The 45,644-nt window shown below is 60.6% G+C and carries 38 protein-coding genes and 1 riboswitch; of the genes, 18 read left to right on the top strand and 20 right to left on the bottom strand.

Features of this window, described 5'->3' with window-relative positions; translation table 11 throughout:
* Nucleotides 1–880, bottom strand: an 880-nt coding sequence (gene bioA / locus PMI28_RS27000) for an adenosylmethionine--8-amino-7-oxononanoate transaminase (protein ID WP_007981674.1), incomplete at its 3' end; no start/stop codon positions are given.
* A 223-nt stretch (nt 881–1,103) separates the two neighbouring features.
* On the opposite strand from bioA, the gene PMI28_RS27005 reads away from it, so the two are divergent.
* From PMI28_RS27005 to PMI28_RS27015, 3 genes are all read left to right on the top strand, one after another.
* Nucleotides 1,104–2,864 carry a flavin monoamine oxidase family protein gene (locus PMI28_RS27005; RefSeq protein WP_007981672.1) on the top strand — a complete coding sequence of 587 codons (1,761 nt, stop codon included), beginning with the start codon at nt 1,104–1,106 and terminating at the stop codon, nt 2,862–2,864.
* A 265-nt stretch (nt 2,865–3,129) separates the two neighbouring features.
* The gene (locus PMI28_RS27010) at nt 3,130–3,681 is read left to right on the top strand and encodes a cytochrome b (protein WP_007981670.1); all 552 of its coding nucleotides are present in this window, start codon (nt 3,130–3,132) and stop codon (nt 3,679–3,681) included.
* A gap of 32 nt (nt 3,682–3,713) precedes the next feature.
* Nucleotides 3,714–4,307 carry a YceI family protein gene (locus PMI28_RS27015; protein ID WP_007981668.1) on the top strand — a complete coding sequence of 198 codons (594 nt, stop codon included), beginning with the start codon at nt 3,714–3,716 and terminating at the stop codon, nt 4,305–4,307.
* A gap of 232 nt (nt 4,308–4,539) precedes the next feature.
* Here the strand turns inward: PMI28_RS27015 and PMI28_RS27020 are convergent, their stop codons facing one another.
* The 4 genes from PMI28_RS27020 to ahcY form a co-directional block, all read right to left on the bottom strand.
* Nucleotides 4,540–6,414 (bottom strand): DEAD/DEAH box helicase, encoded by a 1,875-nt coding sequence (locus tag PMI28_RS27020; protein WP_007981666.1) that lies wholly within the window; start codon nt 6,412–6,414, stop codon nt 4,540–4,542.
* Nucleotides 6,415–6,636: 222 nt separating this feature from the next.
* Nucleotides 6,637–7,452, bottom strand: a complete 816-nt coding sequence (locus tag PMI28_RS27025; protein ID WP_007981664.1) for a substrate-binding periplasmic protein — start codon at nt 7,450–7,452, stop codon at nt 6,637–6,639.
* A 191-nt stretch (nt 7,453–7,643) separates the two neighbouring features.
* Nucleotides 7,644–8,489 carry a methylenetetrahydrofolate reductase [NAD(P)H] gene (metF, locus tag PMI28_RS27030; protein ID WP_007981661.1) on the bottom strand — a complete coding sequence of 282 codons (846 nt, stop codon included), beginning with the start codon at nt 8,487–8,489 and terminating at the stop codon, nt 7,644–7,646.
* A gap of 160 nt (nt 8,490–8,649) precedes the next feature.
* Nucleotides 8,650–10,059, bottom strand: coding sequence for an adenosylhomocysteinase (ahcY, locus tag PMI28_RS27035; RefSeq protein ID WP_007981660.1), 1,410 nt, complete (start codon nt 10,057–10,059; stop codon nt 8,650–8,652).
* A gap of 23 nt (nt 10,060–10,082) precedes the next feature.
* Nucleotides 10,083–10,182: riboswitch (S-adenosyl-L-homocysteine riboswitch) on the bottom strand.
* A gap of 198 nt (nt 10,183–10,380) precedes the next feature.
* Between ahcY and PMI28_RS27040 the strand changes: the two genes are divergently transcribed.
* Together PMI28_RS27040 and PMI28_RS27045 are read left to right on the top strand one after the other, a co-directional pair.
* Nucleotides 10,381–10,785, top strand: a complete 405-nt coding sequence (locus tag PMI28_RS27040; protein ID WP_007981658.1) for an acyl-CoA thioesterase — start codon at nt 10,381–10,383, stop codon at nt 10,783–10,785.
* Nucleotides 10,786–10,961: 176 nt separating this feature from the next.
* Entirely contained in the window at nt 10,962–11,858 is an 897-nt protein-coding gene (locus PMI28_RS27045) for a formate/nitrite transporter family protein (RefSeq protein WP_007981653.1), read from the top strand.
* Between the two features lie 3 nt (nt 11,859–11,861).
* On the opposite strand, the gene PMI28_RS27050 is transcribed toward PMI28_RS27045, so the two are convergent.
* The gene (locus PMI28_RS27050; protein ID WP_007981651.1) at nt 11,862–13,031 is read right to left on the bottom strand and encodes an MFS transporter; all 1,170 of its coding nucleotides are present in this window, start codon (nt 13,029–13,031) and stop codon (nt 11,862–11,864) included.
* A 317-nt stretch (nt 13,032–13,348) separates the two neighbouring features.
* Here PMI28_RS27050 and PMI28_RS27055 point away from each other — a divergent pair, with 317 nt between their 5' ends.
* Together PMI28_RS27055 and PMI28_RS27060 are read left to right on the top strand one after the other, a co-directional pair.
* Nucleotides 13,349–14,182, top strand: coding sequence for an EamA family transporter (locus tag PMI28_RS27055; protein WP_007981649.1), 834 nt, complete (start codon nt 13,349–13,351; stop codon nt 14,180–14,182).
* 50 nt (nt 14,183–14,232) lie between these two features.
* Complete coding sequence (locus PMI28_RS27060; protein ID WP_007981647.1) at nt 14,233–14,616, top strand: MAPEG family protein; 384 nt, start codon at nt 14,233–14,235, stop codon at nt 14,614–14,616.
* A 145-nt stretch (nt 14,617–14,761) separates the two neighbouring features.
* On the opposite strand, the gene mltA is transcribed toward PMI28_RS27060, so the two are convergent.
* Entirely contained in the window at nt 14,762–15,946 is a 1,185-nt protein-coding gene (gene mltA, locus PMI28_RS27065) for a murein transglycosylase A (RefSeq protein ID WP_007981645.1), read from the bottom strand.
* 127 nt (nt 15,947–16,073) lie between these two features.
* Here mltA and PMI28_RS27070 point away from each other — a divergent pair, with 127 nt between their 5' ends.
* The gene (locus PMI28_RS27070) at nt 16,074–16,523 is read left to right on the top strand and encodes a c-type cytochrome (RefSeq protein ID WP_007981644.1); all 450 of its coding nucleotides are present in this window, start codon (nt 16,074–16,076) and stop codon (nt 16,521–16,523) included.
* A gap of 158 nt (nt 16,524–16,681) precedes the next feature.
* Here PMI28_RS27070 and PMI28_RS27075 read toward each other — a convergent pair whose 3' ends face one another.
* The 4 genes from PMI28_RS27075 to PMI28_RS27090 all read right to left on the bottom strand — a co-directional run bounded on the left by PMI28_RS27075 (nt 16,682) and on the right by PMI28_RS27090 (nt 21,311).
* Nucleotides 16,682–17,077 carry a DUF1090 domain-containing protein gene (locus PMI28_RS27075; RefSeq protein WP_007981641.1) on the bottom strand — a complete coding sequence of 132 codons (396 nt, stop codon included), beginning with the start codon at nt 17,075–17,077 and terminating at the stop codon, nt 16,682–16,684.
* A gap of 96 nt (nt 17,078–17,173) precedes the next feature.
* Complete coding sequence (ligB, locus tag PMI28_RS27080) at nt 17,174–18,853, bottom strand: NAD-dependent DNA ligase LigB (protein WP_007981640.1); 1,680 nt, start codon at nt 18,851–18,853, stop codon at nt 17,174–17,176.
* Nucleotides 18,854–19,106: 253 nt separating this feature from the next.
* The gene (metK, locus tag PMI28_RS27085; protein WP_007981638.1) at nt 19,107–20,297 is read right to left on the bottom strand and encodes a methionine adenosyltransferase; all 1,191 of its coding nucleotides are present in this window, start codon (nt 20,295–20,297) and stop codon (nt 19,107–19,109) included.
* An 18-nt stretch (nt 20,298–20,315) separates the two neighbouring features.
* Entirely contained in the window at nt 20,316–21,311 is a 996-nt protein-coding gene (locus tag PMI28_RS27090; RefSeq protein ID WP_007981636.1) for an ArsR/SmtB family transcription factor, read from the bottom strand.
* Between the two features lie 273 nt (nt 21,312–21,584).
* Here PMI28_RS27090 and tkt point away from each other — a divergent pair, with 273 nt between their 5' ends.
* The 6 genes from tkt to fba all read left to right on the top strand — a co-directional run bounded on the left by tkt (nt 21,585) and on the right by fba (nt 27,985).
* Nucleotides 21,585–23,582, top strand: a complete 1,998-nt coding sequence (gene tkt, locus PMI28_RS27095; protein ID WP_007981634.1) for a transketolase — start codon at nt 21,585–21,587, stop codon at nt 23,580–23,582.
* A gap of 180 nt (nt 23,583–23,762) precedes the next feature.
* The gene (gene epd / locus PMI28_RS27100; protein ID WP_007981631.1) at nt 23,763–24,821 is read left to right on the top strand and encodes an erythrose-4-phosphate dehydrogenase; all 1,059 of its coding nucleotides are present in this window, start codon (nt 23,763–23,765) and stop codon (nt 24,819–24,821) included.
* Between the two features lie 26 nt (nt 24,822–24,847).
* Nucleotides 24,848–26,011: a phosphoglycerate kinase gene (locus tag PMI28_RS27105; RefSeq protein ID WP_007981629.1), complete on the top strand. Its 1,164-nt coding sequence runs from the start codon at nt 24,848–24,850 to the stop codon at nt 26,009–26,011.
* 35 nt (nt 26,012–26,046) lie between these two features.
* Nucleotides 26,047–26,268 (top strand): hypothetical protein, encoded by a 222-nt coding sequence (locus PMI28_RS27110; RefSeq protein WP_007975465.1) that lies wholly within the window; start codon nt 26,047–26,049, stop codon nt 26,266–26,268.
* 56 nt (nt 26,269–26,324) lie between these two features.
* Nucleotides 26,325–26,657, top strand: coding sequence for an MliC family protein (locus PMI28_RS27115; RefSeq protein WP_007981626.1), 333 nt, complete (start codon nt 26,325–26,327; stop codon nt 26,655–26,657).
* Nucleotides 26,658–26,920: 263 nt separating this feature from the next.
* Nucleotides 26,921–27,985 carry a class II fructose-bisphosphate aldolase gene (gene fba, locus PMI28_RS27120; RefSeq protein WP_007981624.1) on the top strand — a complete coding sequence of 355 codons (1,065 nt, stop codon included), beginning with the start codon at nt 26,921–26,923 and terminating at the stop codon, nt 27,983–27,985.
* Between the two features lie 193 nt (nt 27,986–28,178).
* Here fba and PMI28_RS27125 read toward each other — a convergent pair whose 3' ends face one another.
* Nucleotides 28,179–28,847, bottom strand: a complete 669-nt coding sequence (locus tag PMI28_RS27125; RefSeq protein WP_007981623.1) for a polysaccharide lyase family 7 protein — start codon at nt 28,845–28,847, stop codon at nt 28,179–28,181.
* A gap of 322 nt (nt 28,848–29,169) precedes the next feature.
* On the opposite strand from PMI28_RS27125, the gene PMI28_RS27130 reads away from it, so the two are divergent.
* Genes PMI28_RS27130 through PMI28_RS27140 form a run of 3 tightly spaced genes read left to right on the top strand, consistent with a single transcriptional unit; the run spans nt 29,170 to nt 32,161 of the window.
* A complete protein-coding gene (locus PMI28_RS27130) occupies nt 29,170–31,293 on the top strand; it encodes a putative bifunctional diguanylate cyclase/phosphodiesterase (protein WP_007981621.1) in 2,124 nt (707 codons plus the stop codon).
* Nucleotides 31,294–31,338: 45 nt separating this feature from the next.
* On the top strand, nt 31,339–31,827 hold the full coding sequence (locus PMI28_RS27135; RefSeq protein WP_007981619.1) for a YgjP-like metallopeptidase domain-containing protein: 489 nt from the start codon (nt 31,339–31,341) through the stop codon (nt 31,825–31,827).
* A gap of 37 nt (nt 31,828–31,864) precedes the next feature.
* Nucleotides 31,865–32,161, top strand: a complete 297-nt coding sequence (locus tag PMI28_RS27140; protein ID WP_007981616.1) for a winged helix-turn-helix domain-containing protein — start codon at nt 31,865–31,867, stop codon at nt 32,159–32,161.
* A 97-nt stretch (nt 32,162–32,258) separates the two neighbouring features.
* Here PMI28_RS27140 and PMI28_RS27145 read toward each other — a convergent pair whose 3' ends face one another.
* Entirely contained in the window at nt 32,259–32,711 is a 453-nt protein-coding gene (locus tag PMI28_RS27145) for a GNAT family N-acetyltransferase (protein WP_007981614.1), read from the bottom strand.
* A 257-nt stretch (nt 32,712–32,968) separates the two neighbouring features.
* Here PMI28_RS27145 and PMI28_RS27150 point away from each other — a divergent pair, with 257 nt between their 5' ends.
* The gene (locus PMI28_RS27150; RefSeq protein WP_007981612.1) at nt 32,969–33,706 is read left to right on the top strand and encodes a substrate-binding periplasmic protein; all 738 of its coding nucleotides are present in this window, start codon (nt 32,969–32,971) and stop codon (nt 33,704–33,706) included.
* Nucleotides 33,707–33,845: 139 nt separating this feature from the next.
* On the opposite strand, the gene yccS is transcribed toward PMI28_RS27150, so the two are convergent.
* The 7 genes from yccS to betA form a co-directional block, all read right to left on the bottom strand.
* On the bottom strand, nt 33,846–36,029 hold the full coding sequence (yccS, locus tag PMI28_RS27155; protein WP_007981609.1) for a YccS family putative transporter: 2,184 nt from the start codon (nt 36,027–36,029) through the stop codon (nt 33,846–33,848).
* A gap of 276 nt (nt 36,030–36,305) precedes the next feature.
* Nucleotides 36,306–37,484 (bottom strand): NAD(P)/FAD-dependent oxidoreductase, encoded by a 1,179-nt coding sequence (locus tag PMI28_RS27160; RefSeq protein WP_007981607.1) that lies wholly within the window; start codon nt 37,482–37,484, stop codon nt 36,306–36,308.
* A gap of 151 nt (nt 37,485–37,635) precedes the next feature.
* Complete coding sequence (gene dbpA, locus PMI28_RS27165; protein WP_230853210.1) at nt 37,636–38,973, bottom strand: ATP-dependent RNA helicase DbpA; 1,338 nt, start codon at nt 38,971–38,973, stop codon at nt 37,636–37,638.
* Between the two features lie 230 nt (nt 38,974–39,203).
* A complete protein-coding gene (gene mdtD, locus PMI28_RS27170; protein ID WP_007981602.1) occupies nt 39,204–40,631 on the bottom strand; it encodes a multidrug transporter subunit MdtD in 1,428 nt (475 codons plus the stop codon).
* 187 nt (nt 40,632–40,818) lie between these two features.
* A complete protein-coding gene (locus PMI28_RS27175) occupies nt 40,819–42,156 on the bottom strand; it encodes a TldD/PmbA family protein (protein ID WP_007981601.1) in 1,338 nt (445 codons plus the stop codon).
* Complete coding sequence (locus PMI28_RS27180; protein WP_007981599.1) at nt 42,156–43,598, bottom strand: TldD/PmbA family protein; 1,443 nt, start codon at nt 43,596–43,598, stop codon at nt 42,156–42,158. Before PMI28_RS27180 ends, PMI28_RS27175 begins: the two co-directional genes overlap by 1 nt.
* A gap of 276 nt (nt 43,599–43,874) precedes the next feature.
* The gene (betA, locus tag PMI28_RS27185; protein ID WP_007981597.1) at nt 43,875–45,575 is read right to left on the bottom strand and encodes a choline dehydrogenase; all 1,701 of its coding nucleotides are present in this window, start codon (nt 45,573–45,575) and stop codon (nt 43,875–43,877) included.
* Between the last annotated feature and the right edge of the window lie 69 nt (nt 45,576–45,644).

The raw sequence follows: 45,644 nt of genomic DNA, 5'->3' as shown, positions 1-45,644 counted from the left end.
CCAACGGCAGGTAACCGCCGGTCAGGGCTTTGGACAGGCACAGGAAGTCCGGGCGGATACCGGCCTGTTCGCAGGCGAACATCGTCCCGGTGCGGCCGAAGCCGACGGCGATTTCGTCGTGGATCAGGTGCACGCCGTAGCGGTCGCAGGCTTCACGCAGCAACTTGAGGTACACCGGGTGATACATGCGCATGCCGCCAGCACCCTGGATCAGCGGCTCGACAATCACGGCGGCGACGCTGTCATGGTTCTCGGCCAGGGTCTGTTCCATGGCTGCAAACATGTTGCGCGAATGCTCTTCCCAGCTCATGCCCTCGGGACGCAGGTAGCAGTCCGGGCTCGGCACCTTGATGGTGTCCATCAACAGCGCTTTGTAGGTCTCGGTGAACAGCGGCACGTCGCCCACCGACATCGCCGCCATGGTTTCGCCGTGGTAGCTGTTGGTCAGGGTGACGAAGCGTTTCTTGTTCGTCTGACCGCGATTGAGCCAGTAGTGAAAGCTCATTTTCAGCGCGACTTCGATGCAGGATGAGCCGTTATCGGCATAGAAACACCGGGTCAGGCCTTCCGGCGTCATCTTCACCAGACGTTCGGACAGTTCGATCACCGGTTGATGGCTGAAGCCGGCAAGGATCACATGTTCGAGCTGATCGACCTGGTCCTTGATGCGCTGGTTGATCCGCGGGTTGGCGTGCCCGAATACATTGACCCACCAGGAACTGACCGCATCGAGGTAGCGTTTGCCCTCGAAGTCTTCCAGCCACACGCCTTCACCGCGCTTGATCGGGATCAGCGGCAGTTGTTCGTGATCTTTCATCTGGGTGCAGGGATGCCACAACACGGCGAGATCGCGTTGCATCCACTGATTATTCAGGCCCATTTTCACTCTCCTGGAGGCGGTCCGTGAGACGCGCGGACAAACAATCGCGCAAGCCTATGCAATGCGTGTCACGGGAACAACCCATTGTGTCGAATGAGCTACTTTGTCCAGGCCGATAGACGTTGCTGGCGGGCGTCTGAAGGCTAACGTATCCTTCGCGGCTCTTGGGCCGTCTGGCTCGCAAAAACTGCTGTTTTCCTCGTGTAATTCCGGAGTTCGCTGAATGTCTGTCGGTTGGCTGCGCGCCTGTGCGCTGGTGATGTTGGGGCTGTTCAGCGTGTCTGCGCTGGCCAAGGATAAAACCGCGATCGTGGTTGGCGGCGGCCTGTCGGGCCTGACTGCCGCGTACGAGCTGCAGAACAAGGGCTGGCAGGTCACCCTGCTGGAAGCCAAGTCGAGCCTGGGCGGTCGTTCCGGCATGGCCACCAGCGAGTGGATCGGCAACGACAAGACCCAACCGGTGCTGAACAAGTACGTTTCGAACTTCAAGCTGAGCACCACGCCGGCGCCTGAATTCGTGCGCACCCCTGGCTACCTGATCGACGGCGTGTATTACAGCGCTGCCGATCTTGCCACCAAGGAGCCGGCCACTGCCGAAGCGCTCAAGCGTTACGAGAAAACCCTCGACGACCTGGCGCGTTCGATCGATGACCCGCAGAACCCGGCCGCCAACAACACCTTGCACGCGCTGGATCAGGTCAACGTGTCGAGCTGGCTCGACAAGCAGAACCTGCCGGCCACCGCGCGCCAGCTGATCAACCAGCAGATCCGTACCCGCTACGACGAGCCTTCGCGCTTGTCGCTGCTGTATTACGCGCAGCAGAGCCGCGTTTACCGTGGCGTTTCCGATCGTGACCTGCGTGCTTCGCGTCTGGTCGGTGGCAGCCCGGTGCTGGCGCAGGCTTTCGTCAAACAACTGAAGACCATCAAGACCAGTTCCCCGGTCTCGGCGATCATTCAGGACAAGGACGGCGTGACCGTCAAAGTCGACAGCGTCAGCTATCAGGCTGACTACGTGGTGCTGGCCGTACCCTTGCGCGCCCTGAACAAGATTCAGATGACCCCGGCGCTGGACGCCCAGCACCTGGCGGCGATCAAAGGCACCAACTACGGCTGGCGTGACCAGATCATGCTGAAGTTCAAGACGCCGGTGTGGGAAAGCAAGGCGCGCATGTCCGGCGAGGTCTACAGCAACACCGGCCTGGGTATGTTGTGGATCGAGCCTGCCCTGAAGGGCGGTGCCAACGTGGTGATCAACCTGTCCGGCGACAACGCGCGGGTGATGCAGGCGTTCGGCGACAAGCAGATGGTCGATCAGGTGTTGATCCGCCTGCACACGTTCTATCCACAGGCACGCGGTTCGTTCACCGGTTATGAAATCCGTCGCTACAGCACCGACCCGTCGACTGGCGGTGCCTACCTGGCCTTCGGTCCGGGCCAGATCAGCAAATTCTGGCGCCTGTGGGAACGTCCGGTCCAGCGTGTAACCTTCGCCGGCGAACACACTGACACCCTGTATCCGGGCACCCTGGAAGGTGCATTGCGTACCGGTCAGCGTGCAGCCAGCCAGGTTGAAGACCTGGCGGCCGGCAAGTCGTTTGAACCGGCGAAAGTGGTTCCGGCAGCTGCTGCAGCGGCGGGTGCTGGCGCGGTGGTGGCGAAGAAGGGCAACTTCTTCAGCAACCTGTTCGGCGGCTCGGATGACGAGAAGAAGCCGGAACCGGTCAAGGCACCTGAGCCTGTTGCACCGCCTGCTCCGGCGCCAGCCCCGGCCGCCGCGCCGGCACCGGTGGAAGCACCGAAGCCTGCGGCACCGGTAAAAGCCGAGCCAGCCAAGAAGGCTCCGGCCAAAGCCCCGGCGAAACCGGCAGCCAAGACCGAAGCGAAAAAAGCCCCGGCCAAGACACCGGCCAAGAAAGCCGAGCCGGTGAAGAAACCAGCGGCCAAACCCGCAGCGACCCCGGCAACGGATACCAAGGCGTAATAAGCCCTGGGACAAAAAAAACGCGGCGTAAATGCCGCGTTTTTTTATGCCTGGAGAAATCCGCATTCACAATCGAATAAACCATCTGCAGGAAGTGTTATTGAGTTGGGCTACATTTTTGTATACACATTGGCCTTTAATCTTTTCTTAACTCGCCTATTTCAGACTCTTGATCGTATTTCTCGATATTTCAAAGCGAAATTTTCGGCTTTAATTCGATGGATAACTCGATAGTCTTGGGCCAGCACTTACAGGGATCTAGGCAATGCAGCTACGTAACTCTACCTCCCGCTACGGCTGGGTCAGCATCTTCATGCACTGGGGCGTGGCACTGGCCGTATTCGGTTTATTCGCCCTCGGGCTGTGGATGGTCGGCCTCGGCTATTACGACCCATGGCGCAAGACCGGGCCGGATCTGCACAAGAGCATTGGTTTGATCTTGCTGGGCGTCATGGTGCTGAGGGTGTTGTGGCGTTTCATCAGCCCACCGCCACCTACTTTGCCCAGCTACAGCCGCATGACGCGTCTGGGCGCCAAGTTCGGCCATGCCTTTTTGTATCTCTGTCTGTTCGCTGTGATGATTGCCGGTTACCTGATTTCCACCGCAGAAGGTGCCGGGATTCCGGTGTTTGACTGGTTTGAAGTGCCTGCCCTGATTTCCGGACTACCGGACCAGGCAGATAACGCCGGTGCGATTCACCTCTACCTGGCGTGGGTGCTGGTAATTTTTTCCGTACTCCATGCGTTGGCAGCATTGAAGCACCACTTTATCGACCGTGATGTGACCCTCAAGCGAATGCTGGGTCGCAAAGCCTGAAGTTCAACCTCGACTCCCAAGGAAAACAAAGCATGTTGAAAAAGACTCTCGCCGCCCTGGCAATCGGTTCGGCCCTGCTGTCCGCTAATGTGATGGCTGCGGACTACGTTGTAGACACAACAGGCCAGCACGCCTTCGTCAACTTCAAGATCAGCCACCTGGGCTACAGCTACATCACCGGTACCTTCAAGACCATGGACGGCAAGTTCAGCTTCGACGCTGCCAAGCCTGAAGACAGCAAGATCGAGTTCAACGTGAACCCCGCCAGCGTCTTCACCAACAACGCTGAACGTGACAAGCACATCTCCAGCAAAGACTTCCTGAAAGTGGCTGATTTCCCCAAGGCCACGTTCGTGTCCACCGGCGTTAAAGCCACCGGTAAAAACGCTGCTGGCAAAGACACGGCCGACGTGACCGGCGACCTGACGATTGCTGGCGTAACCAAGCCAGTCGTGATCAAGGCCACTTTCCTGGGTGAAGGCAAGGATCCATGGGGCGGCTACCGTGCAGGCTTCGAGGGCACTACCAGCATCAAGCGTTCCGATTTCGGCAAGATGATGGACCTGGGTCCACAGTCTGACGCCGTCGATCTGTACGTCAGTTTTGAAGGTATCAAAGCGAAGTAACTTTCGCGCCAACATAAAAAACGCCCCTGATCGAAAGGTCCGGGGCGTTTTTTATTGCCGAACACAAACCCATTGTGGGAGCGGGCTTGCTCGCGAATACGGTGGGTCAGTTACCTTAGATGCTGAATGTACTACCGCTTTCGCGAGCAAGCCCGCTCCCACAGGGTTTTGTACTGATCAAAAAAATGCCCCGGACCTTTCAGTTCGGGGCATTTTTTATTGTGGCGATAACTCAGCGATTGCGGGTCAGCAACGCTGGTTTCTCACCACGAGGGCGGCTTGGCAGTTGATCCAGTTGCTCAGGTGTCGGGAAGCGGTCTGCCTTGGACTCCTTGTGCATGATCTTCGGTGCCGGGCCACGCGGGTTCTGCACGGCCGGTTCCGAACGAGGTTGATCGTCACGGGCCGGGCGGCGATTGCGCGAGTCTTCGCGGCGGGCCTGGCCGTCGCGCGGTGCGCCACTGCGTGGGCCGTTGCGCTTGGCCGGTGGAGTGCCGGTGGTGGCGCCGTCGCTGTTGCGCGGACCGTTCTGGCGACCTTGTGGTTTGCCGGAACGGGGAGCGCCCGAACCTGCCGCAGTGCCTTGTGCCGGAGCGCCCGGACGGCGACCACGGCCTTGAGCCGGCTTCTGCTGCGGCACGTAGTCGACGCGGTTACCGAAGTTATCGATATCGTCGTCCAGGAACTCGTCCGGGGCACGATCAGCGGCTGCGCGTGGTGCCTGGCTTGGCTGACGCTGTTCGCGGGCCGGGGTACCTTCGCGAGGTTTTTGCTGACGGGCCGGACGCTCACCGCGCTCACCGCGCTCACCCGCCGGTTTTTCCTTGCCCTTGTCCTTGCCTTTGTCCTTGCGACCGCCACCGCTGCCGTTCGGACCGTCGCCGCGCGGGCCACGTGGATTGCGTGGGTTACGCATGTCCGGACGCTCGCGCACTTCAGGTTTCTCGGCTTCCACGGCGCTCGCATCGAAGCCCATCAGGTCGCCGTCGGCGATTTTCTGTTTGGTCATGCGTTCGATGCTTTTCAGCAGTTTTTCTTCGTCCGGGGCTACCAGCGAAATCGCCTCGCCCGAACGACCGGCACGGCCGGTACGACCGATACGGTGCACGTAATCTTCATCGACGTTTGGCAGTTCGAAGTTGACCACGTGGGGCAACTGGTCGATGTCCAGGCCGCGAGCGGCGATGTCGGTGGCGACCAGGATGCGCACAGTACCGGCCTTGAAATCGGCCAGGGCTTTGGTGCGGGCGTTCTGGCTCTTGTTGCCGTGGATGGCGACGGCGCTCAGGCCGTGTTTGTCCAGGTACTCGGCCAGACGGTTGGCGCCGTGCTTGGTGCGGGTGAACACCAGCACCTGTTCCCACGCGCCGGCGGTGATCAGGTGCGCCAGCAGGGAGCGCTTGTGGCTGGCGGCCAGGCGGAACACGCGCTGTTCGATACGCTCGACCGTGGTGTTCGGCGGCGTGACTTCGATGCGTTCCGGGTTGTGCAGCAGCTTGCCGGCGAGGTCGGTGATGTCTTTGGAGAAGGTCGCCGAGAACAGCAGGTTCTGCCGTTTGGCCGGCAGACGCGCCAGGACTTTCTTCACGTCATGGACGAAGCCCATGTCGAGCATACGGTCGGCTTCGTCCAGCACGAGGATTTCCACGTGGGACAGGTCGACGCTGCCTTGGCCGGCGAGGTCGAGCAAGCGGCCAGGGCAGGCCACCAGCACGTCCACGCCACGGGACATGGCCTGAACCTGAGGGTTCATGCCGACACCGCCGAAGATGCAGGCGCTGACGAACTTCAGGTCGCGGGCATAGACCTTGAAGCTTTCATGCACTTGCGCGGCGAGTTCGCGGGTCGGGGTCAGGACCAGCACGCGCGGCTGACGCGGGCCGTGACGCTGGGATTTGTCCGGGTGACCGTTAGGGAACAACCGCTCCAGGATCGGAAGGGCGAAACCGCCGGTTTTACCAGTACCTGTCTGTGCCGCGACCATCAGGTCGCGACCTTGCAACACGGCGGGAATGGCCCGCTGTTGCACCGGAGTAGGCTCGGTATAGCCCGCCGCCTCGATGGCGCGGACTAAAGCCTCGGAGAGACCGAGGGAAGCAAAGGACATGAGAAATCCTGTTTTAGTTAGGGCTTGGCCCAATGGGAGTCTTGCCTGGCGCGAATGGCGTTTAAGGAGACGCTATCCCGTCCGGTCCTGCTGGGTCTCGAAGGCTCGTCTGCAAGCGCTCGCGCGGGCTGAAAGCTGCGCAGTAGCGGGGTCGAGATGCCTTAAACGATTCCGAGCGTCCGGGCGTGAGCCTGGCGGGAAGGCCGGAGTATAACAGAGCAATCACTGTGCGCTGCTTTCATGCTGCTCAACGGTTTTTTCCGAGGTCGCCGCAGTCTTTTCAGCCTTCATGCTGGCGGCCGGTTCCGCGCCGTAGCGGGCGCTCAGTTCAGCGTAGGCGGGCTCGCGCTTGAAACGCTTGAGTTCGGCGCCGAAACGCTGCACCAGCAAATCCATGCCTGCATTGCGCCGTACCGCGAGAAACTGGCTTTGCTGGCTGATGATCGTGGGGTTTTCAGTGATCTTGTCGCGGATGCCCAGTTCGTCGAGCAAATGCTGGCCGACCCGGCGGTCGGTAATCAGCAGGTCAATCCGCCCGCGTACCAGTTTGCCGAAGTTGGCTTCATGGGTGGGGGCGGGCTCGCGGGTGAACAGCGTCGAATCGCTGAAATCCTTGCTGTACAGATAACCCGGAGAGGTGCCGACGGTCAGGCCGCGCAATTCATCGAGGGTGCGAAAGGGATGGGGCCGGGCATTGGCGTAGAACATTACGAACTGGACTTCAGACAGGGGTTCGCTGGGGTAGAGCAGGGTCGCATCACGCTCGTCGCTGTGAAAGATGTCCAGCGCGCCATCGGCCTGACCCGATTCAAGCATCGACAGGCAGCGTTTCCAGGGCAGGAACTGCCATTCCACTTCGATGCCCAGGCGTTTGAAGACAATCGCGGTGGTTTCGTAGTCCAGGCCCAGTGATTTGCCGTTGTCTTCGTATACGTAAGGTGCCCACGGCTCCGTGACAATACGCAGCCTCTCGCCCCGGGCGGCGAAGCTCAGGCAAGTGAAGACAAGCACGGCGATTAATTGCGTGATCAAAGGCATGGCTTGAGATTACGACGAGAAACCGGAAAGAGCCAGAAACTGACCGCAGATGCTCTAACTCCGTGGGTTGCCGCACATTAACAGTGCACGAAAGCAAAAGATCGCAGCCCGCGGCAGCTCCTACAGGGAATACACATTTCTCTGTAGGAGCTGCCGCAGGCTGCGATCTTTTGTTCTTGCTTTAACGACTTTTAACGCGGCAGCTTCAGGTTTTTCCACACCGCCAGGCTCGCTTCAGCCTGGTTCAGCGTGTAGAAGTGCAGCCCTGGAGCGCCACCCTGCAGCAGTTGTTCGCACATCTCGGTGATGACCTGTTCGCCAAAGCGCTGAATGCTCTGGGTGTCGTCGCCGTAGGCTTCCAGTTGCTTGCGGATCCAGCGCGGGATTTCCGCACCGCAGGCATCGGAGAAGCGCGCCAGTTTGCTGTAGTTGGTGATCGGCATGATGCCCGGCACGATCGGGATGTTCACACCCAATGCCCGCACGCGCTCCACGAAGTAGAAGTAGCAGTCGGCGTTGAAGAAGTACTGGGTGATCGCGCTGTCGGCGCCAGCGTTGGCTTTACGTACGAAATTGGCGACATCGTCTTCGAAGTTGCGTGCTTGCGGATGCATTTCCGGGTAGGCGGCAACTTCGATGTGGAAATGATCGCCGGTTTCTTCACGAATGAATTCAACCAGGTCATTGGCGTGGCGCATTTCACCACTGGCCATGCCCATGCCCGAAGGCAGGTCACCGCGCAGGGCAACGATACGCTTGATGCCGGCGGCCTTGTACTGGGCCAGCAGGCCGCGCAGGTCAGCTTTGCTATCACCCACACAGGACAGGTGAGGGGCGGCAGGGATTTTGACTTCGCTTTCGAGCTGCAACACGGTGTTCAGCGTGCGATCACGGGTCGAGCCGCCGGCGCCGTAGGTGCAGGAGAAGAAGTCGGGGTTGTAGCTGGCCAGCTGGCGAGCAGTGGCGAGCAGCTTTTCTTGCCCAGCATCGGTCTTCGTAGGGAAGAACTCGAAGCTGTAGCGACGATCTTGGGACATGGGAATACCCTTGAAAACGCGTAAGCCTGTGAGGCTTGCACATCCCATGTGGGAGCGGGCTTGCCCGCGAAAGCGCTGGGTCAGTCGACATTAATGTTGAATGATAAACCGCTTTCGCGAGCAAGCCCGCTCCCACAGGGAGAGCAGGCAGCAGAACCGATCAGTAGCGGTAAGCGTGCGGCTTGAACGGACCTTCGACGGTCACGCCGATGTAGTCGGCCTGGGTCTTGGTCAGTTGAGTCACAACGCCGCCGAAGCCACGGACCATTTCCAGGGCCACTTCTTCGTCGAGTTTCTTCGGCAGCACTTCAACGGTCAGGCGCTCGGCTTTCTGGGCTGGCGACAGGTCGGCGTACTTCTGGCCGAACAGGAAGATCTGCGCCAGAACCTGGTTGGCGAACGAACCGTCCATGATGCGGCTCGGGTGGCCGGTTGCGTTACCCAGGTTAACCAGGCGGCCTTCGGCCAGCAGGATCAGGTAGTCGTCGTTATGCGGGTCGAAATCGCCAGCGCCGGTACGGTGGATCTTGTGCACCTGCGGCTTCACCTCTTCCCATGCCCAGTTCTTGCGCATGAAAGCGGTGTCGATTTCGTTGTCGAAGTGGCCGATGTTGCAGACAACAGCGCGCTTCTTCAGGGCTTTGAGCATGTTCGAGTCGCAAACATTGACGTTGCCGGTGGTGGTCACGATCAGGTCGATCTTGCCCAGCAGGGCCTTGTCGATGCTGGCTTCAGTACCGTTATTGATACCGTCGATGAACGGCGAAACCACTTCGAAACCGTCCATGCAGGCTTGCATGGCGCAGATCGGGTCGACTTCGGAAACCTTGACGATCATGCCTTCCTGACGCAGGGACTGAGCGGAACCCTTGCCCACGTCGCCGTAGCCGATGACCAGCGCTTGCTTGCCGGACAGCAGGTGGTCGGTGCCGCGCTTGATCGCATCGTTCAGGCTGTGACGGCAGCCGTACTTGTTGTCGTTCTTGCTCTTGGTCACCGAGTCGTTGACGTTGATGGCCGGGATTTTCAGCTCGCCCTTGGCCAGCATGTCCAGCAGGCGGTGAACGCCGGTGGTGGTTTCTTCGGTCACGCCGTGGACGCGGTCCAGAACCTGTGGGTACTTCTTGTGCAGCAGCTCGGTCAGGTCGCCGCCGTCGTCGAGGATCATGTTGGCGTCCCATGGCTGGCCATCCTTGAGGATGGTTTGCTCCAGGCACCACTCGTACTCTTGTTCGGTTTCACCTTTCCAGGCGAAAACCGGGATGCCGGCAGCAGCGATGGACGCGGCGGCCTGATCCTGAGTCGAGAAAATGTTGCAGGACGACCAGCGCACTTCGGCACCCAGGGCAACCAGGGTTTCGATCAGCACGGCAGTCTGAATGGTCATGTGGATGCAGCCGAGGATCTTCGCGCCCTTGAGCGGTTGCTCAACGGAATACTTGCGGCGCAGACCCATCAGGGCCGGCATTTCGGATTCGGCGATGATGGTTTCGCGACGGCCCCAGGCAGCCAGGGACATGTCGGCGACTTTGTAATCGGTAAAATCTGCAGGCGTGATAACAGCGCTCATGAAGAGCCTCCATTCGTAATGTATGCGAATGGGCGCCGTTGTGCGTTTAGTGTCTGGCTTAAGGCCAGGCAACGCCCCATCCGAGCCTGACAGGTCTAGCCTGCTGCAGCGCCCCTCGGACAGGTGGCGGGAAAACGGTATCAAGTGATGATGACCGTTTTGAAACGGGGGCGATTATAGCGGGCTATGCTGATCTTCCAAAGCGTTTCTGTCAGTCAATGTCCGAACGGTAATCGAGACCATAGTCAAAGCTTGATAGAGCTCTAGTCCGGGCTCTGCCATGATGCCGGGCATCAATCGGCAAGATGGTCAGGAGTGAATATGAATTTCCACACCCGCAAATGGGTAAAACCCGAAGACCTCAATCCCAACGGCACTTTGTTCGGCGGCAGCCTGTTGCGCTGGATCGACGAAGAGGCGGCGATCTACGCCATCGTCCAGTTGGGCAACCAGCGTGTGGTCACCAAGTACATTTCCGAAATCAACTTCGTCAGCGCCTCGCGCCAGGGCGACATCATCGAACTTGGCATCACGGCGACCGAGTTCGGCCGCACCTCGATCACCCTGACCTGCGAAGTGCGCAACAAGATCACCCGCAAGAGCATCCTCACGGTCGAGAAAATGGTCTTCGTGAACCTCGGTGAAGACGGCTTGCCGGCGCCCCACGGGCGGACCGAGATCAAGTACGTCAAGGACCAGTTCAAGGACGATGATGCCGTTCAGTAAGATCGGCGTCGTTTTCTTCGCGAGCAAGCCCGCTCCCACATTGGAATGCGTTTCAAATGTGGGAGCGGGCTTGCTCGCGAAAGCGGTTCTGTATTCGCCGAAGATTTGTCTGGGCACTGAACAGCCGTGAACCCCGCGTGTCGTAGCTAAATAGCCCGCCACCGGTTGCGCACATCATGAACTCGGCACAAGACGGCAAGACCCCGAACCTTTCGGCGCAAGAAGAGCACGAAGTCGAAAAGAGCCAGCCGCCCCGTGCCGCGGTGTTGCATGAAATCATCCGCACCCAGGGCGATCAGGAATTGGAGCGCAGCATTGCCGCATTGTGGTGGTCGGCGCTGGCGGCGGGGTTGACCATGGGCTTGTCGCTGATGGCCATGGGATTGCTCAATTCGCGTCTGCCGGACGGTGAAGGATTCAAGGTGATCGCGAGTTTCGGTTATTGCGCCGGTTTTCTCGCGGTGATCCTGGCCCGTCAGCAACTGTTTACCGAAAACACCCTGACCGCTGTCCTGCCGGTGATGACCAAGCCGACGCTGGCCAATTTCGGCCGGCTGCTGCGGCTGTGGACGGTGGTGTTGATCGGCAACCTTTGTGGCACTTTGCTGGTGGCGTACGTGATGCTGGAACTGCCGATCTTCGACAGCAAGACCGATGTCGCTTTCCTCGATATCGGCCGCAAGGTCATGGAAAACCATGCCAGTCAGATGTTCGCCAAGGGCATCGTCTCCGGATGGATGATAGCCACCATGGTCTGGATGATTCCGTCCATGGAGAGCGCCAAGATGTGGATCATCATCCTCATCACCTACCTCATGGCGCTGGGGGATTTCACTCACATCGTGGTCGGTTCGGCCGAGGTGTCGTATCTGGTGTTCGCGGGTGAGTTGCCGTGGAGGGATTTCTGGCTGGTGTTCGCCGGGCCGACGCTGGCGGGGAACATCATCGGTGGCAGTTTTATTTTCGCGCTGATCAGCCATGCACAGATTCGCAGCGAAAGCGGGCCACCGAAGAAATCGGCGGATCAGGGCGACGCGCCCGATCCGCAGTTGATCAAAAAACAATCAAGGTGATGCTCAGCCCGCCACACCAAGTGCAGCCGCACCACGACGCTGGCGATAGATGAAGAACAACGCGGTCATCACGGTCAGCCCGCTGACCAATGCGCCAGTCCAGGGTAAATCCGCCAGGTCCGCGCCACTGGCCACCACCAGGCCGCCAATCCATGCGCCGGCGGCGTTGCCGAGGTTGAAGGCGCTCTGGTTCAAGGTCGAACCCAGGTTCGGTGCTTCATGAGCCTGATCGATGATCAGCAACTGCAGGATCGGGCACAGTGCAAAGGCGAACGTCCCCCACAGCACGAGCGTGATCGCAGCCGGGATCACCGAGTGACTGGTTTGCGTGAACGCCGCCAGCACCACCAGCACCGCCAATGCCATGCTCACCAGCGAAGGCAGCAGCCGACTGTCCGCCAGACGACCACCGAGCATGCTGCCGGCGGTCAAACCAACACCGAACAACAGCAACATGAGGGTGACGCCGTGAGGGCTGACGCCGGTGATGTCCTGCAGGATCGGCGCAATGTAGGTGAACACACTGAACAGGCTGGTCGAGGCCAGCACACTCATGCCCAGGGCCAGCAATACGCTGGCCTTGCCCAGCACCTTGAACTCGCTGGCCAGGTTGGCCTTATCCATCGCGATGTGTTTCGGCAGCCAGATCCATTGCGCAATCGCGGCCAAAACACCGATCACCGATACCGCCCAGAACGTCGAGCGCCAGCCCGCGAATTGCCCGAGTGCGGTGCCCAATGGCACGCCGAGTACATTGGCCAGGGTCAGGCCGGTGAACATCATGGCAATTGCCTGGGCCCGTTTGTTGGGGGCGACCAGCCCGGCAGCCACCACCGAACCGATGCCGAAAAATGCGCCGTGGCACAGTGCCGTGATCACTCGCGCGGCCATCAGCGTGGCGTAATTCGGCGCCAGTGCGCAGAGCATGTTGCCGAGGATGAACATCAGTGTCATGCCCAGCAGGGTGGCTTTACGCGGCATGTTGGCGGTGCCGACGGCGAGGATCGGCGCGCCGAACACTACGCCCAGGGCATAGCCGGTGATCAGCAATCCGGCATCGGGAATGCTCACGCCGAGGTCACGGGCGACGTCGGGCAACAGACCCATGATGACGAATTCGGTGGTGCCGATGCCGAAGGCGGCAACAGCGAGGGCAAGCAAGGCGAGTGGCATGCGCAAGGTCTCTGTCGGTAGTCTTGACGCTGTGATCAGGCATACGCAGGCCGACGACCGTTCTCGACGAGAGTGGGCCGGGCAGAATTTTTATTGGAATTGGTCTGTGCGCAACTGAGTGCGGCGTGGTCGCTTGCAGTATAAACAGCCACTGACATATGGCGAATCAATTCTATACCTGGCCCCTGTAGGAGCGAGCTTGCTCGCGAAAGACGTCAAGGCAACGCGTTTATCCAGGCAGCACGCGTTATCGTTAACGTCCATCGCGAGCAAGCTCGCTCCTACAGGGATCGTGGAGACAACAAAAGGAGTAGGCCGTGCTTGCGACGGCGTTGGTGTTGGTGGCGGCGCTGTTGCATGCGGCGTGGAATACCCTGATCAAGTTCAGTGCGGAGCGGCTGTTGGTGGTGGCCTGCATGGACAGTGTGGCGCTGCTCTTTGTCGCGCTGATGTTGCCGTTCCTGAGCGTGCCGCCGCTGGAGATCTGGCCGTGGATCCTGGCGTCGGCGGCGTTCGAGTTGCTCTATCGCTATTTGCTGATCCAGGCCTATCGGGTTGGCGACCTCGGGTTGGTCTATCCATTGATGCGCGGCCTGTCACCGTTGGTGGTGCTGGCGCTGACGCTGATCTTTGCCGGGGAAGTGCTGACCCCTCAACAGATTTTCGGCATCCTGCTGATCCCGTTCGGCATGTTGTGCCTGCTCTGGCAGGGCGGTGGCGGTGCGCGCCTGCCGTGGTCGATGTTGCCGGTGGTGGCGTTGATCGGCCTGTGCATCGGTTGCTACACCTACATCGACGGGCAGGCATTGCGGCGCTGGTCTCATCCACTGGATTACCTGGTCTGGGTCACTTTGCTTAGCGCCTGGCCGTTTCCGCTGTTGGCGTTGGTGCGCAAGCGCCCCGCGTTCATGTTGTTCTGGCGCGAGCAGTGGCGGCTTGGCCTGGCGGTCGGGTTTTGCGTGTTATTCAGCTACGCTCTGGTGCTGTGGGCGATGCAACTGGGTTCGATTGCCGAAGCGGCGGCATTGCGCGAGATCAGTGTGATTCTGGTGGTGCTGTTTGGCATGCGTTACCTGAAAGAGCCCTTCGGTCGGCCTCGGCTCCTGGCCTGCGGGCTGGTACTGATCGGCATATTGGTGATGAAGTTTTGATCGCTCCGATGAAATTCGATTTTCTATGAACTTGAAAAAAGGACGGCGTAATGACGGTGGCTCTGTGGTGCATTTTGATCGCGATTCTCCTGCCGTATGTGTGTACGTGGATCGCCAAGATCAGTGGCGGGTTCAGGCTGAAAGACAATCATGACCCTCGGGATTTTCTCGACTCTCTGGAAGGCTTTGGCAGGCGGGCGCACGCGGCGCAGTTGAACAGTTTTGAAGTGATTCCGGCGTTTGCCGCGGCGGTGATCGTGGCGCACCTGGCCGGCAATGCCGAACTGGTGACGATCAATGTGCTGGCCGTGCTGTTTATTACCAGCCGCCTGCTCTACATCATTTGTTACCTGGCGGATTGGGCGACACTGCGGTCGCTGGTGTGGTTCGTGGGGATAGGGTTGATCGTGAGTTTCTTTGTTGTGTCGGTCTGAAAGATCTTCAGGGTTTTTTCGGGCCTCTTCGCGAGCAAGCCCGCTCCCACACTGGATCACCGTCGAACACAGATTTTGTGTCCACTGAAAATCAAATGTGGGAGCGGGCTTGCTCGCGAAAGCGGTCAGTCAGGCGATGCGGGACTCAAGGATTGGCTTTGACCGCATCCGCCACCTGCGGCACTTGCGGCAACGCAGCACCTTTGGGCCAGAGCATCCAGATCTGCCCCTGCTGTTTCATGTCCCCGGCCAATTGCCCGGCCGCATCGCCGGTGCCCCAGAACAGATCCGCCCGAACCTCGCCGGCAATTGCGCCGCCGGTGTCTTGCGCGGCCACTGGGCGAACCAGGGCTGTGCCGTCCGGTTTGGTGGTGGACAGCCACAACAGGCTGCCCAGCGGAATCACCTTGCGATCCACCGCCGCGCTGTAACCGGCGGTCAGCGGTACGTTCAACGAGCCGCGCGGACCTTCGTTGCTGTCCGGGTTGCGGGTGAAGAATACATAGCTGGGGTTGCTGCCGAGCAGTTCGGGAATCCGCGACGGATTGGCCTTGGCCCAGGTGCTGATGGCACCCATGGTCACATCTTCCTTTTTCAACTCACCTTGCTCAACCAGCCAACGGCCGATCGGTCGATACGGATGGCCATTCTGATCGGCATAGGCAATGCGCAATTGGCGACCATTGTCGAGCTGGATGCGACCCGAGCCCTGGATCTGCAGGAACTGCAGGTTCATCGGATCGGTCAGCCAGGCCACGACCGGCGCCTTGACCCCTTTGTTTTCGATGGTTGCCGCATCGTCGTAGGGCTTGAGCACGCGACCTTCGAGCCGGCCGCGCAGGCGCTTGCCCTTGAGTTCCGGGTAAATGCTGTCGAGGGCGACGATGATCATGTCCTCGGGGACGCCATACACCGGGACATTGGCAGCGCTAGTCTGGTTCAGGCTCCCGGGATAGACCGGCTCGTAGTAGCCGGTGATCAAGCCGTTGGGGTTGTCGTTGGCGGCGCGCAGGCCATAGACATTGAGGTTCTGCTTGAGAAAACCACGGATGTCGCCGGCGGTTTGCGGCACCGTGGCGGCGGCTGCGCAGGTGCCACCCCAGACCGGGTCGGCCTTGAGTCGGGTGCAGGCGCTGCGCCATGAACCGAAACCGGCGACGAGGTCGCTGTCGGATACCGCCGGCAGCGCTTCCCACGTGGCACTGGAGTAGGTAGCCAGGGCGTGGGTTTTCGGTTGTTGCTTGTCGCCACCGGTGCAGCCCGCGAGCAGGGCCACCATCGGCAGGGTCCAGGCCAGGCTGTGGCGCCATGCCTTGAAACGGCTGTTCATGGAGTGATTCCTTTGCCGGTTGCCTGAGCGCTCCATGCGCTCAAGCAACCCTTGTTGATAATAGGGCTATTGGTCTTTGCCGATGACACGAGGATACTGGCCGCCGTTTCCGTGACCTGAAGCCACCATGACTCTTAAAAGACTTTCTGTTGTATTGCTGGCCTGTCTGACGTTGTCCGCTTGTGGCGGCATCGACCCCAACTCGCCGCTCGGTCAGCGCAAGGCCATTTTCAAGCAGATGCTCAAGACCGGCGAAGACCTGGGTGGCATGTTGCGTGGGCGCATTGCGTTCGATGGCCCGAAGTTCGCCGAGGGCGCGGTGAAACTCGATGTGCTGTCCCGTGAGCCGTGGCAACATTTCCCGCAAGTGCGCGAGGACGATCACACCAGCGCCAAGAGCGATGTCTGGGAGCAACAGGCACGCTTTCAGACAATGGCCCGTGACCTTGAGAGCGCCACCGGTGAATTGGTGATCGCCAGTCAGGTTCAACCCTACAAGGCCAGCAACCTGGGGCCGGCGGTGCAGAAAGTCGAAGATGCTTGCAGTGCGTGTCATAAGGCGTTTCGGGATCATTGATTGGTGTTGTTCGGTCTGACGTCTTCGCGAGCAAGCCCGCTCCCACATTGAGTTTCGGTTGGTACAAATGTTGTGTTCACTGAAGAACCAATGTGGGAGCGGGCTTGCTCGCGAAGGCTGCTTTAGTAGCACCAAAGATCCATGTTCGTTGCCAGTGCTTATTTATCCAGCTCATCCAGGGCGTCCTGCAATTCCTTGCGGGCATCGGCGAGTTTGTCTTTGCGCTTGTTGATCTTGTCGGGGTCGCCTTTTTTCATGGCCTTGTCCAGGTCCGCCTGACGCGTGCTGACTTCGTGCCTGGCATCGAGCACCTTGTTTTCCCGTTCTTTCTTCAGCGAGGCGTCGGTGCAGTTCGCTTCGACTTCGCTCAGGGCTTTTTCCAGGCCCGCCTGCTGGTCGGCATTGCCGTGGACCTTGGCCAATTCGATCTGGTTGACGATGCCTTGCTTCTTGGCGGCGCAACCGGTCAGCCCCGGCGCTTCCTCGTTTGCCATCAACGGGGTGGCCAGCACGCTGCAAAGGGCCAACAGGGCGAGCGGTGAAAGAAATTTCATAAAAGCTCCATGTAAGAAGGCAAGCAGGCCGGTGTGGCAATGGCTTGTTGGAGCCCAGCGGTCCCGTGGGGTTCCCGGTGAGCCCAGGGCTGGCAGCTAAAAGCCGTCAATCCCCGCATCACGTAACGTTTCACTCAAGGCCAGGACCTGTGGATCGCGGAAAAAAGCGTTCAGTTGCGCCGCGCGTCCCGGCCCGATACCGGCCTCAGCCTGCCATTGTTCGATATCTCGCTGCGCCAGTGCCTGCCATGCATCGCCGAGGTGCGCCTGACCTGTCGGCGGCAGTCCCAGGGCTTTCAGCCAGTGCGCGAACGGGCGTTGCCTGGCCAGGTTGAAACTGTCTGCAAGGCGAGCGGCACTGCGCTCGCCGAAACCGTCAATGGTAGCAAGCTCTTGGGCATCGAGGGTCAACCAATCCAGCAGACCGTTCAGGCGACCTGTTGCAAGAAGTCTTTCCCACGTGCCCGGACCCACATTGGGCAGCGCCAGCCCCTGTTTGCTGCTGAGCCAGCTCAGGCGCGCGAGAAACTGGCTTTCGCAGCCCGGGGTCGGCTGCCAGCAACTCAACGAATGAAAGTCTGCTGCCTGCGGCGCGTTCAATTCGGCGCGTTCGCTGCTGCGTAATACGGCGCTATCGAGCCTGGGAATAGTCAGCCCGGCCAGGCTGATGGCGACCTGATCACCCGGACGGATGTCCAGCGTCTGCCAGCGTTGCAGGGAGCTGACACTGACGCGCCTGATCTGCCGGTCATCGAGCATCACCGGGGTCAGTTCAAGTACTGGAGTGATCCGTCCGGTCCGGCCGATCCTGAAGTGAACCTGGCGGACTTCGGCCAGTGCCTGGGCAAAGGGGTATTTCCAGGCGATGCCCCAGTAGGGTGACTTGGCCTGCCAGCGTTCGGCGGCTGGGCGCTGGGTCTGGCGCAGGACGATGCCATCGCTGGCAAAGGGCAGGGGTGAGCGATACCAGTGTTCGCGCCAGCGTTCGGCGTCGACGATGGTGCCGATTGGCTGGCTGTATGCCGTGGTGCTCGGGAAGCCCAGCGCAGTCAGTGTCTCGACGCGGGTGGGCAAGCTTGCCGGGCCTTGTGGCCAATCCCAGACAAACAGATCGATGCCGGCGGCCTGCTCGGCGCTCAAGACCTTGCGCGCCATCATGCCGGCCACCGTGGCGCGAGCGTTGAGGCTGCCGGCCCGGGCTTGCACATGATCGCTCAGGCGCCAATACAGTTCGCCCTGCACGAGCAAGTCCCGGGGCTGCGATAGCCGTTGCGGGATGGCCGGAATCTGCCGTGCCGGAACCGTCCAGTCCTGACCGCTCTCGCCGTCGCCACGGCTGATTGCCTGGGCCAGCAGACCGTTGCGGTAAACCAGGGTCACCGCCACGCCATCGATTTTTGGCTGGACCCAGACGTCCGTTCGATCACGCAGCCATTTTTCCACGGCGGTTCGATCGTGCAGTTTGTCCAGGCCGGTGTGGGCGATGGGGTGAGACAACGTGCCGCGTGCAGTGCGCAAGGGGGCTGCGGACGGGCTCAGGTTGAAGCAGTGGCGCCATTGGGTGAGTCGTGTGCGGGACTGGTCGTAGAGTTCATCGGCGACCAGTGAGCGTCCCTGACGGTGATAGCTATCGTCCCATAAGTCGATCTGCTGTTGCAGTGTGCCGACTTCCTTCAGAGCGCGTTCGGACGGCCAGTCCGGGCACTCGGTGGCACCGGCATTCAGGCAGGCAAGGGTCAGTAGGGCGGCGAAAAACAGGCGCAGGTCGGGAAGCATCTTGAGCGTCCTTGCTCGGTGAGGTGCGTGAAGGCTAGGTCAGTATCTGTCGGTGCAGCGAGGGGGTGTTTTGCCGGGTATTTCCGGTGGCTGTGCTGGCCTCTTCGCGAGCAAGCCCGCTCCCACATTTGGAACGCATTTCCCTGTGGGAGCGGGCTTGCTCGCGAAGGCCGCGATGCGGTGTAAAGTGAATCCCAATAAAAAGCCCCGCAAGGCGCGAACCGTGCGGGGCTTCGGGTGTTGCGGGGAAGTCTTACAGGCCGGCAGCAGCGCGCAGAGCGTCGGCGCGGTCGGTTTTTTCCCAGGTGAAGGTGGTGAAGGTGTCTTCGCCAACAGTCTTGGTTGCCGGGGTGCGACCGAAGTGGCCGTACGCCGCGGTTTCGCGGTACATCGGGTGCAGCAGGTCGAGCATGGTGGTGATCGCGTATGGACGCAGGTCGAACACTTCGCGGACCAGTTTGACGATCTTGTCATCGCTGATCTTGCCGGTGCCGAAGGTGTTCAGCGAGATCGAAGTCGGTTGGGCAACGCCGATGGCGTAGGAAACCTGGATCTCGCAGCGATCGGCCAGGCCGGCGGCAACGATGTTCTTGGCTACGTAACGACCGGCGTAGGCGGCCGAACGGTCAACCTTCGATGGATCTTTGCCGGAGAACGCGCCACCGCCGTGACGGGCCATGCCGCCGTAGCTGTCGACGATGATCTTGCGGCCGGTCAGGCCACAGTCGCCCACCGGGCCACCAATGATGAATTGGCCGGTCGGGTTGATGTGGAACTGGGTGTCCTTGCTCAGCAGTTCGGCAGGCAGCACGTGCTTGACGATCAGCTCCATCACGCCTTCGCGCAGGTCGTTGTACGACACTTCCGGGTTGTGCTGAGTCGACAGAACAACGGCGTCGATACCGACAACCTTGCCGTTTTCGTAGCGGCAAGTGACCTGCGACTTGGCATCCGGGCGCAGCCAAGGCAGCAGACCGGATTTACGGGCTTCGGCCTGACGCTGCACCAGTTGGTGCGAGAAGGTGATCGGTGCTGGCATCAGCACGTCGGTTTCGTTGCTGGCGTAGCCGAACATCAGGCCCTGGTCGCCGGCGCCCTGATCTTCAGGCTTGGCACGGTCGACACCCTGGTTGATGTCAGGGGACTGCTTGCCGATGATGTTCATCACGCCGCAGGTCGCACCGTCGAAGCCGACGTTGGAGCTGGTGTAGCCGATGTCGGTGATCACGTCACGAACGATCTGCTCCAGGTCAACCCAGGCCGAGGTGGTGACTTCGCCGGCGATGATTGCCACGCCCGTTTTCACCAGAGTCTCGCACGCCACACGGGCGAACTTGTCTTCAGCAATGATGGCGTCCAGCACCGCATCAGAAATCTGGTCGGCGATTTTGTCCGGATGCCCTTCAGACACGGACTCGGAGGTGAAAAGGGAGTATTCGCTCATCTCGATGTTTTCCTGAAATTACCGATGGTGAGTGTCGCCAGCCGGTCGCTGAAAATGGCGGACCTGGATCTGGAAACCATTGCGTAAGCCTACATAGAGGCTTTCCCCGGGAGCGAGTCCCGCAGCGGTGGCCCAACGGGCCAAATCGTCCTGGTCAAACCCCAGCCAGAGATCACCGCAGGCCTCCTTGGCCCAACTCTGGTTGTGGCTACATAACTCTGTCACTAACAGGCTACCGCCTGGTTGCAGCAAGCGGGCCATGTGCTTGAGCGCATCGGCCGGCGCGGCAAAATGGTGCAGCACCATGTTCAGTACCACGCAATCGGCCTTGAGGCTGACGCCATTCAATGCATCGGCCAGTTGCAGGCTAACGTTAGTCAGCTTGTCGCGTTCGCAGACCTGGCGCGCCAGTTCGAGCATCGCGGTGCTGTTGTCCAGCGCCGTGACTTGTGAGAAGCGGCGCGCCAGTTCCGGCAGGAATGCGCCATCCCCGGGGCCGACTTCAATGGCTGTGGCGTCTTTGTCGAAGCTCAGCTTGTCGAGCAGGGCCACCACGCTTTCGCGATATTGCGGCAGGCCGGCAATCAAGTCTTGCTGGGCGCGAAACTTCTCCGCAACCCGTGAGAAAAAGTCCTGGCTAGCCGCCGCACGTTGCCCATGGACCTGGGCGATGCGCGCCTGTACATCGGCCGGCAGCTTCAGGTTGTCCACTTCTTCGAGCAGCGCTGCGTGCAGTTTGCCGCCCAGCAACTCGGTGTGGGGCAGGGCGCGACGGTAGAAAATCGCGTTGCCTTCGCGGCGCGTTGCCACCAGGCCGGCCTGGGCCAGAACCTTGAGGTGGTGGCTCATGCCCGACTGGCCGATGCCGAAGATCTGCGCCAGTTCCAGCACACCGAACGAATCGTTGGCCAATGCGCGCAAAACATTCAACCGCAGGGGATCGCCGCCAGCCTTGCACAAGGCCGCCAGCTCATCGCAATCGTCATGTTGAATGGAGGGCACGCGTAAGTTCATAGGGCCGGCAGTCTAGTCACGGGTCGAAGGCATCGCAAGAGCAATATCAAAAAGTTTTGATATTGCTCGATGGATGGCACTTCTTAACGTTAGCTTCAGTCAACAAACGAACAGCGGAAAGGTTTCATCAGTAGAAACCGTCGTTATCCATTGGAAAAACGCCTCCAGATGACTATCTGTCATTGCCCCGAGGCGGCCCGGTGAGGGAAAATGCTCGCCTTTTTTCCGTTTCGTTTTATTCACTCTCGATTCAATATCCGCAGGAGATCAGCGATGCCTAGCCGTCGTGAGCGTGCCAACGCCATTCGTGCCCTCAGCATGGATGCCGTGCAAAAAGCCAACAGCGGCCATCCCGGTGCCCCTATGGGTATGGCGGATATCGCCGAAGTACTTTGGCGCGACTACCTGAAGCACAACCCGAGCAATCCATCGTTCGCCGACCGTGACCGCTTCGTGCTGTCCAACGGCCACGGTTCGATGTTGATCTACTCGCTGCTGCACCTGACCGGCTACGACCTGTCGATCGACGACCTGAAACAATTCCGCCAACTGCACAGCCGTACCCCGGGTCACCCGGAGCTCGGCTACACCCCTGGCGTTGAAACCACCACCGGCCCACTGGGTCAGGGCCTGGCCAACGCTGTCGGTTTTGCCCTGGCGGAAAAAGTCATGGCGGCGCAGTTCAACCGTCCTGGCCACAACATCGTCGATCACCACACCTACGTGTTCCTGGGTGATGGCTGCATGATGGAAGGCATTTCCCACGAAGTCGCTTCCCTGGCCGGCACCCTGGGCCTGGGCAAGCTGATTGCCTTCTATGATGACAACGGCATCTCCATCGACGGCGAAGTCGAAGGCTGGTTCACCGACGACACGCCGAAGCGTTTCGAGTCCTACAACTGGCAAGTGATCCGCAATGTCGACGGTCACGACCCGGAAGAAATCAAGACGGCGATCGACACGGCGCGCAAAAGCGCACAGCCAACCCTGATCTGCTGCAAGACCACCATCGGCTTCGGTTCGCCGAACAAGCAAGGCAAGGAAGACTGCCACGGCGCCCCACTGGGTGACGCGGAAATCGCCCTGACCCGTGCGGCGCTGAAATGGAACCACGGCCCGTTCGAAATCCCGGCCGACATCTACGCCGAGTGGGACGCCAAGGAAGCAGGTAAAGCTGTGGAAGCCGAGTGGGACCAGCGTTTCGCTGCCTACTCCGCTGCGTTCCCGACTGAAGCCAACGAACTGATTCGTCGCCTGAGCGGTGACCTGCCAGCTGACTTCAGCGAAAAAGCCTCGGCCTACATCGCTGAAGTGGCCGCCAAGGGCGAAACCATCGCCAGCCGTAAAGCCAGCCAGAATGCCCTGAACGCATTTGGCCCGCTGCTGCCTGAATTCCTCGGCGGTTCGGCTGACCTGGCCGGTTCCAACCTGACCCTGTGGAAAGGTTGCAAAGGCGTCACCGCCGAAGACGCCAGCGGCAACTACATGTACTACGGCGTGCGCGAGTTCGGCATGACCGCGATCATGAACGGTGTTGCCCTGCACGGCGGCCTGGTGCCTTACGGCGCGACCTTCCTGATGTTCATGGAATACGCACGCAACGCAGTGCGTATGTCGGCCCTGATGAAGCAGCGCGTGATCCACGTCTACACCCACGACTCCATCGGTCTGGGCGAAGACGGCCCGACTCACCAGCCAATCGAGCAACTGGCCAGCCTGCGCTGCACGCCGAACCTCGATACCTGGCGTCCAGCCGACGCCGTTGAATCGGCGGTGTGCTGGAAGTACGCGCTGGAGCGCAAGGACGGTCCTTCGGCCCTGATCTTCTCGCGTCAGAACCTGCAGCACCAAACCCGCAATGCGATTCAGATCGAAGAGATCGCGCGTGGCGGTTACGTGTTGAAGGACTGCGCGGGCGAGCCTGAGCTGATCCTGATCGCCACCGGTTCGGAAGTGGGCCTGGCCGTTCAGGCCTACGACAAACTGACCGAGCAGGGCCGCAAGGTGCGTGTGGTTTCCATGCCGTGCACCAGCGTGTTCGATGCCCAGGACGCCGGCTACAAGCAATCGGTCCTGCCGTTGCAGGTCAGCGCCCGTATCGCCATCGAAGCTTCCCACGCCGACTACTGGTACAAGTACGTGGGCCTGGAAGGTCGCGTGATCGGCATGACCACCTACGGCGAGTCGGCGCCTGCGTCGGCCTTGTTCGAAGAGTTCGGCTTCACCCTGGAAAACATCCTGGGTCAGGCGGAAGAGCTGCTGGAAGACTGATCCAGAAAAGATGTCGTCTGGACTGACGTCTTCGCGAGCAAGCCCGCTCCCACAGGGGATTTGTTGTGTGGCACAGACAGTGTTCACAACTCTGACCCAATGTGGGAGCGGGCTTGCTCGCGAAAGCGATAGCCCAGACGCCATCGCACTGACTGATTCACCACGGTAATCGAGAACCCCATGCCTCAACCGCGTCCCTACAAAGTTGCACTCAACGGCTACGGCCGGATTGGTCGTTGCGTCTTGCGTGCGTTGTTCGAGCGAGGCGACAAGGCCGGGTTCGAGATTGTCGCGATCAACGATCTGGCCGACATGGCCAGTATCGAATACCTGACACGCTTCGACTCCACCCACGGACGTTTTCCCGGCGAAGTGAAGGTCGACGGCGATTGTCTGCATATCAATGGCGACTGCGTGAAGGTCCTGCGCAGTGCCACCCCCGAAGGCATCGATTGGGCGTCCCTGGGCGTCGATCTGGTGCTGGAGTGCTCAGGCGCTTACCACACTCGCGAGGACGGCCAGCGTTTCCTCGACGCCGGCGCCCCGCGCGTGCTGTTTTCCCAGCCGATGGCCAGCGAGACGGACGTCGACGCGACCATCGTCTACGGCGTGAACCAGGATTGCCTGACCGGCGACGAACTGCTGGTGTCCAACGCGTCCTGCACCACCAACTGCGGCGTGCCGCTGTTGCGCCTGTTGAATCAGGCCATTGGCCTGGATTACGTATCGATCACCACCATTCACTCGGCGATGAACGATCAGCCGGTCATCGATGCCTATCACCATGAAGACCTGCGCCGCACCCGTTCGGCGTTCCAGTCGGTGATTCCGGTGTCCACCGGTCTGGCGCGTGGTATCGAACGTCTGTTGCCGGAACTTGCCGGCCGAATTCAGGCCAAAGCCGTGCGGGTGCCGACGGTCAACGTGTCCTGCCTCGATATCACGATGCAGACCGCCACCGCGACCGACGCCACCGAGGTCAACCGGATCCTGCGCGAAGCCGCCACCAGCGGCCCGCTCAAAGGCCTGCTGGCTTACACCGAGTTACCCCACGCAAGCTGTGATTTCAACCATGACCCACATTCGGCGATCGTCGATGCCAGTCAGACCCGAGTTTCCGGCCCACGGCTGGTGAACATCCTGGCCTGGTTCGACAACGAATGGGGTTTTGCCAACCGAATGCTGGATGTTGCGGAACACTATCTGCAAACAGCGGCTTCAAAAAAACCTGCTCTCTAAAACAGAAACTCCAGGAAATGCGACCCATGACCGTGTTGAAGATGTCCGACCTCGATCTGCAAGGTAAGCGCGTACTGATTCGCGAAGACCTCAACGTCCCAGTCAAGGACGGTGTTGTCACCAGCGATGCGCGTATCCTGGCCTCGCTGCCGACCATCAAGCTGGCCCTGGAAAAAGGCGCGGCCGTGATGGTCTGCTCGCACCTTGGCCGTCCGACCGAAGGTGAATTCTCGGCCGAGAACAGCCTCAAGCCAGTTGCCGACTACTTGAGCCGTGCCCTGGGCCGTGAAGTGCCGCTGGTGGCTGACTACCTGGGCGGCGTCGACGTCAAGGCCGGCGACATCGTGCTGTTCGAAAACGTGCGCTTCAATAAAGGCGAGAAAAAGAACGCCGACGAACTGGCCCGGCAATATGCCGCCCTGTGCGACGTGTTCGTGATGGACGCCTTCGGCACCGCTCACCGTGCCGAGGGTTCGACCCACGGCGTGGCCAAGTTCGCCAAAGTCGCTGCTGCCGGCCCGCTGCTGGCGGCTGAGCTGGATGCGCTGGGCAAGGCCCTGGGCGCTCCAGCCCAGCCAATGGCTGCCATCGTTGCCGGTTCCAAGGTGTCGACCAAGCTCGACGTACTGAACAGCCTGAGCCAGATCTGCGATCAGTTGATCGTCGGCGGCGGCATCGCCAACACCTTCCTGGCCGCTGCCGGTCACCCGGTCGGCAAGTCGCTGTACGAGCCGGACCTGCTCGACACCGCTCGCGCCATCGCCGCCAAAGTCAGCGTGCCACTGCCAGTGGACGTGGTGGTTGCCAAGGAATTCGCTGAAAGCGCCGCTGCGACCGTCAAGCTGATCGCTGACGTCGCTGCCGACGACATGATCCTGGACATCGGCCCGCAGACCGCGGCGAATTTCGCCGAGTTGCTGAAGTCGTCCAGGACCATCCTGTGGAACGGTCCGGTCGGTGTGTTCGAGTTCGACCAGTTCGGCAATGGCACCAAAGTGCTGGCCCAGGCCATCGCTGACAGCGCGGCGTTCTCCATTGCCGGCGGTGGCGACACCCTGGCTGCCATCGACAAATATGGCGTGGCCGAGCAGATCTCCTACATTTCTACCGGTGGCGGCGCGTTCCTCGAATTCGTCGAGGGCAAGGTTCTGCCCGCCGTTGAAGTCCTGGAAAGCCGGGCCAAGGCCTGAGGGTCGCCCGTTTGACCAGGCAAGGGAGTGTTGACATGGTCAAGACGTTAGCGCTGTTGATCGTCGCCGGTTCGCTGGTGGCTTGCGGGAGTAATCCGAAGGCCACTGCGGAGCCGGCGCCGTCCGAGTCGGACAAAGGCTGCTACCAGGCTGACTGGCAGGCCGAAACCAACCCGGTGCTCAACAAGCGTTCCGGGCCGGAAGGCCTGGACAAATACGAGACCCGGACGCCCGCCAAGGAACATGGCTGCCCTTGACGGGTCAGACTCATTACTCAGGGCTGGCAGCGTGCGCCGCCAGTCGAGGGACACGGATGAAAGGTTTTATCGCCGTCACGGCGCTGGCGCTGTTGGCCGGTTGTGCTCAGTTGAACCTGTTCCAGTCGTCGGCACCTGCAGATAACTGGACCACCTGGACCTGCGACAGTCAGGCCAAAGTACTGTGGCGCTACACCGACGACAGCCGCAAGGAAGTCGACGTGCGCCTGGGCGGTGCCGATCAGGTCTACCGCTTGAAGCAGGAACCGGGTGCATCGGGTTCGCTGTACAGCAATGACATGCTGGCGTTTCACATAAAAGGTGAGGAAGGCCTGGTTTACTGGGTCGCCACCAATGATTTGATCGGCCGCGGCTGCAAGGCCGAGTAACACGATTGATTTGACGTACAGAGATCCAAGTGTGGGAGCGGGCTTGCTCGCGAAAGCGGTGGATCAGCTTGCATAGATGTTGAATGTTGAGCCGCATTCGCGAGCAAGCCCGCTCCCACAAGGGGTCTGTGCAGTTGTTGAGATATTGGCATCACCCGAATTCGCAGCCCGGGCCAACCCCCGATCTGCAATAACTTGAATAGCCGCCGCCGCTACGGCAGGCTGGCACGATTAACGACCCTCAACCGGGAGAGATATACACAATGGCACTTATCAGCATGCGCCAGATGCTGGACCACGCAGCCGAGTTCGGCTACGGCGTTCCAGCCTTCAACGTCAACAACCTTGAGCAGATGCGCGCCATCATGGAAGCCGCTGACAAGACCGACTCCCCGGTGATCGTCCAGGCTTCGGCCGGTGCTCGCAAATACGCCGGCGCACCGTTCCTGCGTCATCTGATCCTGGCGGCCATCGAAGAATTCCCGCACATCCCGGTGTGCATGCACCAGGACCACGGCACCAGCCCTGACGTCTGCCAGCGCTCCATCCAGCTGGGCTTCAGCTCGGTGATGATGGACGGTTCCCTGGGTGAAGACGGCAAGACCCCGACCGATTACGACTACAACGTCCGTGTGACCCAACAGACCGTGGCCATGGCTCACGCCTGCGGCGTTTCGGTAGAAGGCGAGCTGGGCTGCCTGGGTTCGCTGGAAACCGGCATGGCCGGTGAAGAAGACGGTATCGGCGCCGAAGGCGTTCTGGACCACAGCCAGATGCTGACCGACCCGGAAGAAGCCGCTGACTTCGTAAAACGCACTCAGGTGGATGCCCTGGCCATCGCCATCGGCACCAGCCACGGCGCCTACAAGTTCACCAAGCCGCCTACCGGCGACGTGCTGGCCATCGACCGCATCAAGGAAATCCACAAGCGCATTCCGAACACTCACCTGGTGATGCACGGTTCGTCTTCGGTTCCGCAAGAGTGGCTGGCGATCATCAACCAGTACGGCGGCGACATCAAGGAAACCTACGGCGTACCGGTTGAAGAAATCGTCGAAGGCATCAAGCACGGCGTGCGCAAGGTCAACATCGACACCGACCTGCGCCTGGCATCCACTGGCGCAATGCGTCGCCTGATGGCCACCAACCCGAGCGAGTTCGACCCACGTAAATTCTTCGGCGCTACCGTCACCGCCATGCGCGACGTATGCATCGCTCGCTACGAAGCCTTCGGTACTGCCGGCAACGCTTCGAAGATCAAGGCGATCTCGCTGGAAGGCATGTATCAGCGTTACCTGAAAGGTGAGTTGAACGCCAAGGTCAACTAAGACCGGGCGTTAAGCTTCATCAATAAAAAACCCGCCGAAAGGCGGGTTTTTTTGTGGGCGATGATCCATGTCGACGCGGTCAGTGTGGGAGCGGGCTTGCTCGCGAAAGCGGTGTGTCATTCAACATTAATGTCGCCTGACATTACGCCTTCGCGAGCAAGCCCGCTCCCACAGGGTCAACGGTGCCTCGACATCATTGATTGTGATCAATATCCAGCTTGCTGAACGTCACTTTCCCGCCTTCAGTGGTGTACCCGGTGTTGTCCTGCACATACACCCCGGCCTTGAAGTACAGCGGTTTGTCACGCCAGGTTGTGCTGATTTGCGTATCCCATTGGTAACCCGCCGCGCTGATGCCCAAGGCGCCACCGGGGCTGAGGTGAATGAGATAGTTGAACTCCTGGTCGAGCTTCACCCCGGTCGCCACGACGATCACCCGGCCCACATCGTCATCGGGATGCATCCGGACCTTGGCGACGATATTGCCGGTGGCTGTACTGGTTTTGTATTGGTATTCGACTTTCACCAGAGGTTTCTGGCTTTGATAGGCATGGATCTGGCCGATGACGACTTTCCCGGAGCTCGGCACCTGGTTCACTGCCAATGTGGCATGCAACAAATTATCGGCATCCGGGTAATACCAGTTGTGCAATGTGCCGTTGCTGTAGGTTTCACGTAATTCGGTGCGCGGATAAATCGCGTTTTCGGTGCGGGAGCCCGTAACGGGTGTCCAGAAAAACAAGGTGCCGGTGTCGGAATGGAAGTATTGATCCTTGAAGCCATTCACCAGTTTGGAAGTTTCGACGGTGTACGGCGGGCTGCCGACGGGGACGCTGAGGTTCCAGGTTGCGAGATCGATCATGTCGGTTCTTCCATTCGATTCATGCTGCACGGGCGTGCCAGAAGCTCTAGGTCGCGCCTTTGGGGCGGCCTTTATAAGCGTAGCGGGATATTTTGTTAACGTTTGTCTGACAGGTGGTTGACGTCAACAACCTGTCGAAATGCCAGCTTTCCCGGTTTCATTGGCCTGAACCATCGACCGTTAGTCGGCAAAAAGACACTATGATTAAATGATGGCTCACTGACACCTTCTGCTTTTGCAGAACCGGGTCTAGAGTGGATGCACAGTATTTGTCCGGTTTTCACGAGAAACCGGTCTGACGCCCCGCAATAAGAGAAGCAGCATGGAATGCGCGCAACCCACGCCAGTAGAAGGCGGCTCAACCCTTTTAGTCGTCGACGATTACCCTGAAAACCTGATCAGCATGCGCGCGTTGTTGCAGCGCCAGGACTGGCGGGTCATTACTGCCGCCTCGGGTTTCGAGGCCCTCGGCTTGTTGCTTGAACACGATATCGACCTGGTGTTGCTGGACGTGCAGATGCCGGGCATGGACGGTTATGAAGTGGCGCGCCTGATGCGCGGTAGCCAGCGAACCCGTCTCACACCGATCATTTTCCTGACCGCCAACGAACAGTCCCTGGACGCCGTGATCAAGGGCTATGCCAGTGGTGCGGTGGATTACCTGTTCAAGCCGTTCGACCCGCAGGTCTTCACGCCCAAGGTCCAGGCGTTGCTCGAACACCAGCGTAACCGCCGGGCCTTGCAGCGCCTGAGTCATGATCTGGAAGCGGCTCGTGCCTTTAATGCGTCGGTGCTGGACAACGCTGCCGAAGGCATTCTGGTATTGGGTGAGGACGGTCTGATCCGGTTTGCCAATCCGGCGATGTCGCGGTTGCTCAATGCCACGGTGCAGGAACTGCAAGGCAAGGAGTTTTTGGACTACCTGCAAAAACCGCATATCCCGATCTGGGCCGATTCCGAGTTGCTGGCCGGATACAAACGCGGCGAAACCCTGCGCCTGCACGATGCTCTGCTACGCACGGCGCCCGGCCAGCAGGTGCCGGTGGCTTTGTCCTGCGCGCCATTGCCTGCCGAGCAACATGCGATGGTCGTGACCGTGCTGGACATGTCGGTGGTGCGCCATCTGCATCAGCAACTGGAGTTTCAGGCAGTCACCGATCCGCTGACCGGACTGCTCAACCGCCGGGGTTTCTACCAGACCGTAGAGAACCTGCTGTTGCGCGGTGAGCGTTCCGACAGTTCCTGGGTCTTGATGTATCTGGACCTCGACGGCTTCAAGCGAGTCAATGATTCGCTCGGGCATGATGCCGGCGATCGGGTGCTGCGCTGGGTCTCCGAGCAGTTGAAGGCCTGTTTACGGCCCTTCGATATTCTGGCGCGGATGGGCGGTGACGAATTCACTGCGCTGCTGGATCTGGAGCTCCCCGAGCAGGCGGCGAAGATTGCCGAGAAGCTCATCGAGCGGGTGTCGATCTGTCAGCAGATCGACGGCCTCGATATCGCTCTGGGTGCCAGCATCGGCATCGCCACGTTCCCTGATTGCGGCGCCAATCTCGACGGGATGCTGCGGGCGGCCGACATCGCCATGTACGAAGCCAAGCGTGCTGGCCGTCAGCAATATCGCTTCTACGATCACGAAATGAATGGCCGGGCGCGCTCGCGGCTGATGCTCGAAGAAAGTGTGCGTACCGCCATCGAGAATCGCGATTTCAATCTGGTGTATCAGCCTCAGGTGGCGATTGCGGACGGGCGGATTCGTGGCTTCGAGGCCTTGTTGCGCTGGCAGCATCCGAGCGTTGGCGATGTACCCCCGGGGTTGTTTTTGCCATTGCTGGAGGAGGCGCGGCTGATCAGTCGTCTGGGCAGCTGGATCTACCATCGCAGCGCCGGGCAACGCAAAGCCTGGGAGTCCCTGTTTACCGAAGACCTGGTGCTGGGCGTCAGTTTGAGCAGTACGCAGTTCGGCATGCCCAACCTGGTCACCGAGTTGCGCCAGGTGCTGGAGCGCCATGGCTTGCAGCCGCGTCATCTTGAGGTCGAGGTCACGGAAGAGGCCTTGATGCACAACCCCGAAGAAACCCGAAAGCAATTGCGCCTGCTGCACAATCTGGGCGTACGAGTGGCACTGGATGACTTCGGGGCCGGACCGTGTTCCCTGTCGCACTTGCGTGACCTGAAGCTGGACACCCTCAAGATCGACCGCCATCTGATCGCCCGGTTGCCGGAGTCAGTAAGGGATGCGGCGCTGGTGCGCAGCGTGATCGACCTGTGCAAGCAGTTCGGGATGCTGGTGATTGCCGAAGGGGTGGAAACTGTCGCGCAGTATGAATGGCTGCAAGCCAACGGCTGTGAATATGTGCAAGGTTTTCTGGTGGCCCGGCCGATGATGGCCGAAGATGCCGGGAGCTTTGTCCAGCCGTTTGACTGGAGCGCGCTGCCCCGCTGAATTCGCTACACTGGCGACCTTTTAGTGACGTGTATTGCCGCCCCGATGACCGTGTTGAAATATCTCCAGGCCTATCCCGCTACCTTGCAGGACCAGGTGCGCCAGCTGATCGCCGACGGTCGGCTGGGCGACTACCTGAGCCAGCGTTACCCGGAAAAACACGGGGTGCAGAGCGACAAGGCGCTATACACCTATGCCCTGGACCTCAAGCAGGAATACCTGCGTAATGCTCCGGCCATCGACAAGGTGCTGTTCGACAATCGGCTGGACCTGACTCACCGCGCACTCGGCCTGCACACCACGATTTCCCGGGTGCAGGGTGGCAAGCTCAAGGCCAAGAAGGAAATCCGCATCGCTTCGCTGTTCAAGGAAGCACCTTGCGAGTTCCTGAAAATGATCGTGGTGCATGAGCTGGCGCACTTCAAGGAATCGGACCACAACAAGGCCTTCTACAAACTGTGCGAGCACATGCTGCCGGGGTATCACCAGGTGGAATTTGATGTGCGGGTGTACCTGACGTGGCGGGATCTGTAGGAGCTGCCGCAGGCTGCGATCTTTTAAGGAGCATTGGATGGACGTGAGCAAGACCAAGAGCAGCTTCTATCGCCGGTTGTACGTGGCGTACCTGATCGACAGCGGGCTGGCCAGCAGCGTCCCGGCGCTCACCGAAGTGACCGGCATGCCCCGGCGCACGGCGCAGGACACCATCGCGGCGTTGGCGGATCTGGATATCGTCTGTGAATTCGAGCAGGAAGAGGGCGCGCGCAACCACGCGGGGCGCTATCGGATTCGCGAGTGGGGGGCGATTGATCGGGTGTGGATCGAGCGTAATCTGCGGCAGATCAAGGCGGTGCTGGAGTATCCCTGAAAACTTTCAGTGGTTTGACTGACGCCTTCGCGAGCAAGCCCACTCCCACAGGGGACCGCATTCCAGTGTGGGAGCGGGCTTGCTCGCGAAGAGGCGCTTACGGACGGCGCATTCCGATATGCGGAATGCCATCCTCGACAAACTCCTCACCCGTCACGACAAACCCGTACCGCCCGTAATACCCCTGCAAATGTGTCTGGGCTGAGAGGTAGATCGGCGTTTCCGGCCAGCGTTCTTCAATCTGCTTCAACGCCTGGTCCATCAACTCATGTCCAAGCCCGGCGCCTCGTGCGTGTGGAGCAATGATCACCCGACCGATCACTACGTCCCCGCCTTGCAGTTCCGGGTCGAGCAGCCGCAGATAGGCCATCAGTTGATTACCGTCCCAGGCCATCAAGTGACAGGTGTCACCTTCCAGGTCCTGGCCATCCACGTCTTGATAAGCGCATTGCTGCTCGACGACGAACACTTCTGCGCGCAGCTGCAAAATGGCGTACAACTGCTCCTTGCCCAGGTCGCTGTGGTGTTTGCAGATCCAATCGACTGTCATGTTTTGATTCCCTGAAAACGTCGTTCCGATACTAAGCGCACTCACGCCAGAAGTCTTTATGGCGGAAGAATCTGTGACATAGGCCAAAATGCCATCATTCATTTCGCGCGCAGATGCCTTCTTTGTGTAATCTGGATCGAAGCGCTGTGCTGTTGCTTCGATGAGCAGATGTTTAGTATCCGGGTCATGCCGGTACGGGGCCTTGGAGTTTTGGCTGAAAACACGTCGGGCAACCTGCCCGCTAAGGATTCTCTAGCATGCCGCGATTGCATCGAGCTTTTGCTTTGATTGGATTGCTGTTGCTGGTTCAGGGAGCGGCGGCAGAAAAACTGCGGTTGGTCGCGGATGCCTGGCCCCCCTTTACCGAAGCCACGCTCGTCAACGGTGGCTTGGCCACGGATATTGTCAGTACCGCGCTTGCCAGGGCCGGTTATGCCAGTGAGTTCGAGCAGGTGCCCTGGGCTCGGGCCTTGATGGGATTGGGCGAGGGCCGATACGACGTGCTGGTCAACGCCTGGTACACCGAGGAACGGACCAGGCTTGGGCAGTTTTCCGGTGAGTACCTGCTCAATCGCGTGCGTTTCCTCAAGCGCAAAGACGTGCCCATCGAGTTCAATAACCTGCAGCAATTGCACACTTATCCAATTGCCATCGTACGTGGCTACGCTTATTCGCCCGCGTTCGACAACGACGACTCGTTGCAGAAAATCCCCGTGCACAGTTTTGCCATGGCGGTGCGCATGCTCGCGGCCGATCGGGTCAAACTCACTCTGGAAGACGAATACGTTGCCCGCTACTACCTGGCCCGCGAGTCACCCAAGGTACGTAATGCCGTGGAGTTCCTGCCCAAGCCATTAAGCGAGAACAGCCTGCACATTCTGGTCAGCCTGAAGAATCCGCAGCATGAGCAGATCGTCGCCGGTTTCGACCGCGAGATCGCGGCGATGAAGGCGGACGGCAGTTATGACAAGTTGATGAAGCAGCATGGGATGTGAGTAGGCTGATCCAGAATCCATGTTGTTTTTGCCGGCCTCTTCGCGGGCAAGCCCGCTCCCACAGGGGTTCCGTGAGCGACGTAAATCCAGTGTGGGAGCGGGCTTGCCCGCGAAGAGGCCCGCTCAGACAACACAGATCTCAATCCTTACTCGTATCCTTGATGAGATGCGCCGCCAGGGTCCGCAACGGCCCGAGCTGCCGACAAATCAGCGCCAGTTGCGTCTGCACCAGCCGCTGGCCTTCATCGATTTCATCGGGCATCTGTTCCAGTGCATTGGCCAGTGCTTCTTCTTCATCGCTCTGAATCTCAATCGAAGACTTGCTCGCCAGCCCTTGGGCGATTTCATCGATGCTGGCGGCCAGTTTTACCCCGGCCCCTTCGATCAAGTGCCCGCGAACGTCTGTCGGTAGCCGGGTTTCCCGGTGCGCACCCAAACCCGACAGGTAACTGAGCAGCGTGTGCGACAGCACCAGGAAGCGAAAGCCCACATCCGCTTCCTTACGAAAGTGTCCCGGCTCCATCAGCATGTTGGCCAGTGTGGTCGACAGCGCCGCGTCGGCGTTGTGCGCGTTGCGGCGGGCCAGTCGGTAGGCCAGGTCGTCGCTTTTGCCCGCGGCGTATTGCTGCATGATCTGGCGCAGGTAAATGCTGTTGCAGGTCAGGGTATTGGCCAGCACTTTGTTCAGGCGCCGCCCCTGCCAGTCCGGCAGGAACAGGAACACCGCGAGCCCGGCGATCAGGCTACCGAGCAAGGTATCGAACAGCCGTGGCAGGAACAGCCCGTAACCGTCACCCACCTGGTTGAAGCAGAACAACACCATCAAGGTGATTGCCGCGGTCGCCAGGGTGTAGCGGGTGGTGCGGTTGGTAAAGAACACCACTCCGGCGGCGATGGCGAAACACGACTGGATCAGCGGGTTCGGGAACAGGTCGAACAGCGCCCAGGCCAGGGTCAGGCCGATGGCGGTGCCAATGATTCGCTGACCGAGTTTGCGTCGGGTGGCACCGTAGTTCGGCTGGCAGACAAACAGTGTGGTGAGGATGATCCAGTAACCTTGGGACGGGTGGATCAAATGCACCATGGCGTAGCCGATACTCAACGCCAGGGGCAATCGCAGGGCATGGCGGAACAGCAGCGAGGTCGGCGTCAACTGCGTGCGCAAGCGCAGCCACACGTCCTTGAGATTGTGCGGCGAACGGTCAAGCAAGCTGCTGTCGGTAGCGTCGGCCAGGGCGTCAGGGTTGCTGGCGTCGCTGAGCAAGCGGTCGAGGGTGCCAAGGTTGGCTGCCAGTGCCCGCAAGGAACGCAGCAAACCGCGCCAGGCCGGGTTGCTCTGGATGCGCAGGTGTTCGAGGGAGGCGTCCAGATCACTCAGGGCCTCGGCGAAACCGGCGTCATAGGTGAACGGCTGGCGCATCTGGATCGATTCGGCCAGGGCCCGGCAGGCTTTGCCTTGCTGGCGCAGCAGGCGTTGGCAGCGGAACAGCACGTCGCTGTGGAAGAAGGCGTCAGCCAGGGCGTTGTAAGGGTAGTGCGATGAGCTGGCGCGTTCGTGGATGTCCTGGGCGAGGAAGTACAGCTTGAGGTAGCGGCTGACTTTCGACCCCGGCCGACCGTTGCCGACCCGGTGCAGAATGATTTCCTTGGCGGCGTTCAGTGCCGCCACCACCCGGCCATTCTGCTGGGCCAGTTCCAGGCGCCGCGCCTCCACGTCCATTTGCCGGATCGGCTCGAACAGCGAGGACTTCAGCTTCAGGTAAAAGCCCAACTCGCGGAACAACCGCGCCAGGCTCTGCTGCACCGGCTGATTGGAAAACAGCGCCTGCCACAACACCGAGAGCAGGCCGTACCAGGCGGCACCGGCCACCAGCAGCACCGGCTCGTGCCAGACATCGATGACCGCACCGCCACGTTGGTCCACGCCGATCATGGTGTAGACCGACAGAATCAGCGTCGCCGAGGCAATCGCGCCATAGCGCTCGCCGAGGGCGCCGAGCATGGTCAGGCAGAACGCGGCCAGGGCGAAGGCGATGATAAACAGCGAGGGGTAGGGGAAGAGCAATTCAACGGACAGGGCGGCAACCGCGAAACACACCAGCGTCACGGCCAGCGCGTTGAGACGGCCCTGCCAGCTGTCGTCGGTCTCGGCCAGGGCGCTGGCGATAATCCCCAGGAACAACGGGATCAACAGGCCCATTTCGTCCTGATACCAACACAGCGCCATGGTGCCGGTCAGGGCAATGAATACCCGCACGCTGTAGCTGAATTTATCCAGCGCCCAGAGGCGACGCAGAGACTGGCGGAATGAAGTCGATGACATGAAATGCGAAGGCCTTCCGAGGCAATGACGCTAAATTGAGCCACTAATGACGCCGACGCAATGGCGTCGATCACATCAGACAGCAAAATTTGTTCCTTTGAGCAGATCTGGAGGACGAGTTGATCTCTGTGGCGAGGGAGCTTGCTCCCGCTCGGCGGCGCAGCCGTCGCAAGGTCAGTGAACTCGGTATATCTGGAGAATGTTTGGGCCTGCTCCGCAGGCCAACGGGAGCAAGCTCCCTCGCCACAAAAGCTCCCCCACAGATACTTCGTTCGGTCAGACGTACTGCGCAGCCGCGTAACCGGAGGCCCACGCCCACTGGAAGTTGAAGCCGCCCAGATGCCCGGTCACGTCGAGCACTTCGCCGATGAAGTACAGGCCCGGGCTTTTCAGCGATTCCATGGTCTTGGACGACACTTCATTGGTGTTGACGCCGCCCAGGGTCACCTCGGCGGTGCGATAGCCTTCGGTGCCCGCCGGCACGACTTTCCAGCTCGCCAGTTTTTCCGCGATATCGGCCAGTTCCGCGTGGGTGTACTGCTTCATCGGTTTGGAGACGAACCAGTTGTCCGCCAGCAGGTTGGCCATCTTCTTGGTGAAAATTTCCCCGAGCAGGGTTTTCAACTCGCTGTTGGGACGTTCGGCCTGTTGCTGTTGCAGCCAGTCCGGCACGTCGTGATCGGGCAGCAGGTTGATCTCGACGGTATCGCCGGACTCCCAGAACGACGAGATCTGCAAAATCGCCGGGCCGCTGAGGCCGCGGTGGGTGAACAGAATGTTCTCGCGAAAGCTCTGGTCGTTGCAGATGACCAGGCAATCCACCGACGTACCGGACAACTCGGTGCACAAGGCCTTGAGCTGATCGGTGATGGTGAACGGCACCAGACCGGCGCGGGTCGGCAGCAGCTCGTGACCGAATTGCCTGGCCACCTGGTAACCGAAACCGGTGGCGCCCAGGGTCGGGATCGACAAGCCGCCGGTGGCAATCACCAGGGATTCGCAGGTCAATTGGCCGAGTGTCGTGTCCAGCAAATAGCCCTTTTCAAGCTTCTCGATCGCCTGGATCGAGGTGTCCAGGTGCAGGCTGACGCCGACCTGATCGCACTCGTTCAACAGCATTTCGAGGATGTCGCTGGATTTGTTATCGCAGAACAACTGGCCGAGTTTTTTCTCGTGGTACGGCACGCCGTGCTTGGCCACCATGCCGATGAAATCCCACTGGGTGTAACGGGCCAGAGCGGATTTGCAGAAATGCGCGTTCTGCGAGAGGAAATTGCCCGGTTCGGTGTACATGTTGGTGAAATTGCAGCGGCCACCGCCCGACATCAGGATTTTTTTGCCAGCCTTGTTGGCATGGTCAAGCAGCAACACCTTGCGTCCGCGCCCGGCGGCGGTCAGTGCACACATCAACCCTGCGGCGCCAGCGCCAATGATCACGACTTCGGTAGAGCGCAAAACGGTGTCCTCTCAGTGTTCACCACAAAACAAACCTGTAGGAGCGAGCCTGCTCGCGATGGACGTCAACGATAACGCGGGGTGTCTGATACCCAGCGGTGTTCTGTCGTCCATCGCGAGCAGGCTCGCTCCTACAGGGGGCGATGCGTTTTTACAGGATACGCACGCGCAACGAACGGCCCTTGATCTTGCCGTCGTTCAAACGCTGCAAGGCCTGCTTGGCGACGCCGCGTTCCACGGCTACATAGGCCTGGAAGTCGAAAATCGCGATCTTGCCGACCTGGGCACCGGGAATGCCGGCGTCACCGGTCAGTGCGCCAAGAATGTCGCCCGGGCGAACCTTGTCTTTACGGCCGGCAGCGATGCACAGGGTGCTCATCTGCGGCAGCAGCGGGCCACCGCCCTTGGAGGTGAGGTTGTCCACCTGGTCCCAGGTCAGCGGTGTTTTCTGCAATTGTTCGATGGCTTGTGCACGCTGTGCTTCGGACGGCGCCACCAGGCTGATTGCCAGGCCTTTCTCACCGGCGCGACCGGTACGGCCGACGCGGTGGATGTGGATTTCCGAATCACGGGCCAGCTCGACGTTGATTACCATGTCCAGGGAATCGATATCGAGGCCGCGGGCGGCAACGTCGGTGGCGACCAGTACCGAAGTACTGCGGTTGGCGAACATCGCCAGCACCTGGTCACGGTCACGCTGTTCCAGATCGCCGTGCAGGCCGACGGCGGAGATGCCTTTGGCGGTCAGGTGGTCGACGGTTTCCTGAACCTGTTGCTTGGTGAAGCAGAAGGCCACGCAGGATGCCGGACGGAAGTGGCCAAGCACCTTGGTCACCGCACTCATGCGGTCATCCGGGGAAATCTCGTAAAAGCGCTGCTCGATCTGTGTGTCGTCGTGGAACGCCTCGGCCTTCACTTGTTGCGGATTGCGCATGAATTTTGATGCAAGTTGCTTGATGCCCACCGGGTAAGTGGCGGAGAACAGCAACGTCTGGCGACGCTCCGGGGCCTGCATGATGATTTCTTCGATGGAGTCGTAGAAACCCATGTCGAGCATGCGGTCGGCTTCGTCGAGGATCAGGGTGTTGAGGCCATGGAGCACCAGTGAACCCTTGCGCAGGTGCTGCTGAATCCGGCCCGGGGTGCCGACGATGATGTGCGCGCCGTGTTCCAGCGAGGCGATCTGCGGGCCGAGGGACACGCCGCCGCACAGGGTCAGGACCTTGATGTTGTCTTCGGCACGGGCCAGACGGCGGATTTCCTTGGCGACCTGGTCAGCCAGCTCGCGGGTCGGGCACAGGATCAGTGCCTGGCAACCGAAGTAGCGTGGATTGATCGGGTTCAGCAGGCCGATGCCGAAGGCAGCGGTCTTGCCGCTGCCGGTCTTGGCCTGGGCGATCAGGTCCATCCCCTTGAGGATCACCGGCAAGCTTTGCGCCTGGATCGGCGTCATCTGGGCATAACCGAGGGAGTCGAGGTTAGCCAGCATGGCGGCGGACAGCGGCAAAGTATTAAATTCGGTGGCGATGGTGGTCACGGGACTGGCCTGCAAAACAAAATGTCGCGCAGTGTACCAGTCCCGTGCTCTTCACCTGCAAATTCTGGACGAATAGTCGTAGCAGCTGCCGAGGCACGAGGCTGCGTTGCGTGTCCGCAGGACCGCCCTCCGGGGCCGCTACGCAGCCCGACGCAGCCTCGTGCCTCGGCAGCTGCTACAAGTCAGTGCTCTATGTCGTGCTCGCGGCTGACCATCCGTCGGCCATCCTTTGGTGAAAGTTGCGAGAAAATCGTCGCGGCCAGCATCGCCATGATTCCGACGGTAACGAATGTCAGTTGGAACGCGCCTAGCACCGTGTCCACGCCATCGTTTCCAATCTCCGCGGTGAAACCCCCGAGCAGCGCACCGGCACAGGCCACCCCGAGGCTCAGGGACAGTTGCGCAACCACCGACAGCAGGCTGTTGCCGCTGCTGGCGCTGGCGTCGTCGAGGTCGATCAGGGTCACGGTATTCATCGCGGTGAACTGCAAGGAGTTGATCGCGCCAAGGATCGCCAGCAGGCACAGCAGCAGCCAGTACGGCGTCTGCTCGCTGACCAGACCCATGCTCGCCAGCATGATCCCCAGCGCCAGGGTGTTGCCGGTCAGCACGATGCGATAACCCAAGCGCTCGATCAGCGGCCGCGCCACCCACTTGGCGATCATCGCCGCCGCCGCCAGCGGCAGCATGCTCATCCCGGCCTGGGACGGCGAATAGCCCAGCGCCACTTGCAGCAGCAACGGCACCAGAAAGGGCAGGGCGCCGCTGCCGAGACGGGCGAACAGGTTGCCGAGAATGCCGACGGCAAAGGTCCTGGTCTTGAACAGCGACGGTGCGAACAACGGGTTTTCGACATGCCCGGCGCGCAGCCAGTACGCTGCCAGGCAAGCCATGCCGCCAAACAGCAGCAACATCACCCGCAGGTGCGGCAGGTGCAATTCGCCTAGGCCTTCCATGGCGATGGTGATCAGAATCATCGCCGCGCCGAACAGCATAAAACCCAAACCGTCGAAACGGGTGCGCTCGGAACCGCGCAGGTCCGGGATGAACTTCCACACGGCGTAGCAACCGACCAGACCCACCGGCAGGTTGATCAGGAAGATCCAGTGCCAGGTCAGGTATTGCACCATCCAGCCGCCCATGGTCGGGCCGATCAAGGGGCCGAGCAGCCCGGGAATGGTGATGAAACCCATGATTCGCACCAGCTCCGAGCGTGGGTAGGCGCGCAACACCACTAGCCGTCCGACCGGCAGCATCAACGCGCCGCCCAGGCCTTGAATCACCCTGGCGCCGATCAACTGGGTCAGGGTGGTCGACAAGGCGCAGAGCAGCGAGCCGAGGCTGAACAGCAAAATCGCACTGAAGAAGATTTTCCTGGTGCCGAAGCGGTCGGCGATCCAGCCAGAAGCGGGAATCAGCAAGGCGACCGTGAGCATGTAGGCGATGATCACGCCCTGCATACGCAATGGGTCTTCGGCCAGGTCGAGGGCCATGGCCGGCAGGGCGGTGTTGAGAATCGTCCCGTCGAGGGACTGCATGAAGAAGGCAATGGCGACGACCCACGGCACCCAGCGGGCGGTGACAGGGTCGAGAGGCGGGCGGTTGGGCATGGGACCTCTTATTGGTTGAGATGAAACAGTCCGCAAAACGATAAGCCCTGTAGCAGCTGGCGAAGCCTGCGTTCGGCTGCGAAGCAGTCGTAAATCCTGCCAATGTTTTTCTCCGGCTGGAGCCCGGTGGCCGGATTTGCGAGGACTGCGTCCTCGAACGCAGGCTTCGCCAGCTGCTACAAGGTGTTTACAGCGTCAGGGTCAATCGGCTGACCAGCGCCCCCGGCAACAACGCCGAAGCCGTCGCCCGCTGGCTGTAGGTGCTCGCCGACAACAACAACTCCCGCTCCTCGGTCAGCGCTTCCAGTTGCGAACCGAGCAGGCTGAAGGCGCTGTCATCAAAACGCATGGTGCTGACCGGTGCCTGAATCTCGCCGTTCTCGACCCAGAACGTGGCAAACCGGGTCATGCCGGTCAGGCGTGCGGCCGGTTGATCCGAGAAGTTCAGGTACCACAGGTTGCTGATGTACAACCCCGTGCCCAGTTGCTTGAGAATGTCGGCGTCAGGCAATCCCCCGGCTTTCATGTTCAGTGCGCTCGGTGATTCGCCACCGCTGGCACCATTGGCGGTCAAACCGTATTCCGCGGCGCTGCGCGAGCTGACCAGTTGCGCCCCGGCCTTGCCGTCGACGATCAACCCCAGGTCGCTGCGCGGATACCCCTCATCGGAAAACGCCGGGCTCAGCGAGCCGCTGACTTTTTCATCCAGCGAGACCAGCGGACTGAAAGCGCTGTCACCTGCGTAGAGTTTTTGCAGCGGGCTGCTTTTGCTGGCAATCGACTGTGCCGAGAAACCACCCCAGCACAACATGCCCATGATTTCCTCCAGTGCGGCTGGTGCCAGGTAGGCGCGGTATTGACCGGGGGCCAGCGTCCGCAATGGCCGACACAGAAACTCCAGCTGCTCGCGGGCTTGCTGGAAGCGTCTGGCAAAGCCTTCGCTGCTCCAGTCGTGCCCGGCGTAGCTGGCTTTCACCGCTTGGCCGTTCTCGTGAAACAGGCTGAAATCGAAGTTGAAACTGTTGGCCTGATGCCAGCCGAAAGCGCCCGAAGAACTGGCGAAGCCACGACTGATAGGCCCGGCAGCATAAAAACCGACCAGATCCAGGCCTTCGGCAGCCTGGGCGATTTCAGCGACCACTTGCTCGGTATCCGGCAGCGGGTGCGTCTGCACATTGTTGCTCTGCCAGCCATTGTGGTTGAGCAGCAAATAAGGATCCTGAGGCAGCAGCGGCAAGGTTTCCCGCAGCTGTTGCAGGCCTTCGGTCAAACGTTGCAGATCAACCTGGGGATCGCCGGCCAGGGTGATGTTCAGGTCGGCATGCCGGCCTTCGTTGATCAGTTTCAGGCCGATACTCGCCTGCTGCACCTGACCGGCCTGACGCACCTTGGCGTGGTTGAAACGCACGAAGGCCGACGACTCGGCGGCGTAGCTGAGGGTGAACTGCTCGGGCTCGTGAAGCGCTGCACGCAGGCTGTTGACCAACGCCTTGAACGACTCGGCCTGGTTTTTTGAAGGATTCATCAGGCGTCTCCTCCGAATACATCAACGTTGCTGAACACGCAGGCCGGCGACGCGTGGCCGACGCGGATCACCTGGTTCGGTTCGCCCTTGCCGCAGTTCGGTGTGCCGAGAACCTTGAAGGTACTGGCATCGCCGACAGCGCTGAGGCTTTTCCAGAACTGCGCGGAGATGCCCCTGTAATTGGGATTCTTCACCACGCCCTTGAGTTCGCCGTTTTCGATCAGTTGGCCCCACTCGCAGCCGAACTGGAATTTGTTGCGTGCGTCGTCGATCGACCATGAACGGTTGGTCGACATCAGCACGCCGTGTTCGATACCGCCGATCAGTTGTTCAATGGACCGGTCGCCCGGTTCGATGTTGAGGTTGGCCATGCGGTCGATGGGTGGGCGGTTCCAGCCGCAGGCGCGGCTATTGGCGACACCATCCATGCCGGCCCGGAATTGCGACAACGCACCGCCCAGCGGGCGCAGCAACAGGCCTTCACGGATCAGGAACTGTTTGCTGGCGGGTGTGCCGTCGTCGTCATGGCCGTAACTGGCGAGTTCTTCGGGGATGTCCGGGTCGAAGGTCACGTTGAGCAGGCTGGAGCCATATTGCAGGCTACCGAAATCACTGGCTTTGACGAAACTGGTGCCGGCGTAGTTGCGCTCGTCACCGAGGATGCGGTCCAGCTCCAGCGGGTGGCCGATGGACTCGTGGATTTGCAGCATCATCTGGTCGGGCATCAGCAGCAGGTCACGATTGCCTTGCGGGGTGTTCGGTGCCAGCAGCAATTGCAGAGCCTGATCGGCCACCTGGGCGCCGGCACCGATCAGGCCGCAGCGGCTGATGACGTCCGCCGCGCCTTGCTGGCCGAAGTTCTCGCGGCCGAGGCTGCGGGTCTGGCTGTCGTTGCCGTCGTAGGCCGTGACGTCCAGGCCGGGGTACACAAAACGTTGGGCCTGGCGCAGTTCGGCACCGGCGCTGTTGAGGTAGATCTGCTCGACGTGGGTGATGCCAAGGCTGACCTGCCAGTTCACCAGGCGCTCGTCCCTGGGCACGGCGGCCGACTCGGCGCCGAGCAGTTGGTAGCAGTCGCTCAGGGACGGGAAGGCCCGGTCGAGGTTGGGTGAAAAGTAATCGGCGCGGTCGCTGGAAACAGCCTGTTTACGCAGGTCCAGCAAGGCGTGCGGCTTGAGTCGACGGGCCTGGCGTTCGGCACGTTCGAGGGCGGTTTGCAGGCCTTGTTGCGACAAGTCGTTGGTCGCCGCATAGGCCTCGACGCCATTGACCCGCACGGTCAGCATCGCCCCTTCGTCACGGCTCAGGCTTGGCGGTTCGGCGACGTTCTTGCGCACCGACAGGTACTGTCCGGATTCGCGCACGTAACGCAGGGAAAAGAATTCGGCCCCCGTGCGCAAGGCAGCGAAGCGCTGCTTGAGCTGGGGATGGAAATCGAACATTCGTGAACCTCCTTGGAGTGGAGTAGCGGCGAAGCGGTACAGCGAGGGGAGGGGTGAAACGATTGCGTGGCGCTAGATTAGGCTTGCGAGGGGGGGAGGATCAAGTTTGGATCGGACTTGCGAGTGATTGCCGGGGGAGAGGTGTTGTCTGACCGGGCCCCTTCGCGAGCAAGCCCGCTCCCACACTGGATCTTCAGTGAACACAGATTTTGTGAACACCCAGATCAAATGTGGGAGCGGGCTTGCTCGCGAATGGCCGTGACGCGGTGTAACGCCTTACGCCGTCTGGCTCACTTCCCGCACCGGCTTGCCCTTCACCGGCGCCTCACCCGCCACATAGTAGGTGGCTGTGCTGCGCGGCAATGGCTTGCGACCACGGATCTTGTCGGCGATTTTCTCGGCCATCATGATCGTTGGTGCGTTCAGGTTGCCGGTGGTGATGATCGGCATGATCGAGGCATCGACGACACGCAGGCCTTGCATGCCATGCACGCGACCTTCGCCATCGACCACGGCCATGTCGTCGGTGCCCATCTTGCACGAGCAGGACGGGTGGAAAGCGGTTTCGGCATGTTCGCGGATGAACTTGTCCAGTTGCTCGTCGGTTTGCACCTCGATGCCCGGGCTGATCTCGCGACCGCGGAAGGCGTCCAGTGCAGGCTGTTGCATGATTTCACGGGTCAGGCGGATGCCGTCGCGGAATTCCTGCCAGTCCTGCTCGGTGGCCATGTAGTTGAACAGGATGCTCGGGTGCTGGCGCGGGTCCTTGGACTTGGCCTGGATGCGACCACGGCTTGGCGAACGCATGGAGCCCATGTGCGCCTGGAAGCCATGCTCTTTCACACCGTTGCTGCCGTTGTAGTTAATCGCTACCGGCAGGAAGTGGTACTGGATGTTCGGCCATTCGAATTCCGGGCGGGTACGGATGAAACCGCCGGCTTCGAACTGGTTGCTGGCGCCGATGCCGGTGCCGTTGAACAGCCACTCGGCACCGATGGCTGGCTGGTTGTGCAGGAGCAGCGACGGGTACAGCGAGACTGGCTGGGTGCAAGCGTATTGCAGGTACAGCTCAAGGTGATCCTGCAGGTTTTCACCAACGCCCGGCAGATCGTGGACCACCGGAATGTCGAGCTTGTTCAGCAGCTCGGCCGGGCCGACGCCGGAGCGTTGCAGGATCTGCGGCGAAGCGATGGCGCCGGAGCACAGCAGCACTTCCTTGCGCGCTTTGACTTCAACACGTTCTTCGGCAGCGCCGACCAGGTAACGCACGCCGACCGCACGCTTGCCTTCGAACAGGATCTTGTCGGTCAGGGCGTGGGTGACGATGGTCAGGGTCGAACGCTTCTTGGCCACGTCCAGGTAACCGCGGGCGGTGGAAGCACGACGACCTTTCGGCGTCACGGTGCGGTCCATCGGGCCGAAGCCTTCCTGCTGGTAGCCGTTGAGGTCTTCGGTGCGCGGGTAACCGGCCTGCACGCCGGCTTCAACCATGGCGTGGAACAACGGGTTATTGCCGGCTTTCGGCGTGGTCACGCTGACCGGGCCTTCGCCACCGTGGTAGTCGTTCGGGCCGATGTCGCGGGTTTCGGCCTTGCGGAAATACGGCAGGCAGTCGAGGTAGGTCCAGTCTTCCAGGCCTGGCAGTTTTGCCCAGCCGTCGTAGTCCATGGCGTTACCGCGGATGTAGCACATGCCGTTGATCAGCGAAGAACCGCCCAGGCCCTTGCCGCGACCGCATTCCATGCGGCGACCGTCCATGTGTGGCTCTGGATCGGTTTCGTAGGCCCAGTTGTAGCGACGGCCTTGCAGCGGGAACGCCAGGGCGGCCGGCATCTGAGTGCGGAAGTCGAGGCGGTAGTCCGGGCCGCCCGCTTCCAGCAGCAGGACGGTGACGCCTTCGTCTTCGGTCAGGCGGGTTGCCAGGGTGTTACCGGCCGAGCCGGCACCGATGATGATGTAGTCGAATTCTTGGGACATTGAATGCACCCTCTTTGAAGTTGGTCAGGTCAGGCCGTGGCGAGTGCTGCGCACTCGATTCGCGAGCAA

The sequence above is a fragment of the Pseudomonas sp. GM48 genome (assembly GCF_000282335.1).
Taxonomy (GTDB): Bacteria; Pseudomonadota; Gammaproteobacteria; order Pseudomonadales; family Pseudomonadaceae; genus Aquipseudomonas.
Note: the sequence above shows the minus strand (reverse complement) of the source record. Positions and strands in the feature narration are given on the sequence as shown.

Coding starts and splice junctions, on each gene's coding strand:
- PMI28_RS27070 (WP_007981644.1), top strand. CDS start 16,074: ATGACTCTTAAAAGACTTTCTGTTGTATTGCTGGCCTGTCTGACGTTG.
- PMI28_RS27180 (WP_007981599.1), bottom strand. CDS start 43,598: ATGTTCGATTTCCATCCCCAGCTCAAGCAGCGCTTCGCTGCCTTGCGC.
- mltA (WP_007981645.1), bottom strand. CDS start 15,946: ATGAACAGCCGTTTCAAGGCATGGCGCCACAGCCTGGCCTGGACCCTG.
- PMI28_RS27140 (WP_007981616.1), top strand. CDS start 31,865: ATGGACGTGAGCAAGACCAAGAGCAGCTTCTATCGCCGGTTGTACGTG.
- metK (WP_007981638.1), bottom strand. CDS start 20,297: ATGAGCGAATACTCCCTTTTCACCTCCGAGTCCGTGTCTGAAGGGCAT.
- PMI28_RS27020 (WP_007981666.1), bottom strand. CDS start 6,414: ATGTCCTTTGCTTCCCTCGGTCTCTCCGAGGCTTTAGTCCGCGCCATC.
- dbpA (WP_230853210.1), bottom strand. CDS start 38,973: ATGCTGGCTAACCTCGACTCCCTCGGTTATGCCCAGATGACGCCGATC.
- PMI28_RS27130 (WP_007981621.1), top strand. CDS start 29,170: ATGGAATGCGCGCAACCCACGCCAGTAGAAGGCGGCTCAACCCTTTTA.
- epd (WP_007981631.1), top strand. CDS start 23,763: ATGCCTCAACCGCGTCCCTACAAAGTTGCACTCAACGGCTACGGCCGG.
- PMI28_RS27145 (WP_007981614.1), bottom strand. CDS start 32,711: ATGACAGTCGATTGGATCTGCAAACACCACAGCGACCTGGGCAAGGAG.
- betA (WP_007981597.1), bottom strand. CDS start 45,575: ATGTCCCAAGAATTCGACTACATCATCATCGGTGCCGGCTCGGCCGGT.
- PMI28_RS27110 (WP_007975465.1), top strand. CDS start 26,047: ATGGTCAAGACGTTAGCGCTGTTGATCGTCGCCGGTTCGCTGGTGGCT.
- PMI28_RS27060 (WP_007981647.1), top strand. CDS start 14,233: ATGACGGTGGCTCTGTGGTGCATTTTGATCGCGATTCTCCTGCCGTAT.
- PMI28_RS27115 (WP_007981626.1), top strand. CDS start 26,325: ATGAAAGGTTTTATCGCCGTCACGGCGCTGGCGCTGTTGGCCGGTTGT.
- PMI28_RS27045 (WP_007981653.1), top strand. CDS start 10,962: ATGAACTCGGCACAAGACGGCAAGACCCCGAACCTTTCGGCGCAAGAA.
- PMI28_RS27015 (WP_007981668.1), top strand. CDS start 3,714: ATGTTGAAAAAGACTCTCGCCGCCCTGGCAATCGGTTCGGCCCTGCTG.
- PMI28_RS27150 (WP_007981612.1), top strand. CDS start 32,969: ATGCCGCGATTGCATCGAGCTTTTGCTTTGATTGGATTGCTGTTGCTG.
- PMI28_RS27175 (WP_007981601.1), bottom strand. CDS start 42,156: ATGAATCCTTCAAAAAACCAGGCCGAGTCGTTCAAGGCGTTGGTCAAC.
- fba (WP_007981624.1), top strand. CDS start 26,921: ATGGCACTTATCAGCATGCGCCAGATGCTGGACCACGCAGCCGAGTTC.
- PMI28_RS27105 (WP_007981629.1), top strand. CDS start 24,848: ATGACCGTGTTGAAGATGTCCGACCTCGATCTGCAAGGTAAGCGCGTA.
- ligB (WP_007981640.1), bottom strand. CDS start 18,853: ATGCTTCCCGACCTGCGCCTGTTTTTCGCCGCCCTACTGACCCTTGCC.
- PMI28_RS27075 (WP_007981641.1), bottom strand. CDS start 17,077: ATGAAATTTCTTTCACCGCTCGCCCTGTTGGCCCTTTGCAGCGTGCTG.
- yccS (WP_007981609.1), bottom strand. CDS start 36,029: ATGTCATCGACTTCATTCCGCCAGTCTCTGCGTCGCCTCTGGGCGCTG.
- PMI28_RS27135 (WP_007981619.1), top strand. CDS start 31,339: ATGACCGTGTTGAAATATCTCCAGGCCTATCCCGCTACCTTGCAGGAC.
- PMI28_RS27005 (WP_007981672.1), top strand. CDS start 1,104: ATGTCTGTCGGTTGGCTGCGCGCCTGTGCGCTGGTGATGTTGGGGCTG.
- ahcY (WP_007981660.1), bottom strand. CDS start 10,059: ATGAGCGCTGTTATCACGCCTGCAGATTTTACCGATTACAAAGTCGCC.
- PMI28_RS27050 (WP_007981651.1), bottom strand. CDS start 13,031: ATGCCACTCGCCTTGCTTGCCCTCGCTGTTGCCGCCTTCGGCATCGGC.
- metF (WP_007981661.1), bottom strand. CDS start 8,489: ATGTCCCAAGATCGTCGCTACAGCTTCGAGTTCTTCCCTACGAAGACC.
- PMI28_RS27010 (WP_007981670.1), top strand. CDS start 3,130: ATGCAGCTACGTAACTCTACCTCCCGCTACGGCTGGGTCAGCATCTTC.
- PMI28_RS27025 (WP_007981664.1), bottom strand. CDS start 7,452: ATGCCTTTGATCACGCAATTAATCGCCGTGCTTGTCTTCACTTGCCTG.
- PMI28_RS27040 (WP_007981658.1), top strand. CDS start 10,381: ATGAATTTCCACACCCGCAAATGGGTAAAACCCGAAGACCTCAATCCC.
- mdtD (WP_007981602.1), bottom strand. CDS start 40,631: ATGCCCAACCGCCCGCCTCTCGACCCTGTCACCGCCCGCTGGGTGCCG.
- PMI28_RS27125 (WP_007981623.1), bottom strand. CDS start 28,847: ATGATCGATCTCGCAACCTGGAACCTCAGCGTCCCCGTCGGCAGCCCG.
- tkt (WP_007981634.1), top strand. CDS start 21,585: ATGCCTAGCCGTCGTGAGCGTGCCAACGCCATTCGTGCCCTCAGCATG.
- PMI28_RS27090 (WP_007981636.1), bottom strand. CDS start 21,311: ATGAACTTACGCGTGCCCTCCATTCAACATGACGATTGCGATGAGCTG.